The organism is Vibrio sp. 99K-1, assembly GCF_013114585.1.
GTDB lineage: Bacteria > Pseudomonadota > Gammaproteobacteria > Enterobacterales > Vibrionaceae > Vibrio > Vibrio chagasii_B.
In genome coordinates, this window is the sequence record NZ_VTXF01000004.1 from 1 (window position 1) to 57671 (window position 57671).

The window sequence follows — 57671 nt, forward strand, 5'->3', positions numbered from 1 at the left end:
GCTGTGTAAAGTGGGATAACGTGGTCGCCAACTTCAACGCTTGTTACGCCTTCGCCAACCATTTCAACGATACCGCCACCTTCGTGACCAAGGATAGAAGGGAAGATGCCTTCTGGATCGTCACCTGAAAGAGTGAATGCGTCAGTGTGACAAACACCAGTAGCAACGATACGAACAAGTACTTCGCCAGCCTTTGGCAGTTCAACGTCAACCGTTTCACGCTTTAGTGGCTCACCAGCTTTCCAAGCAACCATAGCTTTAGATTGGATATGAGTTTGACCAGGTTTGATTTCGATAGTCATGTGATATTTCCTATATTAGTCAGTCAACGTTGAGCTTGTTTGTTATCGCACTCTCGTTTTGTTGGGGCTAGTATAGGTGTGACCATCAAGTTTGATAATCCCATATTTATGAGAATGATTATTACATATCAGTAATAATCAATAGCAAGACTAACTTCGTCTAACAGTAAATCAAAGGTTTAGCCTAGGCTGAATAAAATCGATAAACGCAGAGATACGCTTAGATACCGAGGATGATTTATAGAACACCGCATTGACTCGATACTGTATTAACTCGATTCAGTGGTCTGCTAGACAAGAAACAGACTCCGCAAGTCGCTGCATCTAGCATCTAGCATCTAGCATCTAGCTAGAATAGAAAAAACAAAGCCCGAATCTAAGTTCGGGCTTTGTCTATTTGGTTGTTCTACTATTCATTATCAATTGGCTTCAAAACTCGGCATGGATTACCGACTGCGACCACATTGTCTGGAATATCTTTGGTCACCACACTACCCGCACCGATCACACTGTTCTTACCAATGTTCACACCTGGGCAAATGATCACGCCCGCACCAATCCAAGCATTGTCACCAATGGTAATTGGGGTACCGAACTCAACGCCTTCGTCGACACGGCTCTTCACATCCAATGGGTGACCTGCCGTGAGCACTTGTACATTCGGAGCGAACAGCACATTGTCGCCAATAGTTACTTCCGCGACATCCAAAATCACACAGTTAAAGTTGGCGTAAAAGTTCTTACCCGGTTTGATGTTTGAGCCGTAGTCACAGCGAAATGGTGGTTCTAAATAAGCGCCTTCAGAATCAGGAATTAGAGTGTCAATTGCATAGCGCCATTCGTCACTGTCTGGAATACTGTTGTTAAGCTTTTGAAGAACCTTACGACACTCGATCCGCTCTGCGTACAGTTCTTCATCCCAAGCAAGGTAAGGCTCACCTGCCAACATCTTCTGTTTTTCTGTTTTCACGTTATTTACCTATTTCCACACTACTTACCCAGTAATGGTCAATACATCGACCAAAAAACGCAATATCGCATATCTTTCCCTCTCACAATAAGAGCGGTTTTAAGAGTCTTACGGAGATGCGCTTCCTGTCACGATTTGTAGTGAACGACCCATTAAAATTCATGTACAACAAACGAAACACATAGATAGCACCAATAAAAAGTTTTTGTTATTAAGCAAAGGCCAGTATGAAATTAATGTAATTTTCGTTTAAGTACGCTGAGCAACTGAATCTCGAACTACAAGACTGCCAGTAGTGTCGATGGCACCTGATTGTTCCGAATCTCCAACGATTTGCAGAATCGCTTTTTGCGTCATTTGCTCAAGTGGGACACTCACAGAGGTTAAGCTTGGTGTTAAAAACTCACCCACTTTGCTGTTATCAAAACCGACGATAGAGATATCTTGAGGTAATGAATACCCTAGCTCCGTTAACGCCTTAATCGCACCAATCGCCATGTCATCGTTTTCAGACAGAATCGCAGTGAAGCTTGCTTTGCTTTCTACTAAAGCTTGTGCGGCACGGTAACCACTCTCCATCGTCCAATCGCCTTGAACCACACTAGACTCGTTCAGCTCAATACCATGCTGAGTGAGCACATCTTGATAGGCTTTATAACGTTGCTCATCGGTCGACGACCCTGCTTTACCGCGGATCACCGCAATCTCTGTATGCCCCTGCTCGATGATGTGTTCAACCATCAAACAAGCACTTTGATAATGATCGGTAGTGATAGCATGCTCAGGCTTCGAAGGCATTTCCCGGTTGAGCACCAAAATCGGTGTATCCGTGCTTTCGATGATCTGAGCGATTTCGCTTTCCGTTAAACATTGCGGATAAATGATGATGCCGGCGCATTTCATATCGAGTAGGAAATTGATCGCCTTTCTTTCGTCTTCAGCACTGTGTTTGCCATCGGTGATCACCAATTGGTGATTCGATTTTTCACTGTAAGAAGCCGCGTGATACATCAAAGAAGAGAAGTAAGGACCGTTGAACAGCTCATTGGTGATCACAAAGCCGATGAAATTGGTCTTCTTGGTCGCCAATTGCTGAGCTAATAAGTTCGGTCGATAGCCCGTTTCTTGAATCGCATCAAATACCTTTTTCACCACATCTGGGCGCACGATATTCTTGCCGTTTAAGACACGAGAAACCGTCGACTTAGATACCCCTGCGCGGTTCGCGACATCAAGCATTGTGACCATTTGCTTCTTTTCCTTATATAAAAAATTAGCCGACATAAGCCGACTAATTTAATGCTAGTTCATATTGCGCGTATCTTTATATTACGTAGAACGACGCAGTAAGAGGCATTCTAAATAGTGGCACCGTTAGATGCAATCACGCCTTTGTACCACTCAAAAGACTTCTTGCGCTTACGCTCAAGTGTGCCTGATTGATCGTTGTGTTTGTCTACGTAAATAAAACCGTAACGCTTTTTCATCTCACCGGTGGTGAACGACACCAAATCGATACAGCCCCAAGGGGTATAACCCATGAGGTCAACGCCATCGATCACTACGGCTTTTTTCATCTCTTTGATATGGTCGCCAAGGTAAGCAATACGGTAGTCATCATTGATACTGCCATCTTCTTCGATGGTATCAACCGCGCCAAAACCATTCTCAACGATAAACAGTGGCACTTCATAGCGCTCATAAAGAGACGCCAAACAGTAACGCAAACCTGTTGGATCAATCGGCCAGCCCCAATCGCTCGACTTGATAAATGGGTTCTCTACCGAGTTTTCATGACCACCGTCCATCGCTTCTTCTGTCGATTGATGAGAAGACGAGTCCAAGGTGTTTGACATGTAATAGCTAAAGCCAAGGTAATCCGCTTTACCCTCTTTCAAGATTTGTTCATCTTCAGGCTGCATTTCGATATTGAAGCCTTTAATAGCCCAGTCACGTTTTGCGTAGCTTGGGTAATGACCGCGAACCATCACATCTGAGAAGAAGTAACGATCGCGCATCGCTTGCTGCGCCACCATGATATCTTCTGGTTTTGAAGAGCGAGGATAGAAAGGCACCATCGCACACATTGCACCGATCTGAAGATCTGGGTTGATCTCGTGGCCTTTCTTCACCACCAAGGCACTCGCAACAAACTGATGGTGAACCGCTTGGTACATGGCTTCTTGAGGCTTTTCGCACTGTGGGAACTTCACGCCAGAGCATAACCAACCGAAGATGTCTGCCGAGGTGTTCATCTGGTTGTTGATCTCGTTAAACGTCATCCAATACTTCACTTTATACTGGTAACGCTCCATCACTGTGGTTGAGTACTTAACGAAGAAGTCGATCACTTTACGGTTCATCCAGCCACCGTATTCTTTAGCTAGATAGTAAGGCATTTCAAAGTGGCTCAGTGTCACAACTGGCTGAATATCGTATTTCAGAAGCTCATCAAATAGGTCATCGTAAAACGCCAAACCCGCTTCACACGGTTCAGCTTCATCGCCGTTCGGGAAGATTCGTGTCCACGCAATGCTGGTGCGGAAGCACTTAAAGCCCATCTCAGCGAATAACTTAATGTCTTCTTTATAGCGATGGTAGAAATCCACAGCAACTTGGTTGGGGTAGTTTTCGCGGTCGATCACGCCATCGGTGATTCGACGTTGTACACCATGAGCGCCCGCTGTTAATACATCAACAACACTGACACCTTTACCATTCGCATCCCAGCCGCCTTCTAACTGATGCGCTGCTACTGCACCGCCCCATAAAAAATCGTTCGGAAATTCGTTGTTCATACCATTACTCGCTACAAGTTATTCGTGAAAAAGATCGGAACTAGAACGCCAACTGCAGCTCTGAAACCGATTTCAATAAAGCAAAGATACAACCTGAAACCGGTTTCAACAAGAGTTTTTTGGATCTTTTTTTGATCACAATATGGGGTTGAAAAAGCACTCTTAAGCGATGAATAACATTCAAAAACGCCAACACCTAATGCAAAAAAGCCAGCTCTACGTGGGTTGAGCTGGCTTTGCGTTGTTAAAGAAAAGAGTCGGTCAGACTACGACAATGGCAATTGACGGATCATTTGTTGAACCTCATTACCATATTTTATACGCTGTCTGGTCTCTTCGAGCGCGTACATTTGAGTCTTCTTCGCTGCAGGATTAACACTTCGACCTTCGGTTACCATATTATCCGCTGATGACTTTTCCTGATCTAATCGCCCAGGTATCGTTTTCACCGTAGACCAGCCCAAACTGCCAATCGAGCGCGCCGTCATTATGCCTTGATAGATGGTATAACCTCGTGCACTCACCTTTACTTGCCCAAGGAGGATCTTAGTGTAGCCGCCATGAATCGGAGGAGGCGTGTACGTCATTGTCTTGCCGCCCTGAGTCATTCTGGTCGCAATCACCTGCCCCTCAGAACTCCCTATTCGCATTGCTGGGTTCGTTTTATTGGCCCATGCCACATTATACTCACCGGAAGGTCTGATTTTATTCATCAAGCGAGAACCTAGGCCTGGCTGTGTGACATCTTCCAAAGCACCACCTGCTCTTACCCAACGCAGATTCTGAACCGATTTATAGGCCGAATATCCACCACTCACTACACCAATAATATCGAATGGGATCGTCGCTATATCGAGTTTGCGGGAAATGTCCCCATCATCAATCACACCAGACGCAATTTGTAATGCACCGCTGGTCATTCCTGCAATACCGCCGATGATGCCCGCAGCTAATACTAAACTTGAGCCACCAGTAGGCGCGGCCAATGCAATGCCAACTATCCCTGCAAGCACACCAAAAGCACCAAACAAGATCTTGCTGATGTTCAGGTGCCCACTTGGGTCAGTGAAATTAATAGGATCATTGTGACAATACACATAAGCGTTATGCACACCCTCATTAAAAGGCGCCAAACTGTCGGGGGCATTGAAGCGCATCAGCTTAGGCTGGTAGACGCGATAGCCTTGACCTAAGTGATAACCTTGCAACACAGGGTCCAGCCACTCACCATTGAAGCCAATGTCTGAGTGAGAGATTGCCATCGACTGCGCCATCGCTAAACGAACTGAAGTCGGTAGCAAGGATATGCCACCAGCCACTGCAGCAGTTTGACCAATTTTAATCAGAAACTGACGGCGATTAAGTGGGGTAATAAATACCGAGTCTTTATTCTTCATTTGCATTCCCCGCTTGCTCACGTTGTCCATATGGAGAGTAACGGTACGTTGAGCCCGTTTTTCCTGAAGTATTAGAGGCAACGACAGAACCATTTTGATCCGTCGCTAACAGGGTCGTCTCCGAGCCTGTCTCTGACCATATAGGTACCCCTTCGTGATAGATATACTGAGTCAGTGTGCCGTTTTCCTCTATTGCTGAGAGGTCACCCCATAGATAGCTAAATTGGCGAGATTCAGATGGCGACTGCTGAGCCGAAAGTCGGTCATTACTGTCATAGTGGTAAAGCCATTCAGTATTGTCGGCAAACACGCGTTGTAGGCGGTCGAAGTTGTCATACTCGAGCACGCGACCGTCCGCATCTTGAGTCATATTGCCATTCAAGTCGTACTCGATTGATATTTGGCTATCCAGTTGTGGATGAGAGTGAGTAATACTGGTCAACCGACAAGGGTCATCCGACTCGTAAAAATAACGAGCGAAATCTTCAGATTCAGCCGTCAATGTACGCTGAGTCAACATGTTACCTAGCTCGTCATAGCTCCATTCAATTGAAGTCATTGGCTGTCCCCAATCACTCAAAGGTCCCGCCCCAAAAAATTCAACCTTAGTAAGCTGAGCAAGCTCGTCATAGGTATAGCTTTCTGTCAGGTTGCCTAATGTCGCACACTCTTTGGTACGAGATTCGAGCATACCTAGCGCGTTATATTCTTGTGATTGCTCAAAGATATAATGGTCGTTCAAGGCAATAGCGCGGTTCACTTCTCGACTGTATTCATCCCACTCAAGCTCGGTGATTTGAGTTTGATTTCCAGACACCAAGGTTTCGACAATCACACGATCAAAATCGTCATACTCGTAATAAACCGTTGTCGAGTTTGAGCTCAGCTTCACCAAGCGTCCTAGTTCATCATAACCATACTGTCGAGTATCCGTGTCGCCATCAATGGCAGCGATAACCCCACCATCCGAATAGCTGTAGTAACGAATCTGTCCTTCATTCACCTCAACTTCAGGTAACCCCTTCGACGAATAGGTAATGGTACTTTGATTGCCTTCATTATCTTGACTCCCGGTTTGCAAGCCGGATATTGGGTCATGACTATAGTTAGCAACCTGCCCATCAGACGATTTCGCACTCAACACACCCAGCTGACTATCGCGAGTAAACTTACGCACCGGCGCTGACAAGCTAGTTTCGGTTTCAGGAATATTACTGCTGTCTGAGTAGGACCAACTCAACGCCGCTTGAGTACTCGCACCGCGTCGCAGTGTTCGCTGACGCCCTAAGCCATCAATGTCACGTTTCCCCACCGTTGTCCCGCCAATCTTTAGGTCTATAACCTGTGACTGATCGGTATGCTCAGCATAGGTGATGTCGTGATCGACACCGTTCGCTTGAGTCATGCGAATCACGCGATCAAATCGGTCGTAATGGTAGTGCTTAGATTGAGCAAGCGGGTTGGTTTCTTTGATCAGTCTCCCCCACGAATCATACTCATAATCCCAGCTATGAATCCCCTGCTCTTTTTTGTCTTCAAGACCCCAAGTGTTCAGAGAGCTGACCGTCATGGTTAAGCCTTCAATACCCTGAGTTTTCTTACGCGATGCAAGGTTGTTAAATTCAACGCGACGTTTTCCGTTCGCAAGCAGTGTCGATTTAACTTGCCCCCAGTCATCGTATTCATAGCTCTCGGTCAGCACCACAGGTGCCGATCTAGAATTACGATCAGGCAGTACATCGTAGGCACTCTTACTTTGTAGTCTGCCGAACGCATCGTACATTTTTGTCCATACGACTGAGTTGCCAACCTTGGCTTCTAATTCTCGCCCTTGACCATCCCAACTCTGTTCACACAAATTACCTTTGCAGTCTGTTAACAACAGAGTTTGTCGGCTCAAACCTGTATCAACAAGGTATTGGTACGAACGGGATGCACTTCCTTCAATACGCTCTTCGGTGGTTCTTCGCAGCGTGTCATACGCAAATGAACAACTGACACCATCCGAGTCGACATGTCGCGCTAACTCGCCAATATCAAGGTAGTGACCGACAACAAGGTTGGTTTTCGTATTATCATGACAAGTCAGTTCTTCGTGTTCTTCAAGGACATCATTATCCAGTGCATACTGATAGCGCGAAGTGGCAGAATAGACACCATTAGGATGAAGGATGTCATTTTGCACCGAAGCCAGTCGACTAAATGAATAGGTATCACGCGTATCAGTTTGATAGGCATAATGAGTTTGGTAGCGTTGCGTATCTTCTTCTAAGCTCAGCACCACGTCTCGCTGACCATTTAAACCCTCTAGAGAAGCATACTGGTATGCGATCACTCTTTGTTCTGAGCCATTGTCTAACGTGCGAGACTTGACGAAATTCACCATGCCAGTTGGTGATGCCGGACAGCCCGTCTCACCATTTTTAGCATAGTATTCATAGTGTTCCGTAATACTATTCTCGTCGACAAATCTAAGCATGTTGCCGTATTCATCAAAGTCCCAGAATCTATTTTGAGCTTGGCTATCCGATCCAGAAAACCAGATCTGCTCCTCTTTACTGATCAATGAGTACTGAGCGGGTTGAGCGGAAAACTCTTGATTATCAAGGGCGGGATAGTCCAACCTTTTCAAATGAACAAGGTTGCCATCGACGTGTCGAGCTTCTTCAACAAGTAAGTGGAATTGGTTGTAGGTTTGAGCAGTGACAATAGAGCCATTTTCAATTTTTTGTACGCGATAGCTGTACTCTCTGCCGCGCTCCAGCAAATTATCAAGCCCTTCGCTCAACTCGCCACCAGGCGATCCGTACCCCATAAAATTACGACTATCGGTACCAATGCTGTCATAGGTTGTCGTAATGATAGGAGAGTTGAGAGTCAGCACATCATGAGCAGTCACCGCAGGTAGATAGGTCATCGAATTAATTCGAATACCATCGGCTCGGTATCTTAGCCTTTCAGTCAAACCGCAAGGATGGACCACTTCATCAATTAACGTGTACGAACCAATATCTTGATAGCCAAAGCCATAGCTCCCCGCACGCTCGGGTAAATTGCATTGAACCAGCTTACTGTTGTTTAACGTAAGACTAAAAAAGGCTTCATGGGTGCTGCCAATATTGGTAAAAATGTTTATGCGCCCTGCGCTCACATATTCAACCCACAGCAGTGCTGTTTGCTTATCTGTTCTGTCGTCCCAAACTTTGTCCAAGCGCTTCTTGCCGCCAATATTGAGCCAAGAAAAGTAGAGAGCATGTCCATTGCTTTGAACTACCTTAATGATATTGCCATCTTTATCTAGAATATCAGTACGGCCATTTTTATAAGTAATTTCGTAACCATTCGCACTAGACGATACCGAAAAATCGAGCAGCTTTTTGTAGCGAATACTCATTTCTAGATTGGCATTTAATTCGGCGCGATAGGATTGTCCATTGGCCAGGTAGAGTTGTTTGTTTTCAATATCGTATCTCGGGAGATTCAACTTCCAGCCTTTACCAAAACCAAGGTTGTCGGCTGAGTAAGGAGAGAATTGAATGGAGATGTCGAGGTTTGGTCCCTTGAGCCAGTTACCAATAAGAGAGCCAAGTAAAATTTGGTATGAGTAGCTTCTGGTTCTTTGGTCTACGCCGCCCGAACAAAAGCTATCAAAGTTAAAAGCATTTGAAGTCCAATTAGACATAAATTTCCCCTAAAGTGAATGAGTTAGCCCAAATGGTTGAGCTAACTCTGTTTTGTTCGAATGTTATTGGCTAACTAGGGTCCAACGGGTGTAATCCCATTTCTGACCACCACCAGTAAATTCACTTTGAGGATAAGTAAGCTTCAATGGTCCCTTGTTACCGTACTGGTCAAATACAGTAAATCGGTACTCCTTTTGCGAATCGTTGTTTGATGTTGCGTTATTCGAATATAACAGCTTGCTAAGAGTCACTGATCTCAGCTGTTGGTTAACACGCCACACAGCAGTTCTGCCTTCACCAGCAGCACTATTCCAAACATACTCGTCAGAGACATTGCGCTCTGAACCTGGAACAAATATATAACCTTTCACAGAGCGATTATCATCTGGGCAATCTGAGTAGCAGCCCAACCATTCATCGTTTAGGAACACTTTATCGCTATCCGACTCGTCAAAGTTATCCATAGCAACCTGAACCAGTTGAACGGACGTATCTTTCGGCGTCACATAAAAGTTACGCATCTCTGCTTTATCAAAATAGAACCCGTCGGCGTTGGCTTCTTCCCACACCAACTCACCCTCTCCAAGCTCAGAAAAATCAGCAGCGCTGTAAGACTTAGGCTGCACGCTTTGGTAGAACGCAGTGCTTTCATTCGGGAAGGCACAGCTATCGTAGTAATTGTTGTCATACTGGCTTCCGGCATCGAACTTAACCTTCATACACACTTCACGATATTGAGCGACTTCGTTGCTATACACCCAAGCGGTTAATTTAGTATCACTTGCTGAAACACGAGACGTAGGAAGGGTTTTCGAGTAACCGTAACTGCTACCCATTTGGTGAGAGTAGTCATTTGGATTCAACGTGTATCCCCAACAACCTCTTCCGTAACTGCAGTCTTTATCTTTGCCTAACTCCAGCCCACTATTCTTTAGGTAAAAAGATATCGCCCCCTCTAAGTCACTCTTAGATACGGTCACTGGTCTGCCGTAGCTATCCGCAAAAGAAACAGAAACGCTGAGTTTTGACTGCATTCTTCCGTTAGCATAAAAAGGCATTGGTACACCATTGCTTTCATTATGATCAGCCGTCAGATCATCGTCGACCACATGATAATCACCATTAATGGCAGCAACACTTACATTAGAAAAAACACACGCCGACATTGCTAATAACAATGACTTCTTCATCGATAACTTCATAGTATTGACCCTCAACATTATTCGTTAAGAAATTAAATAAAAAGCACAGTTATCTTTAGATATGACAGTTTTTTGATAATTAAATCATCTTAAGGTCTTTGCCTTATTTAATGTTCACATCATCAAATTTGTAAACGCCATTGACCATTCCGATAACCATTACTTACAACCCATTTAATTGATTAAACGGACAGCGCCAAGTTAATTAATCACCTTAGCAATGTAAAATTTCTAAATATTGAAAAGCCAAACTAGGACATAAAACAAACTTACAAACCATCCAAATATAAAACAATAAGTTACATTGACCTTAATGTTAATAGTTCAACAATATTCAAGTAATCACTCACCTCCACAACAAAGAAGGATTAGTTTTTATAAAATTCGGCATGTTTATTTGTTGTCACTCGCATCAATACCCACACTTAATGTTAACAATATCAATGATTTTAGAACGTTTTTTATAATTTAGAATATATTCATAGAAAGTTAACCATATAAATAAAGAGGATATAATCATCACTTTGCTTATTATCGAGTAAACTTCAGGTCTCGTTAAATTTGTCAAAATTTAATTTTCATCATTAAGTTATAAAATAAACTTTCGTTTATCGTGATAAAAATAATCTATATGGTTTTACCTCATTCCTATTAATTAAATTTATGAAAGATTCATTAATTCCTATCCGTTACTCCTCAGAGTTTTCTTGATAACTTATTTGACCCGTCTACCAGTGTAGGCTTTATGCTCAGCACCCATTCATCAAGAGGTGTGTTATGTCTATTCATCGTTCCTTCGCAGTACCTCGTCCGCTGCTTTCATTTTTCGACGGACTGTCCGACCCAGCAAAAGGAATTGCACTGGCGCTTATCTCAAATGCGCTGTTCATATTAGTCGGCGTTATTGTCCGCGAGTTGAGCCAGAGCATTGATATTTTCCAGATCTTGCTATTTCGCCAACTGGTTTTTGTGACCTTATTAATGCCATCGATAATCAGCAACATCGATCCAATGCTCCACCCTAAAATGGTGTCGATGCATGTATGGCGTGTCACAGGAGCGTTCATCGCACTCTACTTCAGCTTCTTAACCGTCAGTAATATTCCGTTTGCCGATGCAACCGCATTAGGATTTCTGAAAGTGTTGTTCGTGGCAGTTATCTCTCGTTTATTCCTGAAAGAAAACGTTGGTTGGGCTCGCATGACGACGATCCTAATTGGCTTTACTGGAGTGATGTTAGTCGTACAACCCTCCTTAGAAAGCGAATCTATGTTCTATGTTGGAACAGGATTAGTCGCGGCATTAGGTGCTGCTATTGCGGTTATCTGTGTAAGGAAAATGGCGAATGTAGAATCGAAAACCGTTGTATTGGCCTACCAAGCCATCTTTGTTGGCGCTGTTGCGTTAATCCCAGCGATCATTGAATGGCAATGGCCGACATGGTCTGAACTGGCTTTATTAGTTCTGGTCGGCGTTATCTCTTCTATCGGGCAGTGGTTTGGAGTGACAGCTTATAAATGGGGGGAAGCGAACGTGGTGTCGAATGTCGAATACTCACAAATGATCTACTCAATGGTTCTAGGCTATCTGTTGTTTGCTGAGCTACCAAACTCACTCGCTTTGATCGGTGCGAGCGTGATTTTATTCAGTGCCATCCTACCGTTTATCATAAAAGTGAAGCGGAAACACTAACAGTCTATTGTTCAGGCTAACTGTTAACTGATTAGCTATTTATGCCCCAAACCCCATTTAACGAGGGGCATTGATCATTCGTTTATCAATGGTGCTCAAAATACTGATCGTGTTGTGATTTAGCAGACTGATCTTGAGTTCCAGGATAGAACTGGACGAGCGTCTGATCGGCGAGCGTAAGATGAATCCAACCTTCTTTTACCCTTAGCCAATTAGTGCCGTTTTTCTCATAGACAATAGGAAAGCGGCCCCAGCCAGAATCCGACACCTGTAGCTCTTGAAAGCGTTCAATTGAGGTAAGCTGCTCACTTTCAAAACTTGCACTCGAATAAACAGGCAAAGGGGCAATAGCATCGCTTGGCTTAAACGTATAACAACTTACAGACGCAGAAGTTCGGTCAAACCATTGATACGGTTGAGCTCCGATTAGATCGTAAACCGTACAATCATTAAATTTGATAGCCCACACTTGATGCTCTTTAAAGCCAAGGTAGCCAATCGGTTGAGATGGTTCGATTGTTGTCTCTGGTGCATCAACCTGTGCTAGCTCTGAGGACGTACATCCCATCAAACTCAGACTAAAAACAAAAGCCAAAATTCGCTTCATCATTGCCCCCTCAAATCCGTAAGTCATTCAATCGAGTTCTTACATTAAACGGTAAGTTCCAAGCGATTACCATCAGGATCGAGTACACAGCTCTCATAATAGCCATCACCGGTTCTTCTTGGACCATCTAAGCGTTCATACCCCTCTTCAACCAAGCGGCGAGTAAGCTCATCTACTGCTTGCTCTGAACCCAATGAAATAGCCATATGAATGAAGCCAGTGAATTGATCATAGATGTCATCTTTCGATTCAGGAACCGAGTCCATTTCCATGATCTCTAAGCGGCTACCACTCTCAAAAGACAAGAAGTAAGACGAAAAGCCTTTGGTTGGATTGTGGTATTTCTGGTTAGATGTCGCGCCAAAGTAATCTTCATAAAATCGTTTAAGTACTTCGAGTTGTTTGGTCCAAATCGCGATATGTTCAATCTTCATTTTTATCACCTAATGTTTACGTATGACACTAGATTACTCGCCAAATAAGGAAGGATAAACAGAACAGAAAGTACCATTAGCATTCCTATTTTATCGGTGACATTTCGCCCAGTCGCTGCGCAATATTGCTATCTCAGTTTGTGTAATAGTTAGCTTTGCTCCATAGTCGGTGTTTTACACAATCGAGATTTAAACTGTGAGCTATTTTAAATTGATAATGCTAGCCGCCATATGGGGAGGTTCATTCCTTTTCATGAGAATTGCGGCCAATCCTTTAGGCCCAGCGGTCCTAATTGAAGCGCGAGTTTTATGCGCGGCAATCACCCTACTTTTGGTTTCATTTTATCTAAAGAGAAAGCTCTCATTTAATGCTCACTCGAAACACTTTTTCATTCTCGGTTTGTTTAACACCGCGCTTCCTTTTTTGTGTTTCGCTTATGCGGCTCAAACACTGAATGCTTCAACCCTCGCGATCCTGAACTCCACGGCACCGATATGGGCGGCAATCATTGGAGCTATATGGACCAAAACTGCACTTGAGAGCAAGGTATTACTTGGGCTAGGTGTTGGTGTTACTGGGGTTAGCGTGTTAGTTGGTTGGGATGCATTCAATATTGGCCAAGAAGCCATTCTTCCAATCTTTGCAGCCGTGATGGCCGCATTTAGCTACGGTATCGCGTCTAACTACACCAAAACAGCACCTAAGGTTGAAGCTTTCAACAATGCCCACGGCAGCATGTGGGCAGCAGTGTTAATCGTATTACCCTTTGTGTTTTTCATGCCAATGAGAGAGGCACCCGATCTCACGATTACCACATCGGTCATCTTATTAGGTGCAGTATGTACCGGGTTAGCGTACCTGCTTTATTTCAATCTCATCAATGAGCTTGGTGCGCCTTCAGCGCTTTCAGTTACCTTTCTAATTCCCGTTTTTGGCATCCTTTGGGGTAACTTGTTCTTAGGTGAAGCTATTGGCATTAATACTGTGGTTGGCTCTATCTTGGTTATCACTGGTACCATGCTGGTGACCGGTTTATCTCCAACGCAGATGTTCAAAAATGCACGCCAAAAACGTCGCCAACGAGCAAGCTAAGTTCGGCATAATTTCACTTTGATTATCAATAAAAGTGGAACAATCAAGAACAAAAGCGGCCTCATTTTAGAGGCCATTTTTATAGTTCTATCTTCAGATTCAGCTGTTTTCAGACTTCTTCATGTATTGCTGAACCTTATCTCTTAACCACTGATGGGCAGAATTCAAGTCGGTTCTTTTATGCCAGATCATGTATTGCTGCATCGGAACAATTTCGAATGGTTGTTCCAATACTTGTAGCTGGAAGGTCTCCGCAAATTGATTAGCAAAATCACGTGACGTACTGCCTACGCAATCCGATCCCGCTACCAATACACACATGGTCATGATCGAATCACACTCTGCACTCACTTTCCTTTGCTTGAGTGGCGTTTTAGTGAAGTATTCTGCCGTGTATAGGCGAGTTCGACGCATCCGAAACGTAATGTGTTTTTCGTCATAATACTGCTCTTGTGTTACCGAGCCATTGATTCTAGGGTGACCTTTTCGAGCTATAAGCACTAGCTCATCTTCAATTACTGGCTTTGTCATATAGCCATTCACTTGCGGGTAATGAATATCGATCGCGAGATCCGCTTGCTGCATGCTCAAGCTTTGAAGCAACTCCTCTTCGTTGTTCGGCACCATGTTAAATTCGATTGAGATATTGCCTAAGGTCTTATCCCGTTCAACGAGAGGCTGAAGTTTGTTGAGACCGATTTCGTTAACCAAAATTCGAAACACATGATGCTGCTGATTATCGAACTGCTTTAGCGTGCTGACCGCGCTGGTTATCCCTTCTAAGGCAGGTTCCACTCGAATCGCTAATTGCACTGCCGCATTGGTAGGCGTGATCCCGCGCCCTTCGCGAATAAAGAGGTCGGTATCGAGTTGACCTTGTAAACGCTTCAAAGCGCCACTCACTCCAGGTTGAGTCATGCCAAGAGATTCGGAGGCCAAAGTAATCGACTTCAATCGGTACACCTCTAAAAACACACTTAGTAGATTCAGGTCTAGCTTTTCAATATCGCTCACAGCAGCTCTCCATGTTTGCTTGAGGCCGTATTTAGCATACGACAAGGTTTCATTCTGAACCGATACCTTAATACAACTAAAACACATCACTGTTCGTGATACGTTAAATAAAGCTTACTTTATTTTTTGCTATATGTGTTGGGTGTACCATTTATTCATCGTAACGAGCTCTAAATGGGAATAGCTCTAATAGTAACTTTAAATACTTGCTATTAAGTACCACAAGCCGGAGCGATATAACGATAACAACGTCAGACCAAGCTAAAATAGCCACAGGCTACTAACGACAAAGCCTCAACCAATTTCGACGGTTGAGGCTTACTCCCTTCTCAAAACTTTACACATCATAAATTAAGATTTTCTCAATAACGAACACATGCCTTCTCTCTATCCTGTGAGGTATTAGAAACTTTGCGCAATTAAACTTTGTTATAAAAGTGCTTCGGAATCGATATCAAGGGAAAGATATGCAGAAAACAATTCTGATCACAGGAGCCACAGATGGCATTGGTTTAGAGACCGCAAAAATGCTCGCTCAGCAGGGACACCACATTCTGATTCATGGTCGAAGCCCTGCCAAGATCAACAAAGTTGCCGCAGCTCTATCTCGACTTTCTAAGACAGCAGTCATTGAAAGTTATGTTGCAGACCTATCAACACTCTCAGAAGTCGAAGCGCTCGCAACTCAGATAATGGCTTACCACCAGCGACTCGACGTTCTTATCAACAACGCAGGCGTGTATAAGGTGTCGGAAGTCACAACTCCAGACAACCTTGATGTGCGTTTTGTGGTTAACACGATTGCGCCTTATCTACTAACACAAAAGCTGCTCCCTCTTTTTGATACGCACGGCCGTATCGTCAACCTATCTTCAGCAGCTCAATCACCCGTAGATTTAAATGCCCTTATCAGCCCAAATGCAGGAGAATTGGATGGCCCCGTTTACGCACAAAGTAAACTCGCACTCACGATGTGGTCGATTGATTTGGCGAATGCCTTAGCAAATAGCCCAGCAACTAACGGCCTCGCGGTTATTCCAGTAAACCCAGCCTCTTTCTTGGGGAGCAAGCTGGTCAAAGATGCTTATGGCGTTGATGGTAATGATCTTGCAATTGGCGCAGACATCCTTTGCCGTGCAGCGCTCAGCGATGAATTTGCCGATGCCTCAGGGCGATACTTCGATAATGACTCTGGATTATTCAAGGACCCTCACAACGATGCGCTTGATCCCACTAAAAACCGTAAACTGGTGGAAGTTATCGAGCAGCTGTTACAAGCGAAACTAAAGGTGACACATTCTGCTTAACCACTAAGTTAACTAACTTTTTCTAGATATTCCGTCTATCTATACAGAGAACAAACTTAGGGGAAATAAAAAGGCCGGTATCAACCGGCCCTTTGTTCTCACATTTATATTTTTAGCCAATTGCGCGAACTAGCTCCGCGATACCTTCCCAATCGCCCTTATCCATTTTGTCGGTAGGAACCATCCAAGTACCACCGCAGGCAACGACTGATTTCAGTGCTAAGTAAGAATCTACGTTAGCAGGACTCACGCCACCTGTCGGCATAAAGTTAACTGGATACACTGCCGAAAGTGCTTTCAACATAGCAACACCACCTGATGGCTCTGCAGGAAAGAACTTAAGAGTTTTAAGACCCATTTCCATTGCTTGCTCAACCAAGCTGGGATTGTTGACACCCGGTACAATCGCAACGCCACGCTGCTGACAGTATTTTACCGTTGTCGGGTTTAAGCCAGGACTCACAATAAAATCAACACCCGCATCAATCGCAATATCCACCTGCTCTGTCGTTAGTACTGTACCAGCGCCAATCAGTAACTCAGGGTAGGCTTCTCGCATCAAACGAATAGACTCTGCTGCCGCGTCTGTACGATACGTTACTTCTGCGCAAGGTAGGCCATTCTCTACCAACACTTTGGCAAGAGGAACCGCTTGGGCAACATCGTTAATAGCGATAACAGGAACAATCCGAGTGTCTCTGAGTCGCTGTTCAATAGTTTTCATTGTTCGTTTCTCTTATTTTGAACTGGAAGATTACGCTAAATCACTGCCATTGCTCGCAATGACTTTTTTGTACCAATGGAACGACTTTTTCGGAATTCGATTCAGAGTTCCATTGCCTAGGTTGTCTCTATCTACATAAATGAAACCGTAACGCTTACTCATTTCCCCTGTCGACGCTGCAACCAAATCAATACAACCCCAAGGTGTGTACCCCATCAGTGGAACACCATCTTCCATCGCTTCGTGCATCGCAACAATGTGCTGACGAAGATAATCGATACGGTAGTCATCGTTTACTTCACCCTTGTCATCCAAGATGTCACGAGCGCCTAAGCCGTTCTCAACTAAGAAAAGTGGTTTCTGGTAACGATCGTATAGGGTATTCATCGTGATACGAAGACCAGTAGGATCGATCACCCACCCCCAGTCACTGGCTGGTAGATGAGGGTTTTTGATTGACTTAACAACGTTCGCTGCACTCGTATTCCCTGCATCCATGTCAGCAGAAGCGCAACGTGAAGCGTAGTAACTGAAAGAGATGAAATCGACAGTATTTTTCAAGATCTCGAAATCTTCTTCTTGTGTCTCTAGTACCACACCTTTGTTATCAAATACCTTTTGAGCATAAGATGGGTAGTAACCACGCGATTGAACATCGATAAAGAATAGGTTCTCACGGTCTTTTTCCATCGCCATGAGTACGTCTTCAGGCTTGCAAGAGTATGGGTAGAAGTTACCGCCCGCTAACATGCAACCCACTTGGTTCTGCTCGTCCACTTCATGGGCAATTTTAGTCACTAAAGCACTCGCCACTAGCTCATGGTGAGCGGCTTGGTATTTCACTTGATCGTGATTTTCGCCTTCTTGGAACAACAATCCAGCCCCCGAAAACGGGCTTGCCAGCAGAATATTAATCTCATTAAAGGTTAGCCAATACTTCACCAAACCTTTGTAGTTCTCAAAACAGGTTCTCGCGTAACGGCTAAAGAACTCAATCATCTTACGATTACGCCACGAGCCATACTCATTAACTAAGTGCATTGGCACATCGAAATGACACAAGGTAACGAGTGGCTCAATGCCGTATTTCTTACACTCTTCAAAAACATCACGGTAAAAATCTAAACCAGCTTGGTTCGGCTCTAGCTCATCACCCTTTGGAAAAATTCGGCTCCAAGCGATGGATACGCGGAACACTTTAAATCCCATCTCTGCCAGCAAGGCGATGTCTTCTTTGTAACGATGATAAAAGTCTATCGCGTTATGGCTTGGGTAGAACTCGTCTTCGCTGAGCGTCACCTTATCAACCTGACCAAGTTTGATTGGCATGCGGTTCTCACCGTAAGGAATCATATCTACGGTTGTTAGGCCTTTACCACCCGCTAAGTGCGCGCCTTCAGACTGGTTTGCAGCAATTGCACCGCCCCATAAAAAATCGTCAGGAAATTGAATATTTGACATCGAATACCTCGGAAACAATAAAAGTCACCTTACGATGAGGTAAGGTGACTGAATAAATAAAATCAATATCAGTTAAGAAGCAGATACCACTGTGACCTTCTCTTCTGCTTTATCAGCTTCTTTCTTTGCTGATTCCGTATTTGTTTTTTCATTGGCGTCGTCTTCAGGAATATCTTCAAAGCCTAGAACTAGAGTTAGGACGAATGACAGCACGATAGACAATGCGATAAGCCCAAACACCCAAACGATGCTCATAGGGTCATTCACGTCAAAAAACTGCACGCTAGTAAACAAGCTTGGCGCCGCCATTGAGTGACTCGCAAGGCCACCCATGCCCGCTAACGCACCTACGATAAAACCAGTAATCATTGTTGCGATCAGAGGGCGTTTCAGACGAACAAGCACACCGTACAATGCTGGCTCAGAGATACCCGCGAAAATAGCGGAAGCACCAGCAGCCAAGGAAGTTTGTTTCAGCGCGCTGTTCTTAGTTTTGTAAGCAACAGCAAGACACGCGCCACCCATACCGATATTGGCACCGATCTCTGATGGCATAACCATGCCTTCACGACCAGTTTCAGCAATAGTTTGGATTATGGTTGGCGTAAACACACGGTGCATACCAGTCAACACTAGTAACGGCCAAAGCGCGCCCATGATTGCAACCGACAACCAACCTAATGTGTCATGAATTGTGTAAACAAGCGCTGAAAGTGCCGTACCTACCCAAATACCAAATGGACCAATCAATACAATCGCAATTGGCGCTGCAATCAATACGATCAACATTGGTTTGAGGAAGTTTTTGGTTACCGCTGGCGTGATGCTATCCACCCAACGCTCGATGTAAGACAGTACCCAAGTCATGACTAACACAGGAATAACTGTGTAGGTGTACTTAACTGAAGTAATTGGAATACCGAAGAAATCAACGTGCTTGCCTTCTGCTGCTTGCGCCATCAATTCCATAAAATTTGGATGAATCAAGACACCAGCAATCGCAATGGAAAGAGACATGTTGGTCTTGAATTTGATCGATGCTGAAGCGGCAACCATAACAGGTAGGAAGAAGAAGGCACCGTCACCGATAGCTTTCAGAATAATTAACGTAGGTGCGTTAGGCTCAACCCAACCTAGCATCTCTAGCACCATGGCTAGAAGTTTAACCATTGATCCGCCAATGATTGCGGGGATAAGAGGCGACATAGTGCCAACCAGTGCGTCTAACATTTTCGCACCAATTGATTTAGCCGTTAGTTTCTCTTTTTTTGCAGGAGCTTCTGACTCAACAGCATCTGATAGATCGCAAAGCGCCATCACTTCCTTGTATGCATACGATACCTCGTTACCAATGATAACTTGTACTTTGTCACCATTATCAACAACACCCATCACACCTTTCAGTGCTTTCAATTTGTTGATATCGACGCCATCTTGGCTGTGTAAAACGAATCGTAGTCGAGTCATACAGTGTGTCAGGGCTGCAACGTTTGTTTTGCCCCCAAGATGCTCAACAACAGATTTCGCAATTGCGCGGTAATCGTTGGCCATTTTATCCCCCAAAGATCTCTTTTCAGTGATTTTTTAAACGCGAAATATAGTGAGATGTGACCATTTCTGAGTCAATGCGGTGCAAAAACAACCACAATTGTTGTGAAATGTTGTTTTGTGTCCTTCATCACACTTCCTTAAGTTACCGGTAACATGTTACCGATAACACTTATAAGATAAAGCCATATTTTCAAGCGATGTTCAAAATTGAGATCACGCGCAAATTTGTAAAGAGGATTGAGTTATGACTGGTAGTAGTGTCATCGTCATGGGAGTCAGTGCTTGTGGGAAGAGCACAGTAGGCGAGCAGTTAGCAAGAAGGCTTGGACGTAAGTTTATTGATGGTGACGACCTACATCCTCGAGCAAATATTCAAAAAATGGCATCAGGGCAACCTCTAAACGATGATGATCGCACCCCGTGGTTAGAGCGTGTACGTGATGCTGCTTATAGCTTAGAAAGCAAAAATGAACACGGCATTATCGTGTGCTCGGCCTTGAAGAAAAAATACCGTGACCAAATTCGAGAGGGAAACAAGAACATTACCTTCCTGTTTCTCGATGGAGATATTGACCTAATCTTGCAGCGCATGCGCCAACGTCAAGGCCACTTCATGAAAGAGAACATGATTAAAAGCCAGTTTGAAGCGTTAGAAAGACCGGATAATGAAGCCGATACCGTCGTTATTAGCATTAATAGCGATATTGACAAGGTTGTTGATTGTGCGGCAATTGTTCTCTCTATGACCGATGAGGCCGTTGTATGATCCACCCAATGATCCAAGCGGTTACTCAGCGATTGCTCGATCGCAGTACGGCGACTCGTCAAGAATTTTTAAGCCGAACTCAGCAACAAGCCTCAGCAGGAAAAGGAGGGAAAGGGCTCTCTTGTGGCAACTTGGCTCATGCTGTCGCCGCTTCTTGTTCCGATGAGAAAAGAGCCATCTTAGATCTGACTAAATCTAATGTGGCGTTAATCAACTCTTACAACGATATGTTAAGCGCCCACCAGCCCTATCAGCACTATCCTGATCAGATCAAAAAGGCGTTAGCTAAGTTCGGCCATACATCTCAAGTAGCGGGTTGTGTACCAGCAATGTGTGATGGAGTAACTCAAGGGCAACCAGGCATGGATATGTCTTTGTTTTCAAGAGACTTAATTGCTCAGTCCACGGCTATGTCGCTCAGCCATAACGTTTTTGATTCCACACTATTACTCGGAATCTGCGATAAAATCGCCCCAGGGCAGTTAATGGGAGCACTCTCCTTTGCACACTTGCCAACTGCTTTTGTTCCAGCAGGATTAATGGCAACCGGGATTAGCAATGAAGAGAAAGTAAACGTACGCCAAGAGTATGCCGCAGGTAAAGTAGGAAAAAGCGCTCTACTTGATATGGAATGCAACGCTTACCACTCCGCTGGTACATGTACATTTTACGGCACCGCGAACACTAATCAGCTCGTATTCGAAGCAATGGGCTTGATGCTACCAGGCTCAGCGTTTATTCACCCTGACTCTGAATTGCGCGCATCACTCACTCAGCATGCCGCCATTGAAATTGCTTCAATGACACCACAAGCTTCAAATTTCCGCCCGCTCTCTGAAGTCTTTACTGCTAAAAGCTTAATCAATGGCATTGTTGCTCTACTCGCCTCAGGTGGCAGCACTAACCACAGCATTCACATGGTCGCGGTCGCGCGTGCTGCTGGGTTTATTCTCACTTGGCAAGACATCAGCGATTTATCCGAAGTCGTTCCTTTACTTGCCAGAGTTTATCCAAATGGTCCAGCTGACATGAATGCATTCCAAGCGGCAGGCGGAGTTCCAGCATTGTTACATCGTCTGAACCAAGACAACCTGCTGCATCGTGATGTCACACCAACCTTTGGATCGTTTGAAGAACAAATGACAATTCCTGAGATTGAAGATGGACGGCTGATTTGGCGAACGTGTGAACAATCAGCAGACCACGACGTCATCGCGGGGCCGGAACACGTCTTTCAAGCAACAGGTGGGACACGAGTGCTTTCTGGAAACCTAGGCAATGCAGTCATTAAAGTCTCAGCTGTCGCCGAAGAACAGCGTGTAATAGAAGCTCCAGCTGTGGTTTTCGACTGTCAACATAAGGTGGAAGCCGCCTATCAGCGAGGCGAACTCAATAAAGACTGTATTGTTGTAGTGATAAACAATGGACCTGCAGCAAACGGGATGCCGGAACTGCATAAGCTCATGCCTATTCTTGGCAACATACAAAAACAGGGGTTTAAAGTCGCTCTGGTTACTGATGGTCGCCTCTCTGGTGCCTCTGGGAAAATACCATCTGCGATTCATGTCTCGCCGGAGGCCATTCGAGGTGGAGCAATTGGACTTGTCAGGGACGGGGATATCTTGCGCCTAGATTGCACGAATGGCGAACTCAATGACCTCAGCGATATGCAGGCTCGCCAAGCTCAGAAGTTTGAGGTTAAAGCAGAAGAACAAACTCTGGGGCGAAACTTATTCAGCGTCATGCGCCAAAGTGTTTCAAGTGCCGATCAAGGTGCAAGCTTTATCGTTTAAACGCGTTCTCACGTAAATTCAAAAGTAAAGGGGACATCCTAGTGTCCCCTTTTCGATTGCTAATATGCTTGGCTTGACTACACACTCTCGCCATCGGTAATGCGATAGCCCATATCCACTATCGTTTCCGAAATGTTTTGACCTTTCAATCGAGCAAGCAGTAACTCAGCGCTTTTCTTACCCATCTCATAACGTGGAGTATCCACACTAGTCAATTTTGGTCGAATGGTTTGTCCAATATCTAACGCGTTATAACCAACCACAGCAAGCTGTTTCGGCACTTCTATCCCGCGTTGCTGAGCGATAAGCAAAGTACCAATCGCGATATCATCATTGGTGCAGAAAACACCATCAAGATCTGGGTAATCAGCCAGAGCACGATCAAGCAGATCTTCAGCTAAAGAGAAGTTTGAGTGCTGTTCAGTCAAAACATGCTTAGGCTCTAATCCAGCCTCACGCATCGCTTTATCATACCCTTGCAAACGCAATTGTGTTCGAGCATCAAGCCTCGCACCGAAGTAAGCAATAGAACGTTTTCCCGCTTCAATCATGCGCTTCACAACATGATAAGAAGCATCGATATGGTCTAAGCCGACAACCATATCGATCGGGTTACTTGGCAATTCCATGGTTTCAACCACAGACACCCCTGAGTTCTTAATCATCTGTAATGTGCGAGGTGTGTGGTGACTTTCGGTGAGTATCAGCCCATCAACATGATAAGAGAGCAACGAGGCAATTTTTTCTTCCTCTTCTACTGCGTCATAACTAAAGTGAGCGAGTAAGGTCTCATAGCCATTCTCTTTAGTCACGGTTTCAATACCTTGAACAAAAGCCGCGAAGATTTGGTTTGATAGAGAAGGAAGTAAGATACCGATCGCTTTACTCGACGACTTAGAGAGCATCGCTGGCGCTTTGTTTTCGATGTATCCCATCTCTTCAATAACCGCAGCAATTTTCTCGCGAGTTTTGGCTGCAACTGAATCGGGGTTGCGCATGTAACGGGAGACGGTCATCTTAGTGACGCCTACTTTGTCTGCCACATCTTGCAGTGTGGTTCGAGTTTTCTTGTGCTGTTCTGTCATAACTATTTGAACTCTTTATTATGTTACAAGTAACATTATAAAGTTTCCGCTCCCTCAACTTCAACCCATTCGTTCTCAACAACACATAGTTTTGGAATTTTTCGTGCCCCAACTAGTTCGTATAGAGTTTAAAGTAGACTCGCACTATGCGTGCTTAATAAAGGCTTGGCTTAACTGCTGAAAGAGTGAGTCTACGTTGGGCAAGGGCGTTACATGTTCAGATAAAAGCGTATGAACGTGCGGCTCTACAATGGTTGGGTTACCGCAGATTTGATTATAAAAATTTACTGGTGCAACGATGTTATCTAAGTCGACATCTAATAGGATACAAGCTTGCGAAAGTACGATTTGACCGCCCCCGTGTTTCAACAAAACACGCTGAGCAGTACCCACTATTTTTTGCTTATTGATATTGAGGTTATAGTCACCATCGCAATAAGAACGCGGGGTTGCGTGTACATCGACATCAACGCCTAACTCTTTAAAAAACAGGGTCAAGACATTGCACAGATGTAGATACGCTTTTTGAATATTATACGCTTCGTCGGAAGGCCAATGATAAATGTGCGATAGGTTAATGACTCCCGGTAACTGGGGAACGGGAGCACCACCCGTTTTACGCGAAGAGAGTTGCCAACCTTGTGCCTCAAGTTGCTTTCTAGACTCCAACGTCACTGGCCACTTTTTACCTGCAGGCAAAACAAGTGTCGGCGTTTTGGCTTGCCACAACATCAAGGCTTGCCCAATCTCACCATCCTGAATCTGCTGCAATAGCTCATCTTCTTTTTCAAACGCACGATCAACATCAATGTGCGGGTAACGCACAAGTTTATTCGTTAACTTCAACGCACTTTCCTCTACAACTTGTGAGTTCGAATTAATCACTAGCCCTAGATTAATAATATATCCCCCAAATCTAATACAACATAGCGCCAGAGGTACAAAATTTTATTATTCCTATCTATGCAGTATCGGCTTAGTTAAAAACCTCGTGCTTGGACAGCTTTAGTCAAGCAAGGTTGTCTGATATGGTGACGGCAGAACTTCAGCAATTGTTTTAGATAGTATTGAATATGAAAACACTCACCATACTTGATGGCGGCATGGGCCGAGAACTCAAAGAAATTGGCGCCCCCTTCTCGCAGCCTCTTTGGAGCGCTCAAGCGCTGATTGAAGCTCCGGATTTTGTTAGCCAAGCGCACCAAAACTTTGTCGATGCAGGCGCTGAAATCATAATTACCAACAGCTATGCGTGTGTGCCTTTTCATTTGGGTGAAGAACTGTTCGCACAAAGAGGATTCGAGCTAGCAGCGCTATCTGGCGAATTAGCTAGAGCAGTTGCTGACCAAGCGCCTCAAGCGGTCAAAGTAGCAGGCTCTATCCCACCACCATTTGGTAGCTACCGACCTGACTTATTCAAAGTCGAACAAGCGGCATCTATCATTCAAACCCTCTATGATGCACAAGAACCAAATATCGACCTATGGTTAGTAGAAACCCTATGCAGCATACAAGAGTTTGAATCCATTCATACGGTACTGAAGCAATCAACGAAACCGTGTTACTACGCCTTTAGCTTAGAAGATACCAAAGGCGACTTTGCATCGATTCGTTCTGGTGAGAGCGTAAAAGAAGCCGTCAAACTGGTTTGTCAGTCTAACGCGACAGGCATCATGTTTAACTGTTCAGTACCGGAAGTAATGGATCAAGCGATTATCGATACCAAACAGGTTATGGATGAGTTAGGCCAAGATCTAGAAATCGGTGTCTATGCGAATAACTTTGCGCCGATCAGCAGTGAACATGAAGCGAATGACATGCTTCAAGAGATGCGCGAGTTAGATGGCCAAGGTTACTTAGCTTACGCAAAACGCTGGCACGAACTTGGTGCCAATATTGTTGGTGGTTGCTGCGGTATTGGACCAAAGCACATTCAAGCTCTAGCGGATTGGAAGCGCTCCACACAAAGCTAAAACCGCCCCTTCGATTAGAATTACAAAAATAGAGAACAGATTGAAAGATCTGTTCTCTATTTGTTTGTAGCGTCTCTAAGTACACTGAGACAAAACAACGATTGGAGTAAATGATGAGTGACACGCAACGCAAGATTAAATGGGGCATAGCTGGATTAGGTAACATCGCTAACCGCTTTGCGACCGCACTCACCGAGCACTGCTCATTTGGCGAACTCTACGCGGTGTCAGCACGTGACCAATCAAGAGCGGCTCTGTTTGCTAATAAGTTTGATTGCGATAAAGCTTATGGATCTTATGAAGCCATGGCTCAAGATCCCGATGTTGAAGCGGTGTACATTGCCACGGTTCACCCTTATCACAAACCTCTAGCCAAGCTATTTCTCAGCCATAACAAGCACGTATTGGTAGAAAAACCAGCCTTTACCAACCTTGGTGATTGGTTAGAAATGAAAGCTCTGGCAGAGCAAAATGGCGTAATGTTGCTAGAAGCGATGAAGACCGTCGTGTTCCCAGCTTATCGCGAGCTTACAGCATTTTTAACCAGCAACCAGATTAAGCTTGATTCGATAGAAGCCAGCTTTGGTAATGAGCACGACTACGACCCAAACCTGTTTATCTTCAACCCGGATTTAGCCGGCGGAGCAACACTTGATGTTGGAGTGTATGGTCTGTGGTTCTTCTACGATTTATGTCGCACTCTTGGGATTACGCCTTCTATACCTCAAGTCGAAATGTCGAGCCTCTATGAAGGTTCAAATGTAGATACCGATTCGTGCTTCCAGTTCTCCGGAGAGATCAACGCGACAATATCGGCTTCGACGGTAAGAAACCTGCCACGCGCAGCGCGATTAACGGGCCCAGATATCACCATTACGATTAAAGAGAAGTGGTGGAACCCAGCCCATATAACGGTGGAGTACAAACAAGAAACCTTCACCATCGAGCACCCCGTCCAAGGTAATGGGTTCGAGTATCAAATCGAGCACTTCTCGCAACTTGTATTAGAAGGAAAACTTGAGTCTGATATCCTAAGCTCAAAGATAAGTGCACAGGTTCTTGAAACCATGGAAAAAGCGCTCGCTGATGCAGGCTACCAACACTTAACTCAACCTAACGTTTAGGAATTCGAATTGGGCAACCTAAAGCGCAAGCTTGAACTGTACGAAAAGATTTTTCAGGCTTTTGGGCCTGGAGTATCACGCTGCCAAGTCAGTCAAATCGCAACGCTTCTACATGTGAGTGAGCGTCACGTTCAAACCCTACTCAAAGCAATGACAGCGCAAGGCTGGATTGAGTGGCAAGCCAGTTCAGGACGCAATAAAAAGGCACAACTCACGTGTCTGATTGAACCGATGGAAGCGTGCTACCAATACGCACAAAGCCAAGCAGATTCAGGCAATATCGAACAGGTCTTTAATACCTTAAGCTTTAATGGACGCAATGCTGGTACAGAGCTGCAAGCCTTTCTAAATAGCGCTAGTCAATCGGCGCAGAGCGTCGCGTACATTCCCTTTCACCGTGAGCTCGAAGCGCTTCACCCTCAGCGTGTACTCAGACGTACCGAGCGTTTCTTAGTGATGCAGATTTGCCAGCGTCTCACCTCTGTACAGCAAGGCAAGTTATGTGGCGACTTGGCCTATCATTGGCAGCCCAATGAAGATGCAACGATCTGGCGTTTCCAAATGCGTGATGGTGTGCAATTCCACAACGGCCGAACACTGGAAGCTCAAGACATAGCACACAGTCTGACTTTGCTCTCTTCAAGCAAGTTATGGCATCGCTGCTATCAACATATTACTGAAGTCTCTGCGTCTTCAGGCAACATCATCACAATAAAACTCAGCAAGACGGATTGGCATCTACCCCGCTTGCTTGCCAGAGCCGAAGCATCGATTTTTGAACCTAATTCTGTCGAGAGGCTGGTCGGTTCTGGCCCATTCTCATTGGCGATCTTCTCAAACAAGATGCTCAGACTGAACCGCAATGATGCGTATTCAAGTCAGGTTCCGATCCTAAATCGAGTCGAATTATGGGTTTACCCAGAGTGGGCAGAGAGTAAAGCGTGTGCTCAAAATCAGGTGTGCGTAAAAATGCCTGAAAAGACACTCAAAGTTGGCGAATACAGCTGTACACATGCGCGAGTTCACGGCTCTACTTTTTTCAAAATTCAAAATCCAGAGTTGTCTTCTAGCAACCGAACATTCACCGTTGAAGACACCTCGGAATGCCAAGCTTTTTTCAAGCAATCTTCTGCGCCTGGTGAGACCAACCTCACCGTCGAGTATGGAGATTTTTCAACAATAAGAGACGCTGCCTTATGCAGCATTATCGATGAAAACCATTCATTCTCTTCTTGGTTAGGCTTCTTCACCCGTTTCCCTTTCGAAGATTTGTCACTACCCGTTGAAATGCTCGCAACCATCGAACAGGCTTTAACCTCAATTCAATGCGAACCAGACTTTGAGCAAGCCGCCAAAATGCTCTTGAAACTCAAATGCTGGCTATACAAGACTGAAGTTGTGGTCGAGCTTAAGCAAGAGGCATTCAATCTAGAAGTATCTGAAAAAATACGCGGAGCACGAGTAAATGGATTCGGTTGGTGTGACCTCGATAAGTTGTGGGTTAGCCATATTTGATTCTATCTTTAATAGAGATAAGTCATTCTACACATAGACTTACCTTTAACACTCCTCTGCCATAAGCAATGCGTGCGGGTGTTAAGTTACGATGAAACTAGGCTCAACCCTATAGAACCAGTAGAAGGTAAATCATGAATCGACACCTAAAAGGCTCAATACTGCTCCTCAGTGCATTTTCTTTTAGCAGTATGGCAAGCACGACCTGCAACTCACTTACTGGCTGTGAGAAAAAGTTCTGTGAGATCGAGCATCAAATCGAAAAAGCCAAGCAATACAACAATCAATACAAAGTCGACCGACTCACAACGGCATTAAAAGCGGCAAAAGAAAACTGTAGCAACGAAGGTTTGAAAGACGAGATTCTCGAGAAAATTGAATCTAACGAACAAGATTTAGCTGAATACCAAGCCGACTTAGAAAAAGCCAAACAAGACAACAGGTCGGACAAAATTAAAAAGTATCAGCGCAAGATAGAAAAAGAGCAGCGTAAAATTGACGACTTAAAGCAAGAACTGTCTGAAATCCCTTAAATCAAATTCGCACACATCGAAGCAGCTTCAATAAAAACATGGTCTTACTCATTCGTAAGACCATTCGCAAAAGACCGCTATAAACCAGCATCAACGCCAATGGCTTATCCAGCCAACGCCACCATAGACTCTTTATAGATGCGGTTGGCCACCTTGTAGGCGGCAGGTGACGTCAGCCTCTCCTTACATCGGCTCTTAAATTGCTCGATATCGATCGCCTGAGCATCCAATAAGTATGTCAGCTCACTCAACGAGTTAGCCTCAAACACGGCTTGGCCCAGTGGTGTACATGCGTAGCGGCTCGACTCTTGATAGCCAATAGCTGTCAGTACCGATTCCGGTAACTCCCAGAACTTAGCAATGGTATAGGTGAGGCGAATAGAGTAGCTATTAATCAAACGCTTCAAAGCCAATGAGTTAGGTGGCACAGAAGGGTCAACATGTTTGAAAGCCTCCACCATCATTTGGAAAATGATCATCTTACCTAGGTTACGGATCAGCCCAATAAAATAGGCGCTAGCCTGGTCTTCTTGAGACAGCGACTCTTTCATTAACTCCTTTGAAAAAGAAGCCGTTTGGATGCTGTGGTTCCAAATTTTCTCACCGAAATGGCGCCAATAAATATTGTTGCCCGGGGTAAAATTCTTCATGTACGAATTCACTACACCCTCTACCAAACCTTGCGAACCCATATTTAAGAATGCGGTTTTTAGATCGGTTACCTGTTTTTCACTACGTTTGTAGTATGCGCTGTTCGCTAGTTTAATCACATCGGCTGCCATGCTCGGCTCTCGCTCAATCACCCTTAGCAATGCCTCGACATCAAACTCGTCGCCCTGTAATTCACCCATTAATGTCGTGACAGAAGCAGGCATCACAGGCAATTCATTGAGAAGCGCTTTAGGAGAACGAATTAAACGTTCAACTTGGCTGGCCACAAAGTCGCTAAATGGATCAGATTCCGTTCGCAGACGTGACTCTCCAAACAGATAATCAAGAAATTCACCATCGTGAAGGCTTATCGTTTTATCGACAATGAGTGATGATGGCTGCGCAGACGAAGGCGGAACAAAGATTGAAGTGCGAGGAGTGGTTTGCTCTGCTTTATCGTTTTCTTGCTCAGAGGTGGTTTTTTGGGAGGTAGCTTGTTGAGAGGCACTTTTTGAACAATAACTTTGATTACTTTGATTAGCAACGAAAGGGGAAAATAGCGCCTGCAATACCCTTTTAAACATCAATACAGCTCCTAGATGAATACAACATAGACCGGGATATATAACGGCGGTGATTATCGCACAGACAACTCATAAACCATACAGTGATAAATGAATCATTAATCTTTTAGCTGTATAGGATCTGTTACCCAACAATTTGCTCAGCTCCTCGGTATTCGCCAGGAACAAAAAGAGCGAGCAAATAAAGCTTGCTCACTCTTCCATCAATCTAAATTGTGAAGCTGACTAAAACTAGCGCTCTGCTACTTCTAGTACGATCTTACCGACGTGTTTTTTCTTCAAAAATTCATCTTGTGCAGTATGAATTTCAGCCAACGGGAAAGATTCCGCAACAATCGCCTTAATCTGATGTTTCTCAATGCGGTTAACCAAGTTTTGGAATACTTGCGGTTCTAAAACTGTGCAACCAAAAAAGCTAAGGTCTTTCAGGTACAGAGTACGAACATCAAGCTCGACCATCGCACCACCAATCGCACCAGATACGGCATAACGGCCATGCGGTTTTAGAACTTCAAGAAACTCTGGCCACTTGTCACCGGCGACCAAATCAATCACAACGTTAACGCTGCTTTCACCCAAGACTGCGACCAAATCAGCATCACGAGCAATCACCTCATCAGCTCCCAATTCAAGTAGCTGTTGGTTCTTGCTTGGGCTAGTAATCGCAATCACGTAAGCACCGCGCGCTTTCGCCAATTGAATCGCCGCCGAGCCCACACCGCCCGATGCACCAGAGATAAGCACGCGATCACCTTCAGCCACATTCGCGCGAGTTAGCATGTTCTCTGCCGTTGAGTAAGAACATGGGAAAGATGCTAGTTCAACATCCGACATGGTGCTGTTCACCGCATAAGCGTGCTTCGCTGCAACTTTGGTGTATTCAGCGAACCCACCATCGCACTCAGAACCGAAATACCATGGCTGTGGCAGATCTCGTCCGTATACTTCTGTTAAACAAGGTTCGATAAGAACACGCTCACCAATACGGTCAGCAGAGACTTCATTACCGACTGCTACGATGAAACCACACACGTCAGCACCTTGGATACGAGGGAACTTCAAGGCTTCACCCGACCAACTTGCATCGTCTGAGTCATCGCTTTTTGAGTACCAGCCGATTCGTGTGTTGATATCGGTATTGTTAACGCCTGCTGCCATCACTTTGATCAGCACTTCATTAGGTTCGATTTGAGGAACCGCGATATCTTCGCGGTAGCCAAGCATTTCTGCTCCGCCGTGCCCCAACATCTCTATGCCTTTCATTGTTTTCGGTATTTCGAATTTCATCGTGTTTCCTCGAGTAATTTTGTAACCATATTCTGTGCTGATGCCACCGCTTCTTCGCCTAATACTGGCCACGCGCTTGATACGCCTTCATGAAGTAAAAACAGTGGTGTCGCGAGATCATCTCGCAGGCTCTGCTTGCCTATTAGCAAACGGACTTGTTCTTTATGCTGTGTAACCGCTTGGCTGATAAGCTCATTATCGGGAAACGCGGCCATCGCATTCATCGACATACACCCGTGCGGCGCATACTCTTCTAACCATTGATGGAGCTTGTTGAAGATATGAGTAACCGATTCGAGGCCCTTTTCAGGTGACGTTTCCAACAAGAAATCTAGGTAACGTTGGTGTCGATATTCCAAGGCACCAACGATCATCGCTTCTTTTGAAGGGAAGTGTTTATAAAGGGTTCTTAGGCTCACACCACACGCGGTTTTCAGCTGTGCAACGCTCGGTTCCGCAAAACCTTGTTGGCTGAACGCCACTTCAAGGCTTGCTGCAATCTGTTCTCTCAACATAGTGCTCTCTTAATACCCGACAACCGGTAGAATGATTGTTCTACATACAGAGTAGAACAACCATTCTACCCATGTCAATCATAGACACAATCTTCAAGAGGACCAGATACAAAAAAACCAGAACATAGGTTCTGGTTTTAACAGGGAATTTTATAGCTAGAATCAGTGGTTACTTAGTATAAAAAGCACGTTTCAATGCCATCTCTAAACCGCGTACTTCAGCCAAGCCTTTCAATCGACCAATTGCCGAGTAACCTGGGTTCGTGGTTTTCTTCAGGTCATCCAGCATTTGATGACCGTGGTCCGGACGCATTGGAATTAAGCGATGGTCACCCACCTCTGCACGACGATTCTCTTCATCCAAGATAGCCATTACAACGTTGTACATGTCCACATCACCATCTAGGTGCGCTGCTTCGTGGAATGTCATTGGGTTGCTCTCTTCACGCTTGGTAGAACGCAGGTGCGTAAAGTAGATTCGGTCACCGTGCTTTTTGATCATGTTAACCAGATCATTGTCGCCACGCACACCGTATGACCCGGTACACATCGTCAAACCATTCATTTTGCTCGGCACATGTTCGGTCAACCAATCAATGTCTTCGATCGTAGAAACGATACGAGGCAAGCCTAGAATTGGACGCGGTGGATCGTCTGGGTGAACCGCCATCTTCAAACCATTCGCATCACAGACTGGCATCAGCTCAGCGAGGAAGTAAGACATGTGCTCACGTAGCTTGTCTTTGTCGATTCCCGCATAGCGATCCAGCTGTGCTTGAAACGCTTCTAGTGTGTAACCTTCTTCAGCGCCTGGCAGGCCAGCGATGATGTTATTAGTCAGTCGCTGAATTTGCTCTGGCGTCATGTTGTTGAAGTAATCCAACGCTTGCGCTTGCTCTGACTCTGAATAGTCCGATTCTGCACCCGGGCGCTTCAAGATATGCAGCTCAAATGCCGCAAATGCGATTTGGTCAAAACGCAGTGCGCGAGAGCCATCAGGCATTTCAAATTCTAAGTCAGTACGTGTCCAGTCCAACACGGGCATGAAGTTATAACAAACCGTATCGATGCCACACTCAGCAAGGTTAGACAGAGTTTGCTTATAGTTATCAATCCACTGCTGGTAGTTGCCAGTTTGAGTTTTGATCTCTTCGTGCACAGGCACGCTTTCTACAACCGACCACGTTAAACCTTTCTCTTCGATAATGGCTTTACGCTTAAGGATTTCTTCTTTTGTCCAAACTTCACCATTTGGAATATGGTGCAGTGCATTCACAATACCAGTTGCGCCCGCTTGACGAATATCGTCTAGCGAAACTTGATCATTAGGGCCGTACCAACGCCACGTTTGTTCCATGAGACTTACCTTTCTTTAAGACGCACTTAGCCGGCTCGAATTAATCAAGCTAAATGCAATAACGACTTCTTAATGGCAGCAATGACAATTACTGCCCGAGATAGCACCGGTCTACGCCGGTCTAAAGACGATTACCTATTAATAACCTAGTGAATGAACCAGCTTCCAAAAGGAGTTTTGTCGCTGAATTCAACGTTAGCTTTCAGGACTAACTTTCCGTGCTAAGTAGCACCACTGGGTTAGAACTAAATAAGTAACCATCAAAGTTTGGGTCATCAATGTCTGACAACGCTAACAAACGCTGTTTAACATTCTCAAGGTGTTGCCACATTGCGTTCTTAGCAGCGACAGGGTCTTTGCGCTGTAAGGCGGCGAGGATACGAGCGTGATCATCTAACCATTCTTCACGGTAATCTTGACCACTGATGTGAGAGTGGAGTTTATTCCACATTGGACTCTTTTCGCGTCTATCCCAGGATTGTTTCAGCATATCTACCAGCACAGAGTTTTGAGTGGCCTCTGCAATACACATGTGAAATCTTTCATCTCCGCTGCAATCGGTGGTGCCGCTTGCAAGCTCTTCGCGCTCGAGTTCGAGTGCAGAGCGCATCTTAATGATGTCGCCCGGAGTGACCTGAGTTGCCGCAAACTCCGCGATATTACTTTCCAGTAATTGGCGGGCCTGCAGCATCTCGAATGGACCAGCGTCATCGCTGACCACATTCTCGCGAGAATGAGTTGGAATGTTCAGGACATAAACACCCGACCCTTTTTTCACCTCAACTAAGTTTTCTAACTCCAGCATGATGATTGCTTCACGCACTACCGTGCGACTGACGTCTAAACGTTCAGCAATATCGCGTTCTGGTGGCAACCTATCTCCGACCTTATACAGACCTTCAATCAGTTCTCTTCTTAGTACTAACCCTATCTCCTGATAAGGTCTTTTCGGCTCGAAAGGCATCATGATGATATTGTCGCTTCTTTCCATTGTATTTCTCTCGCCATCATAATGACCAAATATAATTGGTCAACCTCTATATCCTAAAATGCAGTAACACCTTGTTTTTGTATTACTATTTTTTCTATATTTGCTAGTTATTCAACAGACTGAATACGGTCAATAAGAGCACTCAACTCTGGATTCGTTTTCTCTAGATCGTCATACATTGGTTGTACCGCGAGTGCGAATGCAGCCTTGTCTGGCTCCACAAAAGTAACGCCCATTTTCTCAGCTTTAGCACGCTCTTTTGCTTCCGATTCAGCCCATAGTTTTTTCATCAATTCAGATGAATCACTTGCCGCTTTCATTAGCGCATCTTGTTGTTCTGTAGTCAGTTTATCGTATGCTTTGGTTGAGATAACCAACACATCCGGAACCATCGTATGCTCATCTAAGCTGAAGTATTTAGACACTTCACTGTGACGGCTCAAGCTGAAAGAAGGAATGTTATTTTCAGCCGCATCCACTACACCTTGCTGCAGTGCTGTGTACAACTCACCGTAAGCTAGTGGCGTTGGGTTACCGCCTAACGCTTTCACCATCGCAATTGCTGATGGGCTTGGTTGAACACGAACTTTCAAACCTTTCAGATCTTCTGGTGTGTTAATTGGCTTGTTGGTATAGAAGCTACGCGCACCAGCGTCGTAGTAAGTCACACCAATAAAGCCGCTATCACGAGAAGAGTTAAGAATGTCACGGCCTACTTCACCATCCGTCACACTGTAGTAGTGCGCTTGATCGCGGAATAAGTAAGGCATGTTGAATGATGAATAAGCAGGAGAAAAAGCTTCTAGCTCAGCAGCATTACTTTTCACCATATCTAAAGCGCCGTTCTGCATCAGCTCCATAGATTCACGCTGTGTACCCAATTGAGCATCAGGGTAAATACGAATACGCACCTCACCATCCGTCAATTCACGTACTTCTTTCGCCATAAACGTCATCGCTTCATGTACTGCATGGTCACGAGGGTGGTTATGGCTCAGTTTCAATGTTGTCGCTGCATAAGCAGAAGCTGTTGCTCCAAAAGTGAAAGCAGCACCGACAACCGCACTAATCAAAGTTTTACGCGTCATCATCATTCTTATTCTCCGTGGATTGGTTATCCAAAATGTAGGGTGTTTTTTGTTATGGGCTCATATTGGGGCTCAAAAAAGGAACCGTCAAAGCTGAAATTAAAATTGATTGACCAATATCACAATAAAAACCCATAAATTGGTCAACCAAAATCATTTGTGAAGTTGCTCACGCCAACCAAAAAATGAATAGCTTATGATTCAGCCAGATTTTTGAACATCCCATCCCTACATAGAAACAATTTCTTACATTGGTAAACCAATTGTTATGAGATACGCAATTTTGTTGAAAGGAAATAAACATGAATAAATTGGTCAGTTACATAAATAGAGGGTTGGCCGCCTTTACAGTGTCTCTATCGTCTTTCTTAGTACTGTGTGTGATATGGCAGGTTTTATCCCGCTATGTTATTGGCAAACCAAGTACTGTTACCGACGAGCTCGCGCGTTATCTCTTTATGTGGGTAGCCTTAATTGGTGCTGCTTACACTACGGGTCTGAAACGCCACCTTGCCATCGACCTGCTTACGATGAAGCTGACTGGCAAACGCAAATTAATCAACGAAATCGTTATCCAAATAGCCATCGCTTCTTTCTCTTATATCGTTCTGGTACACGGTGGAAGCCAACTTGCTGCTAAAACGCTTGCGATGGGACAGCTGACTCCCGCTCTAGGTTTAGAAATGGGCTACATCTACTTCTGCTTACCGATTAGTGGCGCTTTGATGATTTTTTACTCCGTCGTATTTACCTACGAACGCGTTAAACAATTAATGTCAGGTGACGATTTGATCACCGACTCACAACTTGATTGATAGAAGGATTTCACAATGGAATGGCAAGTAATACTGACCTTATTCGGTAGTTTCGCTGTACTGCTTACAATCGGTGTACCGGTCTCTTTTGCGATTGGTTTATCGTCACTGGCAACCATCTTAATGAGCTTACCGCTTGAGCCTGCAATCGCTGTAGTTGCTCAACGTATGGCCGCTGGCCTTGATAACTTTGCTCTACTGGCAATCCCGTTCTTCATTTTGGCGGGCAACATCATGAACCAAGGCGGCATAGCACTGCGTTTGATCAACTTTGCAAAAGTGTTGGGTGGCCGTCTACCGGGTTCATTGGCACACGTAAACGTGATGGCAAACATGATGTTTGGTTCTATCTCAGGCTCAGCGGTTGCATCGGCGGCTGCAGTTGGTGGCACCATGTCTCCTCTGCAAAAGAAAGATGGCTACGATGAAAACTTCTCTGCTGCGGTAAACATTACTTCGTGTCCTACTGGTCTATTGATTCCGCCAAGTAACACGCTGATCGTTTTTTCGTTGGTTTCTGGTGGTACTTCAATTGCGGCGCTGTTCTTAGCGGGCTACATCCCAGGTATCTTGATGGGATTAAGTATCATGATTGTGGCGGGTATCATCGCGAAACGTCGCGGTTACCCAGTGGCAGCGCGTCCTTCATTAACAATGGTTTGGGATACCTTCCTAAAAGCGGCACCTTCTTTAGCACTGATCGGCATCATCATGGGCGGCATCATTGGCGGTATCTTTACTGCAACTGAGGCTTCCGCAATTGCTGTGGTATACACGTTTGTTTTAGCTGTGCTTGTCTACCGTGAAGTGAAATGGCGTGATATCCCAAAGATCATCCTTGAGTCTGCAGTAACAACGTCTATCGTTCTATTACTTGTTGGGGCATCAATGGGCATGTCTTGGGCAATGGCGAACGCCGATGTGCCTTACATGATTGCTGATGCATTACTGGCGGTTTCTGATAACCCGCTAATGATTCTATTGATCATCAACATCATTCTGCTGATTGTGGGTATCTTCATGGATATGACACCAGCGGTACTGATCTTCACACCAATCTTCTTACCAATCGCGCTAGACCTAGGCATCGACCCTGTGCACTTCGGCATCATGATGACTTTCAACCTTGCTATCGGTATCTGTACGCCGCCAGTGGGTAGTGCTCTATTCATCGGTTGTTCGGTTGCCAACATTGCCATCGACAAAGTCATCAAACCTTTGCTGCCATTCTATGCAGCACTGATTGCAGCCTTGATGGCCGTTACTTTTATCCCTGAGCTGAGCTTGTTCCTACCTGAATTAGTACTGGGCTACGGTTCGTAATTTGGTCACAGATACATTCTAGGACTGCTAAACACTCAAACGTATAATCAAATAATAAAATCCCGTTGGTTCGCTGGCGGGAAAAGGAACTGAATAATGAAGACTGTTGCTAACTCTACGCTGCCAAACACTGTATTACGACCTGACTACGACCGTTCTGCACTCCAAAGCCGTATTGTGCACCTAGGTTTTGGTGCCTTTCATCGTGCGCACCAAGCGCTATTCACCAATGAAATGCTCAGCAAAACCAATACTGATTGGGGCATTTGTGAGATAAACCTATTCGGCGGCGAAGACCTAATTGAATCACTTCGCGCGCAAGACCACCTTTACACCGTAGCTGAAAAAGGCGCTGAATCCACAGACGTTAAAGTGGTCGGCTCAGTGACAGAATCTCTTCATCCAAGCTTAGACGGCATTAAAACCGTATTAGAAAAAATGGCAGAGCCTCAAGTCGCTATCGTGTCTATGACCATCACAGAAAAAGGCTACTGCGCTGACCCTGCGACCGGAAAACTCGACAAAAATAACCCATTAGTCATCGCAGACCTAGCTAACCCAACTCAACCGAAATCTGCGCTTGGCTATATTGTCCAAGCCCTAAAAGTTCGCCGCGAACGTGGCTTAACACCATTCACGGTGATGTCTTGCGACAACGTGCAAGAGAACGGTCATGTAGCAAAAGCAGCGATCATTGAGTTTGCTCAACTGCTTGACCCAGAATTACGTGATTGGATTGAAACTAATGTCACCTTCCCATGCACTATGGTTGACCGCATCGTACCTGCAGCAACAGAAGAAACACTGACAGAAATTGCAGAACTGCTTGGTTGTGAAGACCCATGTGCTATCGCCTGTGAACCCTTCCGCCAATGGGTGATTGAAGATAACTTTGTGGCAGGTCGTCCAGATTGGAATGTCGCTGGCGCAGAGTTCGTCGAAGATGTAGTGCCTTACGAAGAAATGAAACTGCGCATGCTCAATGGCAGTCACTCTTTCCTTGCTTACCTTGGATACCTTGGTGGCTACGACCATATTTCCGACACCATGACAGATGCAGGCTACCGAAAAGCCGCTTTTGACATGATGATGAAATCACAAGCACCTTCGTTAACGATGCCTGAAGGGACTGATTTAGAAGGTTACGCAAGCTTGCTGATCAACCGTTTCACTAACCCAAGCTTGAAGCATAAGACCTGGCAGATTGCGATGGATGGCAGCCAGAAGATCCCTCAACGTATGGGTGGCAGCTTGCAATTCCATTTAGAGCAAGGCTCAGATTTCTCGTGGCTTGCAACCGCTATCGCTGGCTGGATGCGTTATGTATCTGGCGTGGACGAGCAAGGTAATGAGATTGATGTTCGCGATCCAATGGCGGATACACTTCGCCAAATCTGCGACCAGCATGGGCTCAATGTATCTGTGGTTCCGGCATTGCTTGCGGTTGAAGCGATTTTCCCTGCTGAGCTAGGCCAAAACCCGCAGGTCATTGATGCAGTAAGTTCTGCGTATCAATCACTAATTGAACACGGTGCCGTTGTGACCGTGGCTGCGTTATAAGGAGTACAAGCAATGAAAAATTTCTTATGTGAAGACTTTTTGCTGTCGAATGAGACTGCACGCCGTTTGTACCACGAACACGCAAGCCACCAGCCGATTTATGACTATCACTGCCACCTAAACCCGGCAGAAGTGGCTCAAGATCGTCAGTTCGAAAACATGTCTAAGATTTGGCTTGAAGGTGACCACTACAAATGGCGTGGTATGCGTTCAGCAGGGATTAATGAGCGTCTGATTACTGGAGGCGCAAGCGATTATGATAAGTTCATGGCATGGGCTAGAACCGTCCCTCAAACCTTGGGCAACCCACTTTACCACTGGACTCATTTAGAACTACGCCGCCCATTTGGTATTACTGGCACTCTCTTTGGTCCAGAAACCGCAGACCAAATTTGGCACCAATGCAACGAGCTATTAGCAACACCAGAATTTAGTGCTCGCGGCATCATGAAGCAAATGAATGTGGTGATGGCAGGTACGACAGACGATCCAATTGATTCTCTTGAACACCATAAAGCGATCGCTCAAGACAGTTCATTTGATGTGAAGGTTCTACCAAGCTGGCGCCCAGATAAAGCGTTCAAAATTGAACTTGATGGCTTTGCTGATTACCTACAAAAATTAAGCATGGTTGCTGACGTTGAGATCACTCGCTTCCATCATCTCTTGAGTGCTTTAGACAGCCGCCTAACGCATTTCAACGACCATGGTTGCCGTGCAGCAGACCACGGTATTGAAGTGGTTCGCTACGCACCTATTCCATCAGAATCGGATTTGGATGCCCTGTTAGCTCGACGCCTCAATGGCGAAACACTCACCGATCTAGAATGTGCACAGTTTTCAACAGCGGTTCAAGTGTGGTTAGGCAAGCGCTACGCCGCAATGGGTTGGGTAATGCAGCTTCACATTGGTGCTCAGCGCAATAACAACACGCGTATGTTCCAACTGTTAGGCGCAGATGCGGGGTTTGATTCGATTAGCGATAAGACATTTGCCTTCGAATTGGCGCATCTGTTGGACGAAATGGATCAAAGCAATGAATTACCTCGCACCATCCTTTACTGCTTAAACCCTCGCGATAACGAGATGATGGCAACTATGATTGGTAACTTCCAAGGTGGCGGCATCGCGGGCAAAGTTCAGTTTGGTTCTGGTTGGTGGTTCAACGATCAGAAGGACGGCATGCAACGCCAAATGGAGCAGCTATCTCAGCTTGGTCTGTTTAGCCAGTTTGTCGGCATGCTGACTGACTCTCGCAGCTTCTTGTCGTACACACGCCACGAATACTTCCGCCGAATTCTGTGTGACATGCTTGGTCGTTGGGCTGAAAACGGCGAGGTGCCAAACGACATGTCACTGCTTGGCCCTATGGTCGAGGACATCTGCTTTGGTAACGCAAAACGCTACTTCGAAGAGAGGGCGTAACCCATGAAACATATCGCCATTATTGGTGAGTGCATGATCGAGCTGAACGGTAAACCGTTCGGCTCAATGCATCAAACGTTTGGCGGAGACACGCTCAATGCTGCGGTCTATTTAAGCCGGGGCTGCGAGGCCAACCTCAATCAAGATGACATCAAAGTGTCCTACGTCACGGCTTTGGGCGTAGACCCGATTAGCAAGGGAATGTTAGAACGCTGGCAACAAGAAGGGGTGTCAACTGACCTAGTTCTGCAAGACAGCCAACGTACTCCAGGTCTGTACCTAATTCAGCTTGATGACGCAGGTGAACGTACCTTTCTGTATTGGAGAAACCAATCAGCTGCACGCTACCTGCTGCAGCACCCAGATTTCAATCAGATAAAACAGACACTGCGCAATGTCGATATGATCTTTCTCAGCGGTATCACATTAGCGATTCTGCCTGAGCAAGATCGTATCGAGCTATTGAACATCTTGGTTGAGTTGAAGATACAAGGCGTTGAGATCGCCTTCGACAGTAACTTCCGCCCTGCACTTTGGCCACAGGACGAAAACCAAACCGTCAAAAACAGCTACCAAGCCATGTATACATTGACGGATTTAGCATTGGTGACATTCGATGATGAACAGTTAATTTGGGGAGATAGCTCTCCAGAACAAACTATTGAGCGTCTAACTGCACTGGGTGTTAAGCGATGCATCGTTAAACTGGGTCCCAATGGTTGTCTCATTCAAGATGCCATCACTCAAAGTGACATAAATCCAGATTCTGGTACCGCTTCGGCTCCACGGGCGGTGCCGACCCTACCTGTTGAGCACGTCGTTGATACGACCTCAGCAGGAGACTCATTCAATGGCGGATTTTTATCTGCTTACCTTGCGGGCGAAGACTTAACAAAGTCATGCCAGCGCGGTAATGCCATGGCAGGCGTCGTTATCCAACATCGTGGTGCCATTATTGCAAAAGAACTAACTCAAGCGGCCATCACAGCCATTTAAGGAATACCAATGTCTAACATCAAACAACAACTAAAAACACTGAAAGTTATCCCTGTGATCGCTATCGACAACGCTGAAGACATCATCCCCTTGGGTAAAGTGTTGGCTGAAAATGGCTTACCGGCAGCAGAAATTACGTTCCGTTCTGAGGCTGCAGTTGAAGCTATTCGTCTACTTCGTAAATCACAACCAGATATGTTGATCGGCGCTGGCACTGTGCTCAATCGTGAGCAAGCTATCGCCGCTAAAGAAGCGGGCGCAACGTTCGTCGTTTCTCCAGGATTTAACCCAAACACGGTAAGAGCCTGCCAAGAGATTGGTATTGATATCATTCCTGGGGTCAACAACCCGAGCACAGTAGAAGCCGCTCTAGAAATGGGATTAACCACATTGAAATTCTTCCCAGCGGAAGCATCAGGTGGCATCAACATGGTTAAGTCACTTCTTGCGCCTTACACGGATATTGAGATCATGCCAACAGGTGGTATTAATCCAAACAATATTAAAGACTACCTAGCGATACCTCGCGTACTCGCATGTGGTGGTACTTGGATGGTGGATAAGAAGCTGATTGAAGAAGGCAATTGGGAAGAGCTGGCTCATTTGACTCGTGAAGCCGTTAAGTTAGTCAATTAACCCTAATGCAATAGCAACTCTAACGTTATATCTAGCCCTCCTTTTGGAGGGTTATTTTATGGTTGAGCATTATTCTCTCAAAGTTAATATTTGATCGTGCTCGATAGCATCTAAAAATAAAGGCTAAATATGGAAAACTGGATAACACAAGGAGTTGGCGGCCTGGCTTTTTGTATCGGTGTAATGGCCTTTTGGCAAAAAGATGATATGCGTTTTCGCTATCAAATGATGATATTTTGTTTTGTCATGAGTATTCATTTCATATTAATGGGTGCAATAGTAGCCGCTATAGGTGTCATTATTAATGCTATTCGAAGCTACGTATCGATAAAAACTCAATCACGCAAAGTGATGTGGTTCTTTATCGTATTAATGTGGTGTATGACTTTGCCCAACATGAACCATTTCTTTGAGTTTATTACGGTTGTTGGTTCATCCGTTGCGACATGGGCACTCTTTTCAAGACAAGGAATCGCCTTGAGATCATTGATCTTATTCAATTCCTTCTGTTGGGCTAGCCATAACATTTGGATTGGTTCGATTGGCGGGTCCTTTGTCGAAATCACCTTTATTGTCACCAACATGGTCACTATCTATCGTTTACATCAGCGCAGATTGTTAACTATAAAATAGGCAATATATTTTTTATTCTAGATTTAAAATATGGAAGTAATACATCACTAATTAAATTGGAAATTAATTGGATATCAAAAAATTAAATCTAGTTAAGTTTACGTTATTTAAACGTCGTCAATATATTTCCAATACTAAATTGAATTAAATCACCAATTAAATTTATATGGTGATCCAAATCTTTAGTTTGATTTATTTTGGTTAACCAATAATCCGTAAATTATTAAAATTGGTCATGTACTTATTATTATACTAACAATAGGATCGTGACCATGAAGCGTCTTACCCTGACACCTATAGCAATCGCGTTGCTTCTTGCAGGATGCAACTCATCTGATAGCGACAATAACTTCCAACAACCCCAAGTTCACTCTCGTGTTCATGATGTATTGAACGTTGAAGGTTACCAATTCCGAGATTCTAACGGCAATGGAACACTTGAACCCTTTGAAGACTGGCGATTATCTCCAGAAGAGCGAGCAGCAGACTTGGTTAGCCGAATGACGCTAGATGAGAAAGCCGGCATGATGCTCATTGACACCTTAAACTCGTCTGAAGGTGGGCTTGTTAGCAGCACAGGGCAAGACATGATTGCCGATGCCCAAATGACACGTTTTATCTTCCGTAACAGCGTAGTTGAAACCCCAACTAACACTCCTGATTGTGATGCTGGACGTTCAGGTTGTCAGATAACCCCAACAGAAGCTGCCCAGTTCATGAATAGCGTTCAAGAACTGCGTGAACAGACGCGAATGGGTATCCCCGCTCTATTCAAATCCAATGCCCGTAACCATATTGATCCATCAGCAAAAGCAGGGATCAACGTTTCTTCAGGAGCATTTTCTGCTTGGCCTAAAGAGGCAGGTTTAGCGGCAACTCGCGACATGGATTTGATCACTGAATTTGCTGGCATCATGAATGAAGAATGGTCTTCAATTGGCCTGCGGAGTATGTACGGATACATGATGGATTTGGCGACAGAACCTCGCTGGTATCGAGTACACGAAACCTTTACCGAAGATGCAGATTTAGCATCTGACATTATGCGTTCACTGATCAAAGGGTTGCAGGATGGCGGTGAGATTAACGAAGACAGTATCGCGCTAACCATCAAACACTTCCCTGGCGGCGGTCCACAAGAAAACGGTGGTGACCCACACTATGACTTTGGTAAGAACCAAGTCTATCCAAAGAACAATTTTGATTACCACCTAAAACCGTTTATTGCCGCGATTGAGGCTGGCGCTTCTTCAATAATGCCTTACTACGGCATCCCTGTAGATCAAAAGTGGATGCCAAACGATGTTGGTATGTCCTTTTCAAAAGGCATTGTCACTGACCTGCTCAGAGACGAATTGGGCTACACAGGTAACGTGAACTCAGATACCGGCATTATTGGCGAGCGCGCATGGGGTGTAGAACACAAAACGATTGATGAGCAAGTTGCAATGGCGGTCGAGGCTGGAGTCGATGTGCTTTCAGGTTTCCATGATAAAGAAGTCATCGTGAAACTGGTCGAAAAGGATCTGATCACCGAAGAGCGTGTCGACCTATCAGTAACACGCTTACTTGAAGAACAATTCAAGCTTGGCCTTTTCGAAAACACTTACGTTGACGAGAAAAAAGCCCAAGAGATTTTAGGCAATGAGAAGTACCAAGAACGCGCTGATTACGCACAGAAAAAGTCTGTCGTCTTACTTCAAAATACCAATAAGACTTTACCTTTAGCTGAATCAACCGCACAAGCTCCTGTTGCTCTGTATGTCATGGGAATGGACGAAAACATTGCTGGAGACGACAAGTACAACTTTGCCGTGACTTCCGGTGATTACGAAGCGGGAGAAACGCGTCCACCAGTACCAGCCGATACGGACTATGCGGTTATTCGTGTTCGCGTATCCAACGAAGGTTCAGATCCTGACCTTATCTTTGGTGGTGCGAACCCAGATGAACTCGATATTCTTGCATTCAGTGAAATGGCTACAGCGGCATCTTGGCATATTGAACCAAGCCTAAGCGACATCAAAGCCGTTATGAACGAAGTGGGTGCTGACAAAACGGTCTTGTCCATCAACTTTAGACAACCCTTCGTGCTAGACGATCAAAGTAATCTTAAGCAAGCCGGTGCCGTGATAGCCACATTTGGAGTCTCGGACAGCAACCTCATGGAAGTGCTTTCAGGCAACTTTGCTCCTCAAGGAAAACTGCCATTTGCTTTAGCAAACAGCGCCCAAGCGATTCAAAACCAAGACTCAGATTATCCTGGGTATGATCAAGCCGACACCCTTTACCCGTTCGGACATGGTTTAAGTTACGAATAATATTTGAGCTAATTCAGGCAGTGTGAGCACTGCCTTTCCTTCTTAGATACCAAGGACAAAGTCATGGAACATATCTTACAACTGAGTTGGGATGACAACGCTATTCCACATAAAATCTGGATAGAACAATACTACGATGGGTGTCGTATCTGCTTGAAAGTCGTCAAAGACGTTGAGCCAGAAATGCTCTCACTGATTGTGCCAAATATTGATGTGCAAACCACTCATAAGGCGTGGCAAGGCAAAGCGACGAACATTACACCAGCCTATGATGACGGCGTGTTGTTCACTCAAACTCGCTCGCTATTCAATCTACCTCACGGCTGTGTGATCTGGGCGGTAACACATATCCAGATGCAAAACGGCTTAAAAATGTCAGCAGACAAATTGTGCTTCGTACCAAAATACAGCAATCAAGATTCTTGTTTTAAGGTTCCGGCATAACGCGACAAAGCATTCGTTCAAAACCACAAAATCGAGACCAAAAAAAAGGCCAACGCTCATACTCTGGCCTTTCTTTTATCTGCTATCGGTCGGAATCAGGACCTAATCAATCAACACCAATGAATCGAGAATCCCTTTACCGCTGTGGATCCCGCCTTCGTTTTCGCTGGCTGGCTTACTGCGGATTAAGTAGCCAGCATAACCGTCCAGTTCGGTTACTGGTTCACCTTTGAAGTAAGCGGTGAATAGGCCGACCTCGCTGACTAGATCTGTTACAAGCGTTTGCTGGGTGTCACGCACTGCAATAGTCGGTACGTCACGCTCATGCGGGTACAAACGCTGCATCAATGCCCACGCGTCGTACTCTTCTGGCTTAAGTTGCCTCAGCTGTTCACTGATATCGTCACCAAATACACAATGACCGCCGCCCTCACCTTGGTTTTTTAGCACCCATTCTTGCTTATCAGCTTGTGTGTTAAACCATTCAATCGATTCACGGGTGATTGGCTTCATGTCGGCTAAAACACTCTTCACCAATTCCGCTTCTTCTAGCGTTAAACCCCAGCCTGCGTATTCTGCTGCTGGCATCATGGTCAGCAGCATTTGCATGGTTTTACTGGTCGCTAACTGTTGGCTGATAGTCGCGTTCATTGCGACATGGTGTTGTTCCATAAATAAGCGAGTCTGACTTAGCGTGTGGCAACAAACCGATTCGTTGAGTTCTGGAGCCCAGTAATCTGAATACTGATAACCAGCTCTTAGATACACCACATCGACCGCGCCAACATCTTGCAGCAACAAACGTTGGTTATCTCCTGTTGAAAGCTGACAGCTCAACTGTTCAAAAGTACGACGCACCGTGCGAATACCTTGCTTTTGCAGTTCAACTTCAAGCAAATGTTGGTCATATACATTGTCTTCGTTCTTCTGCACCACCATCAAGAAAACTGGTTTATCTTGCTCATTAAAATCGTTTTTCACTTGCCTAGCCGTCGTCGCAATACCATAAGCTAGCTGAGCTAAACCTTGGTTCTCTGCTGGTGTTGCTGACGGGTCTTCTAGCCAGTTCTTGTACGTTTCTGGCCATTGGTTTTGCATGTATGAGTGGAATTCTGTTGCTCGCTGACCAAAGGGTGCCATACCAGCTGCTATACCATTGAATTCAATCACTTTTGCTCCATGCTGACGGTCATCCATAAAATCGGTTCGCATCAATAGCAAAGGCTGGCGGGCAGGCCTCAAGCGTTCATCGGCACTGCCATGAGCTTGTTGATGAAGTGCCATTAAGCGGCCAAAGAATGGATCGGCTTGCGCCATATCGCTCAATGACGACTGCAGAAAATCATGATCTTCCGATACGTTGCTGATCAGCTTGGTAATGAGCGGAGTGACGCGGCGCAGGTGTTGATAAACCTCACGTTCCATTGTCATTGGCGCAATACTGAAAGGACAATGCCTAGCGGTATTATCTGACTGGCGAAACGCAACGCCGTGCATGATCGCCCACTCACAGGCATCTTCTATTATTTGTTGCGGAATCAATGACACTGGCATTGGATTCATTTTAATCTCTCACTATGATCGGGAATTACGCCCCCAATTAAGACGATGCTCAGTCTGAAAAGACGAACGAAAAGCGAAAAATATTTTACGAATTACAATGCGTTAAAACACCATCTACTCTTGAGTGTCTTGCGTCTTGTTAACAATCAGCTCTCGCAGCCAGCGATGGCTAGGCTCAGAATCAAAATAACGGTGCCACAACAAGAATAACCCGCCCGGTACCAAATCAATGGGAACTGGCTTCATCACTAGTTCACCACTATCGATATAATCACGTACCGAGTTGTATGGATAGCACATCAACAGGTCGCTCTGCTTACATAGTTTAATGGCACTAGTGATATCCGACACGTTAGCGGCCTTGTTGATCTCTAACTGCTTAGCGTTAAGCACTTCCATCAATAACCAGTCGCCCGCTCCGCCCGTCACCAATTGTATGTGTCGATATTTGAGAAAAGTGTCGAGGTTCCACTCTTCTTGCAAAGCAGGATGATCGTTACGCATCAAACAAACGGAATAATCCAGGCACAACTCAACGTAATCCAATTCATCCGGAATACATTGCACATGGGTTGAGGCTCGTTCATCTAATTCAAAAATACCGATACCAAAATCGACTTCGCGCTTGAGTAAACGTTTGAAACTATCACTACTCCACGTTGAGCTATTGATGGTGATATGAGGCGCATCGGCAAGCGCGGTTGGCATGAATTGCGGATAAACCGCTGTGTAGGCGGTCTCAACAAGGTCTATAGTGAAAGTACGCTCACTCTCCTTAGGATCAAACACCTCAGGGACCGTCAGTTTCTCGATTTGCAGTAAGATTTGGTGGATCTTAGGCGCTAATACCAGTGCTTTTGGGGTTGGGAATAGACCTTTAGACTCACGCTCAAACAACGGGTCGTCAAACAAAGCTCGGAGCTTGGTGAGTTGTTTGCTTACCGCAGATTGGCTCAAAAACAGCCGCTCTGCCGTTTTGCTTACGCTGCGTTCTTCAATCAAAACATGTAAGCACAACAGCAAATTCATATCGCATTTAAGTAAGCTTTTAACATCGACCATGATATTCCCCAAATTCAGGTTAATGATGATTATTTGTCACTTTAAATCATATCATGCTCTTGGTAAATTTAGCGCATGTGAGTTAACACACTCAAAGAATAATAGAATTAAGGAATACTCATGGATTTTCTAGCACTACCAAAGATTGACTTACACTGCCACCTAGACGGAAGTGTTCGCCCAGATACGATTATTGACCTAGCAAAACAATACAATATCGAACTACCTGAAGACCGTGATGCGGTTGTTCAATCTCTAACTGTGCCAGAAGATTGCAAAAACCTAGATGAGTACCTAGCTTGTTTCAGCCTGCCACTTAAAGTGATGCAAACTGAAGAAGCGATTGAGCGTATTTCTTTTGAGCTTTACGAAGACGCAGCACTAGAAAACGTTAAGTACCTAGAAGTTCGTTTCGCACCAATCCTGCACGTCAATAAAGGTCTGTCTCTTGACGCGATCATTGCAAGTGCAGTGAAAGGCATGAAGCGAGCAGAAGAGAAATACGACATCAAGGGCAACTACATTATGTCTGTACTGCGTATGTTCCCTAAAGATTCAATCAAAGACGTGATCGATGCAGGTAAGCCATACCTTGGTAAAGGCGTAGTGGCATTTGATATCGCTGGCGGTGAAAAGCCAGGTTTCTGTGCAGAGTTCCCTGAATACACGCAATACGCTATCGAGCAAGGCTACCGAGTGACGGTTCACGCTGGTGAGCAATGGCATGGTCAGAACGTTTACGATGCAGTAACTATGCTAGACGCTGAACGTATCGGCCACGGTGTTCACATCCAAGGCAACGAAGATGCGTACAACATCGTTAAAGAGAAGCAGGTTGCGCTTGAAACTTGCCCAACAAGTAACGTGCAAACTAAATGTATTCACCAATTCAGCGACCACCCAATTGCTGAATTCAAGAAAGACGGCATCGTTGTAACGATCAACACAGATAACCGTACAGTGTCGAACACAACCATGACTAACGAAGTAAAACGTGTGTGTGAAACCTTCGGTCTAACAAAAGAAGATTACGCAGAAATCTACAAGTACTCTGTAGAAAGCGCTTTTGCTTCAGACGAAGTGAAACAGCACTTGATGGGTTTCGTTGAGCAAATCTAATTTAAGCAATCTTGATTGCTAAGTAGAAAAACAGGAAGAGAAAGGCTGAGGCTTTTCTCTTTTTTTATGCCCGAAAATCGCTAATCTTGCAGTATTCGTCATTTATACCAATCACAGTAAGTAAGTGAATCATAAATAGCGCAGGAAAAAGGCTTAAGAACAAGGCGGCTCTATTCTACAAAGAGTTTCGATAAGTAGTTATTCTACAATCAAAATTTCTAACGCAGTTATTGAGCGTTTTAACCAGCTAGGATGACCAGTTATTTACTACGATTGGTATTAAACCGAGACTCTCGGAAAGTGGGCAAGCATGAGTAATACAAACGTTAAAACTGAACTAGAAAAGATGTTATCTGGGCAAGTATATAATGGTGCAGACCAAGAAATTGAAACCATGCGTTCCAATGCCAAAAAGTCGCTAATGGCTTTCAACAGCCACCAAGACCCAGACCAGCAACACACATTGCAAGAACAGCTATTTGGTAAGGTTGGTAGCAGCAGCTTAATCCAGCCCCCTTTTCATTGTGAGTTTGGTAAAACAATCGAGATTGGTGACGACACCTTCATCAACATGAATGTGGTGATGCTTGACGGTTCCAACATCAAAATTGGCAACAATGTATTGGTGGGGCCAAGTGTCCAGTTTTACACTGCTTCTCACTCACTGAACCACCTCAGTCGTCGCAAGTGGGAAACTTTCTGTCTACCTATCGCAATCGAAGATGATGTCTGGATTGGTGGAAACTCGGTGATTAACCAAGGCGTGACCATTGGTACTCGCTCTGTGATCGCAGCCAACTCTGTGGTCAACAGTGATGTACCACCAGACTGCTTGTACGGCGGCACACCAGCAAAGCTGATTCGACACTTGAATGCCGAACAAGCCCACGACTAAAAAGCAAATTGCGTATCCAAATCTAAAAACAAAAAGAGCCATGTTTCAATAACATGGCTCTTAATCTAATAAACAGCGTTGTTCTATCGTACGGTTAACTTTCTACTCAGTTCATCTCATTCACTGCTCAGAGGCCTGCAATGGGCTCCGTTCTAAAGCCTTCTCATACTCACTTTGTGGTGAGCTAAGGTAGGTATTTTTCACGAAATCCTTCCACCCTGAAAATAGCGACTCTATCGGCTCATTCGTTATTCCAGACACATCACCGTTACTCTTTATGAGCTTGATAAAAGCCTCCTCCCCCCATGAACGCTCGATAAACTCACCGATGGTATAACCGACTTCATAGATTGTTGAACCACCATTAGGGTTGATATATAACTCTTGAACAAGCCCATCAAAACGGGCTTTGATGGCATTCCTGTTATTCATGTGGAACCAATAATCTTCAGATTTATAGATAGCCACCGCTTCCCACAACCAACGAGGGTTATTCGCAAAATTGGGGTTGATTTGAAGTGTCAGTAAGTGCACAAACTCATGCAATGCTGTTCGTTGGATTTCACCACCAAAATAAAGCAGCCTGATTTCATTACTTTGAGGCTCGATATACCCAGTAGAAAATGCATATCGCTGTCCAATGCTACGCTCTTGCTCATCTAAGTAGGCCTTTTGGCTTTGCCATACTCTCACCGTTATGACCGGTATTGAGCCCAGGCCGAAGCTCTTCATCAAAGGCGCCTGTTTGAGTATTAGCTCGTTGTGAATACTTGGAATTATCGCAGGTGAAGTTCCATCGTAAAGGACAAACTTGAACTGTCCTTTATCTGATTCATAGCAACTATCACATGCTTGCTCACCGCGAATTTGAAGCACGAAAGCCACGACTAAAACCAGTACCGACATAGTTAAAAACAAGAATGCAACGATAGACTTAGGTGGGTATCTTTTCATTTTCTACATCCTCAAATTTAACTCAATCGCCAAGGTGTCAATCGATTAAATTAACGCCAAGCGCCTGCAAGCTGTTTTCACACTGAGCGGCATCGGTAAACTGAATACCAGCCATACCTACAGCCTTTGCCCCTTCAACGTTATAGGGCATATCATCGATGAAGACGGTTTCTGAAGCTTCAAGCCCATTATTAGATAACAGCGCTTGGTAGATTGCAGGTTGTGGCTTAAGCATGCCCAATTCAGCAGATACTGCCGCACCATCAAATAACGGCCAAAATTCGCAGGTCTTTTTCAAGTACTCGACAATCTCGACCACATTATCGGTCAGCGCATACACGCCATAGCCAGAGCGCTTTACACGCTCAATGAGTTCTACAGAACCATGCAGTAAGATCTGCGTTTGTTTAACGTAATAAAACAAGCGGTCACACTCTAATGGAGATAAGTCAAGTTCTTGTTGATAACGAAGCTTGGCCTCACTTTCGGTCAAAAAACCTTTATTCAAATCTAACCAAATCGTGCTTTGGAAAATATTACGAGCTCGAGACTCCAAGTCTTCAGTATCACCAAAAGTAAGACGGGCAATTTCCAGAGGTGCCCAACGCACAATGACATTGCCTACATCAAACACCACATTTTTGATTTCATTAGAACTCATACATACTCCTGTGATCGCCATGTTATTGATGGAAAAAAGACACAAAGTGCCACGCATCAAGATTCATGACGAACGTTTATAAATTAAAAGTATCGAATAGAATATACAACCAATGGAGTACAAAAAAGGCCATCATTACGATGGCCTTCTCATTATTTACAAGTGAGCAAACTATCAACACAAATCGGCTTCAGATGACACGATCGTTGGCGCGCCAGCTGTTTCCACACAATATTGGCAGTGGATTGCTATACGTTTATCTATGAGCAGTATATTAAGTCCCATTCTATACCCTTCCCCTATTTTGATGACGTAGAATGCACATTTTGGCTTTCTAGTTTAGCCTCTATTCTCTTGAGTTCACAAGATACGCATTCACGATTAAGCCTCAAAATGCACCGACTTAAGCGGTTTAATAAGACTCATTTCTCATCCTCCAAATGCCCTTATGTGTTATAATTCTTAGTCTCTCAAAGCGTGCTGAATCCCTGATTTAGTTCACTATTCTTTAACCACAGTGAATCCACTTTAACGTTATCGAACTATGAAAAAATACGAATTAGTTGTCCAAGATATTGTGAGTAAGATCTGTCAAAACAGTATCAGCCATAAGCTTCCTGCTGAAAGAGAACTGTCTGAAATATATGGATTATCTCGTTTCACGATTCGTAAAGCACTAGCTAAGCTAGAGGCTATTGGCATGGTGAAATCTAAGGTGGGTTCTGGTTATTTCGTCAACACTTCTCTCATTGGTACACCACTAGTCTACAACTCCATCACTGAAAACAGTTTTGAAGAGATCTCTTATAAAAAGCTCCAGCTGAATAAAGCGCTACCCGATAACCACGAACAGCAGATTTTTTCTTTAGACGACAATGACTACATTTGGAAAATTCGACGTCTTCGATTGATTAACAACAAAGTCGTTCAGATAGAAGAAGCCAAGATCCCTGTCAGTGTCTTCCCAGAGATGAATGCCGAGATCATTGAAAGCTCAATCCAGAAACATGCGCTAGCGAAAGGCCTTCAGATCGATAGCTACTTAACGACGTATCAAGCGATCAACGTTTCTAAGGAAGATGCAGAGTTGCTTGGTTGCAAAAAAAATGCGGCAGCGATGAATATCACCAACCGAGGTTTCTTATCGTCTGGTGAATTATTTATAGTCAGCGATATTATTGATATTAATTACCAATGCACGTATCACACCCCTTTTAACCGTGAGAGTATGAGCTACCGAGATAAGAAATAATACTAACCTGAAAATGATACTTATATTGAGTGGGTAAGATTAGTGAATGACTATTAAAATATTAATTTAAATCACCAATAATATAATCTTGTTAGTACCTAATTTTAATTAGACAATCAAATCAACTCAAAAAAATGGCCGCTTATAGCGACCATTTTATATTATAAATACGAGTTAAGGGGTATGAATTGCGCCATCAGGAAGGCGACTTTGAGTCCACTCGTGGGGGCGATACATAACAGGGAACTCGGCTGCAACCTCTCGGTCGATTTCAACACCAATACCTGCGATTTCTGAAGCGTATAAGTAGCCATTAATTGGCTCTGCAGCGTTCGGGAATACCTTGTGCGTATTCTCGTTGTATTCGACATGCTCTTGAATCGCTGCATTATGTAAATGCACGTTCAAATGCGTATTCACCGCAGCGCCAATTGGCGTCATATCTGGCGGACAGTGCCACGCAATACGTACACCGAAGTTCTGGCATAGATGCCCGAGTTTCAGAGCTGGCGTAATACCACCGATTTGTGAAACATGACAACGGATGAAGTCGATTCGACGATTCGCGATTAGAGACTTCCACTCTTCAGGGTTATTAAATAACTCACCTAAGCCCAATGATACTGAGCTTTGGCTACGAATATTGTCTAGCCATTCCGTTTGGTTGGGCGGAAGAATATCTTCAATGAAGTACGGCTTATATTGCTCCACTTCTTTCGCAAATTGTATCGCTTGATTTGGGAAAAGGCGCTCGTGAACATCATGAAGAATGTGGAATTGATTACCATACTTCTCTCTCAACGACTTAAACATGGTTAGAGTATTGTCCATGTACTGATCTTGGTCGTAGTACGAGCCTTCAGTCGGGCTTTGAGTGGTATGCAAATCGGTTGGAACGCCACCATAGAAACCAAGCTGACAACGAATGTGCTTGTAGCCTTTGTCTAAGAAAGATTCCACCAGCTCATAAATACCTTCCATTGTGTCGCTAGTCGCGTGTGTGTATACAGGAATAGCATCACGAGACTTACCACCAAATAACTGATGTAACGGCATACCCGCCAATTTGGCTTTAATATCCCATAGTGCCATATCAACACCGGAAATTGCATTATTGATAACAGGGCCATTTCGCCAATAAGCGTTGACCATCATCATTTGCCATAAGTCTTCAATATTATTGGCGTTTTTACCAATAAGAATAGGTTTTAAATATTCATCGACCATTGTTTTTACAGCAAGCGGTCTTTGTTGGAATGTCGCACAACCAAAGCCAGTCACACCTTCATTCGTTTCTACGACAACGGTAATGAGGTTGTGTCTGTCTGGTTTAGTAATAATACAATGGATATCGGATATAATAGTTTCTTTCACAATTAAATAACCTAAACTTAAGTCAACTCCTATTATCTAACCGCTTTAAAAATCACATTTCAAGCGCTAATTTTTGCCCAAAAATAATTGGTACGTTAAGTGTTTTTTTTTGATAAACAAAACATACCAATTGGCAATAAACGCTGAAAAATTAATTTTTCGAATTTTAAATGTGATTGAGATCTCTTTTTTCTCCGTTGGATTTAAATTGGTTGTCGTTATGATTTCTCGAGTTAAATATATTCCAATAACAGGTGTAGTATGCAAATGGTAGAAAAGAGTGATGCCGTTGTGAAAAACTCTAAGTCATTATCGAAAAAGAAAAATTTCAACGAAAATATACAGTTATTAGTCACCGCTGTTGGTGGTGAAGACAACATCGTGAGTATCACCCACTGTATGACAAGGTTGCGCTTCAAATTATCAGACGAATCGCTGGTAGACGAAGAAGCGATCAAGCAGATCGCAGATGTGAAAGGTGTGGTCCTTCAACAGGGCCAAACTCAAGTCATCATCGGTGTTGAGGTAGAGAAGTGGTTCAACGCACTCTCAAACACTCAACAAGCTGACGCGACTCCTGCTGATGAGCTAGAGAAAGGGAAGCTATTCCAAGGTGTGATGCGCATTGTCGCGGGCATCTTTGGTCCTGTTGTTCCAGCCATTGCTGGTGCCGGTATGCTCATGGGTCTGTTATCAGGTCTCATTGCAACCAATGTTATCTCTGAAACCTCAGACACGGTTTACTTCTTCCGTTCAATTTCTGTTGCTGTGTTCTTCTTCTTACCTATGCTGGTCTCTTTCTCTGCCGCCAAGGTCTTTAAAGTAAACGAATATATTGCGCTTGCTGTCTCTTCTGCAATGCTAGCGCCTTTGCTCGTTGATAAAGCAACAATGCTAAAAGACGCAGGCGCTGCTCCGGAGCTGACGGTTCTTGGCGTGGTTCCGATTGAGCTGCTCAACTACGGCGGCGCTATCGTACCGGCGATTCTTGCTATCTGGTTATTGTCTAAAGTGACTCCGTTAGTTGACCGTCTAGTACCATCTTCTGCGAAGCCTGTATTTACACCACTGTTGGCCTTTACGGTAACTTCAACCATCACACTATCTTTTGTTGGTCCTGCAGGTATCTGGCTAAGTAACGGTGCAGGCTGGGTGATGAGTTCACTACTGGAGATCTCTCCGACATTAACGGGCTTTGTGTTTGGTCTAACTCGCCCAATTACCATCGTATTTGGTATCCACCACAGCATGACGCCGATCAGCCTGAACAACTTTGCACTGTATGGTAAGGATCTACTGATGCCGATTATGTGTTTGGGTAACATGGCAATTGCTGGCGCGACAATGGCTATCTGGCACAAGCAACGTAAAACGGTTTCTAAAGAGCAATCTTCAATTACGATGGGTTCAAGTGTTACCGCTATCTTAGGCATCACGGAGCCAGCTCTATTTGGTGTACTAACGAAATACACCAAAGCGATGATGACCGCGAGTTTGGCTGCAGGTGTGTTCGGTGCTATCTCGGTAACAATCGATACGCACTTAACAAGCTACATTCTTTCTTCTGTATTCAGCTTGCCAGCTTACCTTGCAAGCGGTACACAAAACTTCCTTCAGGCAATTATGGGCGTGGTGGGTGTATTCGCACTCTCTTTTGTTCTAACCATGTTGTTCGTAAAACTAGACAACAAGTAATCGGCTAGTCCCACTCCCGTAAGATTAGAATCGAAAAAGCATGACCATATCTCGTTATGGTCATGCTTTCCTCAATACGAACAAATCCAATCTTTCCTTTCTAAGGCTATATTATGACCCACATCGCAATCATCGGTGAGTGCATGATTGAACTGAATGGATCTCCATTTGGTAACATGCATCAAAGCTATGGTGGAGACACATTAAACGCGGCAATCTATTTGAACCGTAGCGCTGCGGTTAGCAATCCCATGAGCAGTAATAACACTGCGAATCCAGCGATACAAACAAGCTATGTCACGGCGCTAGGCTCAGACGTTATCAGCCAAGAGATGCTTAATCGATGGCAAGATGAAGGACTATCAACCGAGTTCGTGCTTATTGATGAGCAGCGTTCACCCGGGCTCTATCTGATTCAACTCGACGATGTTGGTGAGCGAACCTTCCTATACTGGCGCAACGATTCTGCGGCTCGCTACATGGTACAGCACACCGATTTCGATAAGATAGCGAACCAACTTCGTGACGTTGATATGGTGTTTCTAAGTGGTATTTCCCTCGCGATACTGCCACACAGCGATCAACTAAAGTTGCTCACTATCATAGAAGGCCTACGTGAACGTGGCGTTACCATCGCCTTTGATAGCAACTATCGACCAAAGCTGTGGAGCTCAGAGGCCGCAACTAAAGAATGCTATCTATTAGGTTATAAAACGACCGACATAGCTCTAGTCACGTTCGATGATGAACAACTGTTGTGGGGCGATCAAACACCACAAGACACCATAACAAGGCTGCATGCACTCGGTGTCAAAACCGTTGTTGTCAAGCTTGGAGCTGAAGGCTGCTTGATCAGCGAAAACCCCGCAAATGAGCCCGTAAAAATCACAACGACACCGGTCGAAACTGTGGTTGATAGCACCTCTGCTGGCGACTCTTTTAACGGCGGTTTCTTATCTTGCTATCTCGCTGGAGGTTCTATTGAAGAAGCCTGCCACCAAGGTAATGCATTAGCCAGATTAGTTATTCAACATCATGGCGCAATCATCCCAAAATCCATCACCGACACTCTTTCAAACCCTATTAAGAAGTAAACCATGCCTACAATTAATGACCAATTAAAAGCACTTAAAGTTATCCCTGTTATCGCCATTGATAACGCAGAAAACATCATCCCACTAGGCAAAGTATTGGCAGAGAATGGGCTTCCAGCTGCTGAGATTACGTTCCGTTCAGATGCCGCTGTTGAAGCGATTCGACTGCTTCGCCAAGCACAGCCTGACATGCTGATCGGCGCGGGTACCATCTTGAACCGTAAGCAAGCACTCGCAGCAAAAGAAGCGGGCGCAACCTTTGTGGTATCACCAGGATTCAATCCAAACACAGTTAAAGCATGCCAAGAGATCGGTATCGATATCATTCCAGGTGTGAACAATCCAAGCACCG

Annotated in this window: 50 protein-coding genes (1 of these 50 running past the window's edge); 24 read left to right on the forward strand and 26 right to left on the reverse strand. The window is 44.7% G+C overall.

Going from position 1 to position 57671, the window contains the following annotated elements:
• From F0228_RS04075 to F0228_RS04105, 7 genes are all read right to left on the reverse strand, one after another.
• Positions 1-302, reverse strand: a 302-nt coding sequence (locus F0228_RS04075) for an alcohol dehydrogenase catalytic domain-containing protein (RefSeq protein ID WP_171761921.1), incomplete at its 3' end; no start/stop codon positions are given.
• 409 nt (positions 303-711) lie between these two features.
• Positions 712-1272 (reverse strand): sugar O-acetyltransferase, encoded by a 561-nt coding sequence (locus F0228_RS04080; RefSeq protein ID WP_061032057.1) that lies wholly within the window; start codon positions 1270-1272, stop codon positions 712-714.
• A gap of 249 nt (positions 1273-1521) precedes the next feature.
• Positions 1522-2520 (reverse strand): LacI family DNA-binding transcriptional regulator, encoded by a 999-nt coding sequence (locus F0228_RS04085; protein WP_171731293.1) that lies wholly within the window; start codon positions 2518-2520, stop codon positions 1522-1524.
• A 110-nt stretch (positions 2521-2630) separates the two neighbouring features.
• Complete coding sequence (locus F0228_RS04090) at positions 2631-4070, reverse strand: 6-phospho-beta-glucosidase (RefSeq protein ID WP_171731292.1); 1440 nt, start codon at positions 4068-4070, stop codon at positions 2631-2633.
• Positions 4071-4336: 266 nt separating this feature from the next.
• Positions 4337-5467, reverse strand: coding sequence for an RHS repeat-associated core domain-containing protein (locus F0228_RS04095; RefSeq protein ID WP_061032054.1), 1131 nt, complete (start codon positions 5465-5467; stop codon positions 4337-4339).
• On the reverse strand, positions 5457-9149 hold the full coding sequence (locus F0228_RS04100; RefSeq protein ID WP_171731291.1) for an RHS repeat protein: 3693 nt from the start codon (positions 9147-9149) through the stop codon (positions 5457-5459). The genes F0228_RS04095 and F0228_RS04100 overlap by 11 nt, the downstream gene beginning before the upstream one ends.
• A gap of 63 nt (positions 9150-9212) precedes the next feature.
• On the reverse strand, positions 9213-10340 hold the full coding sequence (locus tag F0228_RS04105) for a hypothetical protein (protein WP_171731331.1): 1128 nt from the start codon (positions 10338-10340) through the stop codon (positions 9213-9215).
• A 789-nt stretch (positions 10341-11129) separates the two neighbouring features.
• Between F0228_RS04105 and F0228_RS04110 the strand changes: the two genes are divergently transcribed.
• Positions 11130-12044 carry a DMT family transporter gene (locus F0228_RS04110; RefSeq protein ID WP_171761922.1) on the forward strand — a complete coding sequence of 305 codons (915 nt, stop codon included), beginning with the start codon at positions 11130-11132 and terminating at the stop codon, positions 12042-12044.
• 85 nt (positions 12045-12129) lie between these two features.
• Here F0228_RS04110 and F0228_RS04115 read toward each other — a convergent pair whose 3' ends face one another.
• Complete coding sequence (locus tag F0228_RS04115) at positions 12130-12654, reverse strand: hypothetical protein (RefSeq protein WP_171731330.1); 525 nt, start codon at positions 12652-12654, stop codon at positions 12130-12132.
• Between the two features lie 41 nt (positions 12655-12695).
• A complete protein-coding gene (locus tag F0228_RS04120) occupies positions 12696-13085 on the reverse strand; it encodes a VOC family protein (RefSeq protein ID WP_171731289.1) in 390 nt (129 codons plus the stop codon).
• A 253-nt stretch (positions 13086-13338) separates the two neighbouring features.
• On the opposite strand from F0228_RS04120, the gene F0228_RS04125 reads away from it, so the two are divergent.
• Positions 13339-14178 (forward strand): DMT family transporter, encoded by an 840-nt coding sequence (locus F0228_RS04125; RefSeq protein ID WP_253820275.1) that lies wholly within the window; start codon positions 13339-13341, stop codon positions 14176-14178.
• 99 nt (positions 14179-14277) lie between these two features.
• Here the strand turns inward: F0228_RS04125 and F0228_RS04130 are convergent, their stop codons facing one another.
• On the reverse strand, positions 14278-15192 hold the full coding sequence (locus F0228_RS04130; protein ID WP_171731288.1) for a LysR family transcriptional regulator: 915 nt from the start codon (positions 15190-15192) through the stop codon (positions 14278-14280).
• A 467-nt stretch (positions 15193-15659) separates the two neighbouring features.
• On the opposite strand from F0228_RS04130, the gene F0228_RS04135 reads away from it, so the two are divergent.
• Complete coding sequence (locus F0228_RS04135) at positions 15660-16499, forward strand: SDR family NAD(P)-dependent oxidoreductase (protein WP_171731287.1); 840 nt, start codon at positions 15660-15662, stop codon at positions 16497-16499.
• A gap of 112 nt (positions 16500-16611) precedes the next feature.
• Here the strand turns inward: F0228_RS04135 and F0228_RS04140 are convergent, their stop codons facing one another.
• The 3 genes from F0228_RS04140 to ascF form a co-directional block, all read right to left on the reverse strand.
• Complete coding sequence (locus tag F0228_RS04140) at positions 16612-17223, reverse strand: bifunctional 4-hydroxy-2-oxoglutarate aldolase/2-dehydro-3-deoxy-phosphogluconate aldolase (protein ID WP_171731286.1); 612 nt, start codon at positions 17221-17223, stop codon at positions 16612-16614.
• 30 nt (positions 17224-17253) lie between these two features.
• Positions 17254-18684 (reverse strand): 6-phospho-beta-glucosidase, encoded by a 1431-nt coding sequence (ascB, locus tag F0228_RS04145; RefSeq protein WP_171731285.1) that lies wholly within the window; start codon positions 18682-18684, stop codon positions 17254-17256.
• Positions 18685-18756: 72 nt separating this feature from the next.
• Positions 18757-20235, reverse strand: a complete 1479-nt coding sequence (gene ascF, locus F0228_RS04150; protein WP_171731284.1) for a PTS cellobiose/arbutin/salicin transporter subunit IIBC — start codon at positions 20233-20235, stop codon at positions 18757-18759.
• A gap of 244 nt (positions 20236-20479) precedes the next feature.
• Between ascF and F0228_RS04155 the strand changes: the two genes are divergently transcribed.
• Positions 20480-21001 (forward strand): gluconokinase, encoded by a 522-nt coding sequence (locus tag F0228_RS04155; RefSeq protein WP_171731283.1) that lies wholly within the window; start codon positions 20480-20482, stop codon positions 20999-21001.
• On the forward strand, positions 20998-22794 hold the full coding sequence (gene edd / locus F0228_RS04160; protein ID WP_171731282.1) for a phosphogluconate dehydratase: 1797 nt from the start codon (positions 20998-21000) through the stop codon (positions 22792-22794). The genes F0228_RS04155 and edd overlap by 4 nt, the downstream gene beginning before the upstream one ends.
• Before the next feature lie 77 nt (positions 22795-22871).
• Here the strand turns inward: edd and F0228_RS04165 are convergent, their stop codons facing one another.
• Positions 22872-23879 carry a substrate-binding domain-containing protein gene (locus tag F0228_RS04165; RefSeq protein ID WP_171731281.1) on the reverse strand — a complete coding sequence of 336 codons (1008 nt, stop codon included), beginning with the start codon at positions 23877-23879 and terminating at the stop codon, positions 22872-22874.
• Positions 23880-24023: 144 nt separating this feature from the next.
• Entirely contained in the window at positions 24024-24725 is a 702-nt protein-coding gene (locus tag F0228_RS04170) for a lipoate--protein ligase (protein ID WP_171731280.1), read from the reverse strand.
• 227 nt (positions 24726-24952) lie between these two features.
• Here F0228_RS04170 and F0228_RS04175 point away from each other — a divergent pair, with 227 nt between their 5' ends.
• From F0228_RS04175 to F0228_RS04190, 4 genes are all read left to right on the forward strand, one after another.
• A complete protein-coding gene (locus tag F0228_RS04175; protein ID WP_171731279.1) occupies positions 24953-25852 on the forward strand; it encodes a homocysteine S-methyltransferase family protein in 900 nt (299 codons plus the stop codon).
• 113 nt (positions 25853-25965) lie between these two features.
• On the forward strand, positions 25966-26976 hold the full coding sequence (locus F0228_RS04180) for a Gfo/Idh/MocA family oxidoreductase (RefSeq protein ID WP_171731278.1): 1011 nt from the start codon (positions 25966-25968) through the stop codon (positions 26974-26976).
• 9 nt (positions 26977-26985) lie between these two features.
• Positions 26986-28491, forward strand: coding sequence for an SgrR family transcriptional regulator (locus F0228_RS04185; protein WP_171731277.1), 1506 nt, complete (start codon positions 26986-26988; stop codon positions 28489-28491).
• Between the two features lie 134 nt (positions 28492-28625).
• Positions 28626-29024: a DUF1090 domain-containing protein gene (locus F0228_RS04190; protein WP_105058525.1), complete on the forward strand. Its 399-nt coding sequence runs from the start codon at positions 28626-28628 to the stop codon at positions 29022-29024.
• A gap of 104 nt (positions 29025-29128) precedes the next feature.
• On the opposite strand, the gene F0228_RS04195 is transcribed toward F0228_RS04190, so the two are convergent.
• The 6 genes from F0228_RS04195 to F0228_RS04220 all read right to left on the reverse strand — a co-directional run bounded on the left by F0228_RS04195 (position 29129) and on the right by F0228_RS04220 (position 35500).
• Entirely contained in the window at positions 29129-30259 is a 1131-nt protein-coding gene (locus tag F0228_RS04195; protein WP_171731276.1) for an HDOD domain-containing protein, read from the reverse strand.
• Positions 30260-30490: 231 nt separating this feature from the next.
• Positions 30491-31546 (reverse strand): alcohol dehydrogenase family protein, encoded by a 1056-nt coding sequence (locus F0228_RS04200; protein ID WP_061032040.1) that lies wholly within the window; start codon positions 31544-31546, stop codon positions 30491-30493.
• Positions 31543-32061, reverse strand: coding sequence for a TetR/AcrR family transcriptional regulator (locus F0228_RS04205; RefSeq protein ID WP_116871198.1), 519 nt, complete (start codon positions 32059-32061; stop codon positions 31543-31545). The genes F0228_RS04200 and F0228_RS04205 overlap by 4 nt, the downstream gene beginning before the upstream one ends.
• A gap of 169 nt (positions 32062-32230) precedes the next feature.
• Entirely contained in the window at positions 32231-33418 is a 1188-nt protein-coding gene (gene uxuA / locus F0228_RS04210) for a mannonate dehydratase (protein WP_171731275.1), read from the reverse strand.
• Positions 33419-33626: 208 nt separating this feature from the next.
• Positions 33627-34409, reverse strand: coding sequence for an FCD domain-containing protein (locus F0228_RS04215; protein ID WP_048660902.1), 783 nt, complete (start codon positions 34407-34409; stop codon positions 33627-33629).
• Between the two features lie 107 nt (positions 34410-34516).
• On the reverse strand, positions 34517-35500 hold the full coding sequence (locus tag F0228_RS04220; RefSeq protein ID WP_060981131.1) for a TRAP transporter substrate-binding protein: 984 nt from the start codon (positions 35498-35500) through the stop codon (positions 34517-34519).
• Between the two features lie 299 nt (positions 35501-35799).
• Here F0228_RS04220 and F0228_RS04225 point away from each other — a divergent pair, with 299 nt between their 5' ends.
• The 9 genes from F0228_RS04225 to F0228_RS04265 all read left to right on the forward strand — a co-directional run bounded on the left by F0228_RS04225 (position 35800) and on the right by F0228_RS04265 (position 45650).
• Positions 35800-36312, forward strand: coding sequence for a TRAP transporter small permease (locus F0228_RS04225; protein ID WP_048609952.1), 513 nt, complete (start codon positions 35800-35802; stop codon positions 36310-36312).
• Between the two features lie 15 nt (positions 36313-36327).
• Positions 36328-37635 (forward strand): TRAP transporter large permease subunit, encoded by a 1308-nt coding sequence (locus tag F0228_RS04230; RefSeq protein ID WP_171731273.1) that lies wholly within the window; start codon positions 36328-36330, stop codon positions 37633-37635.
• A 96-nt stretch (positions 37636-37731) separates the two neighbouring features.
• Entirely contained in the window at positions 37732-39195 is a 1464-nt protein-coding gene (locus F0228_RS04235; protein ID WP_171731272.1) for a fructuronate reductase, read from the forward strand.
• A gap of 12 nt (positions 39196-39207) precedes the next feature.
• A complete protein-coding gene (uxaC, locus tag F0228_RS04240; RefSeq protein ID WP_171731271.1) occupies positions 39208-40620 on the forward strand; it encodes a glucuronate isomerase in 1413 nt (470 codons plus the stop codon).
• 3 nt (positions 40621-40623) lie between these two features.
• Positions 40624-41616: a sugar kinase gene (locus F0228_RS04245; protein WP_171731270.1), complete on the forward strand. Its 993-nt coding sequence runs from the start codon at positions 40624-40626 to the stop codon at positions 41614-41616.
• A gap of 9 nt (positions 41617-41625) precedes the next feature.
• Positions 41626-42252, forward strand: a complete 627-nt coding sequence (locus tag F0228_RS04250) for a bifunctional 4-hydroxy-2-oxoglutarate aldolase/2-dehydro-3-deoxy-phosphogluconate aldolase (protein ID WP_171731269.1) — start codon at positions 41626-41628, stop codon at positions 42250-42252.
• A 129-nt stretch (positions 42253-42381) separates the two neighbouring features.
• Positions 42382-42885 (forward strand): YgjV family protein, encoded by a 504-nt coding sequence (locus F0228_RS04255; protein ID WP_171731268.1) that lies wholly within the window; start codon positions 42382-42384, stop codon positions 42883-42885.
• Positions 42886-43157: 272 nt separating this feature from the next.
• Positions 43158-45206, forward strand: coding sequence for a glycoside hydrolase family 3 N-terminal domain-containing protein (locus F0228_RS04260; RefSeq protein WP_171730231.1), 2049 nt, complete (start codon positions 43158-43160; stop codon positions 45204-45206).
• A gap of 63 nt (positions 45207-45269) precedes the next feature.
• Positions 45270-45650 (forward strand): hypothetical protein, encoded by a 381-nt coding sequence (locus F0228_RS04265; protein WP_061032033.1) that lies wholly within the window; start codon positions 45270-45272, stop codon positions 45648-45650.
• Between the two features lie 102 nt (positions 45651-45752).
• Here F0228_RS04265 and F0228_RS04270 read toward each other — a convergent pair whose 3' ends face one another.
• Both F0228_RS04270 and F0228_RS04275 read right to left on the reverse strand, forming a co-directional pair.
• Complete coding sequence (locus F0228_RS04270) at positions 45753-47204, reverse strand: glutathione synthase (RefSeq protein WP_171730372.1); 1452 nt, start codon at positions 47202-47204, stop codon at positions 45753-45755.
• A gap of 123 nt (positions 47205-47327) precedes the next feature.
• Positions 47328-48275: a LysR substrate-binding domain-containing protein gene (locus tag F0228_RS04275; protein WP_008216036.1), complete on the reverse strand. Its 948-nt coding sequence runs from the start codon at positions 48273-48275 to the stop codon at positions 47328-47330.
• A gap of 120 nt (positions 48276-48395) precedes the next feature.
• Between F0228_RS04275 and add the strand changes: the two genes are divergently transcribed.
• Both add and F0228_RS04285 read left to right on the forward strand, forming a co-directional pair.
• The gene (add, locus tag F0228_RS04280) at positions 48396-49394 is read left to right on the forward strand and encodes an adenosine deaminase (protein WP_171730232.1); all 999 of its coding nucleotides are present in this window, start codon (positions 48396-48398) and stop codon (positions 49392-49394) included.
• A gap of 310 nt (positions 49395-49704) precedes the next feature.
• Positions 49705-50289: a sugar O-acetyltransferase gene (locus F0228_RS04285; RefSeq protein ID WP_171730233.1), complete on the forward strand. Its 585-nt coding sequence runs from the start codon at positions 49705-49707 to the stop codon at positions 50287-50289.
• 120 nt (positions 50290-50409) lie between these two features.
• Here F0228_RS04285 and F0228_RS04290 read toward each other — a convergent pair whose 3' ends face one another.
• Together F0228_RS04290 and F0228_RS04295 are read right to left on the reverse strand one after the other, a co-directional pair.
• A complete protein-coding gene (locus F0228_RS04290; protein WP_171730234.1) occupies positions 50410-51243 on the reverse strand; it encodes a hypothetical protein in 834 nt (277 codons plus the stop codon).
• Between the two features lie 37 nt (positions 51244-51280).
• The gene (locus F0228_RS04295; protein ID WP_171730235.1) at positions 51281-51904 is read right to left on the reverse strand and encodes an HAD family phosphatase; all 624 of its coding nucleotides are present in this window, start codon (positions 51902-51904) and stop codon (positions 51281-51283) included.
• A 544-nt stretch (positions 51905-52448) separates the two neighbouring features.
• Here F0228_RS04295 and F0228_RS04300 point away from each other — a divergent pair.
• Entirely contained in the window at positions 52449-53156 is a 708-nt protein-coding gene (locus tag F0228_RS04300) for a GntR family transcriptional regulator (protein ID WP_171761923.1), read from the forward strand.
• Positions 53157-53330: 174 nt separating this feature from the next.
• On the opposite strand, the gene F0228_RS04305 is transcribed toward F0228_RS04300, so the two are convergent.
• Complete coding sequence (locus F0228_RS04305) at positions 53331-54530, reverse strand: enolase C-terminal domain-like protein (RefSeq protein ID WP_171730237.1); 1200 nt, start codon at positions 54528-54530, stop codon at positions 53331-53333.
• Between the two features lie 261 nt (positions 54531-54791).
• Between F0228_RS04305 and F0228_RS04310 the strand changes: the two genes are divergently transcribed.
• From F0228_RS04310 to F0228_RS04320, 3 genes are all read left to right on the forward strand, one after another.
• Positions 54792-56225 carry a PTS transporter subunit EIIC gene (locus F0228_RS04310; protein ID WP_171730238.1) on the forward strand — a complete coding sequence of 478 codons (1434 nt, stop codon included), beginning with the start codon at positions 54792-54794 and terminating at the stop codon, positions 56223-56225.
• A gap of 113 nt (positions 56226-56338) precedes the next feature.
• Positions 56339-57319, forward strand: coding sequence for a sugar kinase (locus F0228_RS04315; protein ID WP_105058543.1), 981 nt, complete (start codon positions 56339-56341; stop codon positions 57317-57319).
• Positions 57320-57322: 3 nt separating this feature from the next.
• On the forward strand, positions 57323-57671 hold the 5' portion of the coding sequence (locus tag F0228_RS04320; protein ID WP_171730239.1) for a bifunctional 4-hydroxy-2-oxoglutarate aldolase/2-dehydro-3-deoxy-phosphogluconate aldolase. Its footprint extends 281 nt past the window's final position; only the first 349 of its 630 coding nucleotides appear in the window; the start codon lies at positions 57323-57325; the stop codon falls past the right edge of the window.

Excerpts from the sequence above, each read along its gene's own strand:
- uxuA (WP_171731275.1), bottom strand. The coding sequence starts at position 33,418 with ATGGAACAAACGTGGCGTTGGTACGGCCCTAATGATCAAGTTTCGCTA.
- F0228_RS04235 (WP_171731272.1), top strand. The coding sequence starts at position 37,732 with ATGAAGACTGTTGCTAACTCTACGCTGCCAAACACTGTATTACGACCT.
- F0228_RS04100 (WP_171731291.1), bottom strand. The coding sequence starts at position 9,149 with ATGTCTAATTGGACTTCAAATGCTTTTAACTTTGATAGCTTTTGTTCG.
- F0228_RS04315 (WP_105058543.1), top strand. The coding sequence starts at position 56,339 with ATGACCCACATCGCAATCATCGGTGAGTGCATGATTGAACTGAATGGA.
- add (WP_171730232.1), top strand. The coding sequence starts at position 48,396 with ATGGATTTTCTAGCACTACCAAAGATTGACTTACACTGCCACCTAGAC.
- F0228_RS04085 (WP_171731293.1), bottom strand. The coding sequence starts at position 2,520 with ATGGTCACAATGCTTGATGTCGCGAACCGCGCAGGGGTATCTAAGTCG.
- F0228_RS04155 (WP_171731283.1), top strand. The coding sequence starts at position 20,480 with ATGACTGGTAGTAGTGTCATCGTCATGGGAGTCAGTGCTTGTGGGAAG.
- ascF (WP_171731284.1), bottom strand. The coding sequence starts at position 20,235 with ATGGCCAACGATTACCGCGCAATTGCGAAATCTGTTGTTGAGCATCTT.
- F0228_RS04215 (WP_048660902.1), bottom strand. The coding sequence starts at position 34,409 with ATGGAAAGAAGCGACAATATCATCATGATGCCTTTCGAGCCGAAAAGA.
- F0228_RS04300 (WP_171761923.1), top strand. The coding sequence starts at position 52,449 with ATGAAAAAATACGAATTAGTTGTCCAAGATATTGTGAGTAAGATCTGT.
- F0228_RS04140 (WP_171731286.1), bottom strand. The coding sequence starts at position 17,223 with ATGAAAACTATTGAACAGCGACTCAGAGACACTCGGATTGTTCCTGTT.
- ascB (WP_171731285.1), bottom strand. The coding sequence starts at position 18,684 with ATGTCAAATATTCAATTTCCTGACGATTTTTTATGGGGCGGTGCAATT.
- F0228_RS04095 (WP_061032054.1), bottom strand. The coding sequence starts at position 5,467 with ATGAAGAATAAAGACTCGGTATTTATTACCCCACTTAATCGCCGTCAG.
- uxaC (WP_171731271.1), top strand. The coding sequence starts at position 39,208 with ATGAAAAATTTCTTATGTGAAGACTTTTTGCTGTCGAATGAGACTGCA.
- F0228_RS04250 (WP_171731269.1), top strand. The coding sequence starts at position 41,626 with ATGTCTAACATCAAACAACAACTAAAAACACTGAAAGTTATCCCTGTG.
- F0228_RS04310 (WP_171730238.1), top strand. The coding sequence starts at position 54,792 with ATGCAAATGGTAGAAAAGAGTGATGCCGTTGTGAAAAACTCTAAGTCA.
- F0228_RS04195 (WP_171731276.1), bottom strand. The coding sequence starts at position 30,259 with ATGTTTAAAAGGGTATTGCAGGCGCTATTTTCCCCTTTCGTTGCTAAT.
- F0228_RS04180 (WP_171731278.1), top strand. The coding sequence starts at position 25,966 with ATGAGTGACACGCAACGCAAGATTAAATGGGGCATAGCTGGATTAGGT.
- F0228_RS04225 (WP_048609952.1), top strand. The coding sequence starts at position 35,800 with ATGAATAAATTGGTCAGTTACATAAATAGAGGGTTGGCCGCCTTTACA.
- F0228_RS04275 (WP_008216036.1), bottom strand. The coding sequence starts at position 48,275 with ATGGTCGATGTTAAAAGCTTACTTAAATGCGATATGAATTTGCTGTTG.
- F0228_RS04110 (WP_171761922.1), top strand. The coding sequence starts at position 11,130 with ATGTCTATTCATCGTTCCTTCGCAGTACCTCGTCCGCTGCTTTCATTT.
- F0228_RS04165 (WP_171731281.1), bottom strand. The coding sequence starts at position 23,879 with ATGACAGAACAGCACAAGAAAACTCGAACCACACTGCAAGATGTGGCA.
- F0228_RS04200 (WP_061032040.1), bottom strand. The coding sequence starts at position 31,546 with ATGAAATTCGAAATACCGAAAACAATGAAAGGCATAGAGATGTTGGGG.
- edd (WP_171731282.1), top strand. The coding sequence starts at position 20,998 with ATGATCCACCCAATGATCCAAGCGGTTACTCAGCGATTGCTCGATCGC.
- F0228_RS04105 (WP_171731331.1), bottom strand. The coding sequence starts at position 10,340 with ATGAAGAAGTCATTGTTATTAGCAATGTCGGCGTGTGTTTTTTCTAAT.
- F0228_RS04205 (WP_116871198.1), bottom strand. The coding sequence starts at position 32,061 with ATGTTGAGAGAACAGATTGCAGCAAGCCTTGAAGTGGCGTTCAGCCAA.
- F0228_RS04125 (WP_253820275.1), top strand. The coding sequence starts at position 13,339 with ATGAGAATTGCGGCCAATCCTTTAGGCCCAGCGGTCCTAATTGAAGCG.
- F0228_RS04230 (WP_171731273.1), top strand. The coding sequence starts at position 36,328 with ATGGAATGGCAAGTAATACTGACCTTATTCGGTAGTTTCGCTGTACTG.
- F0228_RS04270 (WP_171730372.1), bottom strand. The coding sequence starts at position 47,204 with ATGCCAGTGTCATTGATTCCGCAACAAATAATAGAAGATGCCTGTGAG.
- F0228_RS04255 (WP_171731268.1), top strand. The coding sequence starts at position 42,382 with ATGGAAAACTGGATAACACAAGGAGTTGGCGGCCTGGCTTTTTGTATC.
- F0228_RS04245 (WP_171731270.1), top strand. The coding sequence starts at position 40,624 with ATGAAACATATCGCCATTATTGGTGAGTGCATGATCGAGCTGAACGGT.
- F0228_RS04265 (WP_061032033.1), top strand. The coding sequence starts at position 45,270 with ATGGAACATATCTTACAACTGAGTTGGGATGACAACGCTATTCCACAT.
- F0228_RS04120 (WP_171731289.1), bottom strand. The coding sequence starts at position 13,085 with ATGAAGATTGAACATATCGCGATTTGGACCAAACAACTCGAAGTACTT.
- F0228_RS04115 (WP_171731330.1), bottom strand. The coding sequence starts at position 12,654 with ATGATGAAGCGAATTTTGGCTTTTGTTTTTAGTCTGAGTTTGATGGGA.
- F0228_RS04190 (WP_105058525.1), top strand. The coding sequence starts at position 28,626 with ATGAATCGACACCTAAAAGGCTCAATACTGCTCCTCAGTGCATTTTCT.
- F0228_RS04295 (WP_171730235.1), bottom strand. The coding sequence starts at position 51,904 with ATGAGTTCTAATGAAATCAAAAATGTGGTGTTTGATGTAGGCAATGTC.
- F0228_RS04090 (WP_171731292.1), bottom strand. The coding sequence starts at position 4,070 with ATGAACAACGAATTTCCGAACGATTTTTTATGGGGCGGTGCAGTAGCA.
- F0228_RS04175 (WP_171731279.1), top strand. The coding sequence starts at position 24,953 with ATGAAAACACTCACCATACTTGATGGCGGCATGGGCCGAGAACTCAAA.
- F0228_RS04290 (WP_171730234.1), bottom strand. The coding sequence starts at position 51,243 with ATGAAAAGATACCCACCTAAGTCTATCGTTGCATTCTTGTTTTTAACT.
- F0228_RS04260 (WP_171730231.1), top strand. The coding sequence starts at position 43,158 with ATGAAGCGTCTTACCCTGACACCTATAGCAATCGCGTTGCTTCTTGCA.
- F0228_RS04135 (WP_171731287.1), top strand. The coding sequence starts at position 15,660 with ATGCAGAAAACAATTCTGATCACAGGAGCCACAGATGGCATTGGTTTA.
- F0228_RS04220 (WP_060981131.1), bottom strand. The coding sequence starts at position 35,500 with ATGATGACGCGTAAAACTTTGATTAGTGCGGTTGTCGGTGCTGCTTTC.
- F0228_RS04285 (WP_171730233.1), top strand. The coding sequence starts at position 49,705 with ATGAGTAATACAAACGTTAAAACTGAACTAGAAAAGATGTTATCTGGG.